At 63.4% G+C, this 57,008-nt stretch carries 50 protein-coding genes and 1 pseudogene (2 of these 51 cut by a window edge); 22 read left to right on the top strand and 29 right to left on the bottom strand.

Annotated elements, in window-relative coordinates; translation table 11 throughout:
* The 8 genes from treY to P3T16_RS02880 all read right to left on the bottom strand — a co-directional run.
* On the bottom strand, window positions 1-340 hold the start of the coding sequence (gene treY / locus P3T16_RS02845) for a malto-oligosyltrehalose synthase (RefSeq protein WP_429341097.1). Its footprint begins 2,525 nt before the window's first position; only the first 340 of its 2,865 coding nucleotides appear in the window; its start codon is at window positions 338-340; its stop codon lies off the left edge, out of view.
* Window positions 337-2,532 (bottom strand): 4-alpha-glucanotransferase, encoded by a 2,196-nt coding sequence (gene malQ, locus P3T16_RS02850; RefSeq protein WP_429341098.1) that lies wholly within the window; start codon window positions 2,530-2,532, stop codon window positions 337-339. The genes treY and malQ overlap by 4 nt, the downstream gene beginning before the upstream one ends.
* The gene (treZ, locus tag P3T16_RS02855) at window positions 2,529-4,427 is read right to left on the bottom strand and encodes a malto-oligosyltrehalose trehalohydrolase (protein ID WP_429341099.1); all 1,899 of its coding nucleotides are present in this window, start codon (window positions 4,425-4,427) and stop codon (window positions 2,529-2,531) included. Before treZ ends, malQ begins: the two co-directional genes overlap by 4 nt.
* 101 nt (window positions 4,428-4,528) lie before the next feature.
* On the bottom strand, window positions 4,529-6,730 hold the full coding sequence (gene glgX / locus P3T16_RS02860) for a glycogen debranching protein GlgX (RefSeq protein WP_429254129.1): 2,202 nt from the start codon (window positions 6,728-6,730) through the stop codon (window positions 4,529-4,531).
* Window positions 6,731-6,823: 93 nt separating this feature from the next.
* Window positions 6,824-9,034, bottom strand: a complete 2,211-nt coding sequence (gene glgB / locus P3T16_RS02865; protein ID WP_429341100.1) for a 1,4-alpha-glucan branching protein GlgB — start codon at window positions 9,032-9,034, stop codon at window positions 6,824-6,826.
* On the bottom strand, window positions 9,027-12,485 hold the full coding sequence (gene treS, locus P3T16_RS02870; RefSeq protein ID WP_429341101.1) for a maltose alpha-D-glucosyltransferase: 3,459 nt from the start codon (window positions 12,483-12,485) through the stop codon (window positions 9,027-9,029). The genes glgB and treS overlap by 8 nt, the downstream gene beginning before the upstream one ends.
* Window positions 12,482-15,916: a maltotransferase domain-containing protein gene (locus P3T16_RS02875; RefSeq protein ID WP_429341102.1), complete on the bottom strand. Its 3,435-nt coding sequence runs from the start codon at window positions 15,914-15,916 to the stop codon at window positions 12,482-12,484. The genes treS and P3T16_RS02875 overlap by 4 nt, the downstream gene beginning before the upstream one ends.
* A 366-nt stretch (window positions 15,917-16,282) precedes the next feature.
* Window positions 16,283-16,945: a DUF1345 domain-containing protein gene (locus P3T16_RS02880; protein WP_429254133.1), complete on the bottom strand. Its 663-nt coding sequence runs from the start codon at window positions 16,943-16,945 to the stop codon at window positions 16,283-16,285.
* A 321-nt stretch (window positions 16,946-17,266) separates the two neighbouring features.
* On the opposite strand from P3T16_RS02880, the gene P3T16_RS02885 reads away from it, so the two are divergent.
* From P3T16_RS02885 to P3T16_RS02900, 4 genes are all read left to right on the top strand, one after another.
* Window positions 17,267-17,851 (top strand): sugar dehydrogenase complex small subunit, encoded by a 585-nt coding sequence (locus tag P3T16_RS02885; RefSeq protein ID WP_429341103.1) that lies wholly within the window; start codon window positions 17,267-17,269, stop codon window positions 17,849-17,851.
* A 194-nt stretch (window positions 17,852-18,045) separates the two neighbouring features.
* A complete protein-coding gene (locus tag P3T16_RS02890) occupies window positions 18,046-19,647 on the top strand; it encodes a GMC family oxidoreductase (protein WP_429341104.1) in 1,602 nt (533 codons plus the stop codon).
* 24 nt (window positions 19,648-19,671) lie between these two features.
* Window positions 19,672-21,093 (top strand): c-type cytochrome, encoded by a 1,422-nt coding sequence (locus P3T16_RS02895; RefSeq protein ID WP_429341105.1) that lies wholly within the window; start codon window positions 19,672-19,674, stop codon window positions 21,091-21,093.
* Between the two features lie 129 nt (window positions 21,094-21,222).
* The gene (locus P3T16_RS02900; protein ID WP_429341106.1) at window positions 21,223-21,960 is read left to right on the top strand and encodes a metallophosphoesterase; all 738 of its coding nucleotides are present in this window, start codon (window positions 21,223-21,225) and stop codon (window positions 21,958-21,960) included.
* Window positions 21,961-22,061: 101 nt separating this feature from the next.
* On the opposite strand, the gene P3T16_RS02905 is transcribed toward P3T16_RS02900, so the two are convergent.
* A complete protein-coding gene (locus tag P3T16_RS02905) occupies window positions 22,062-22,763 on the bottom strand; it encodes an RES family NAD+ phosphorylase (RefSeq protein ID WP_429254138.1) in 702 nt (233 codons plus the stop codon).
* The gene (locus tag P3T16_RS02910; RefSeq protein WP_429341107.1) at window positions 22,760-23,197 is read right to left on the bottom strand and encodes an MbcA/ParS/Xre antitoxin family protein; all 438 of its coding nucleotides are present in this window, start codon (window positions 23,195-23,197) and stop codon (window positions 22,760-22,762) included. The genes P3T16_RS02905 and P3T16_RS02910 overlap by 4 nt, the downstream gene beginning before the upstream one ends.
* A gap of 197 nt (window positions 23,198-23,394) precedes the next feature.
* On the opposite strand from P3T16_RS02910, the gene P3T16_RS02915 reads away from it, so the two are divergent.
* Window positions 23,395-23,865 carry a hypothetical protein gene (locus P3T16_RS02915; RefSeq protein ID WP_429341108.1) on the top strand — a complete coding sequence of 157 codons (471 nt, stop codon included), beginning with the start codon at window positions 23,395-23,397 and terminating at the stop codon, window positions 23,863-23,865.
* Between the two features lie 211 nt (window positions 23,866-24,076).
* Here the strand turns inward: P3T16_RS02915 and P3T16_RS02920 are convergent, their stop codons facing one another.
* Complete coding sequence (locus tag P3T16_RS02920; RefSeq protein WP_429341109.1) at window positions 24,077-24,928, bottom strand: LysR family transcriptional regulator; 852 nt, start codon at window positions 24,926-24,928, stop codon at window positions 24,077-24,079.
* A gap of 102 nt (window positions 24,929-25,030) precedes the next feature.
* Between P3T16_RS02920 and P3T16_RS02925 the strand changes: the two genes are divergently transcribed.
* A complete protein-coding gene (locus P3T16_RS02925) occupies window positions 25,031-25,414 on the top strand; it encodes a tautomerase family protein (protein ID WP_429254142.1) in 384 nt (127 codons plus the stop codon).
* A gap of 48 nt (window positions 25,415-25,462) precedes the next feature.
* Here the strand turns inward: P3T16_RS02925 and P3T16_RS02930 are convergent, their stop codons facing one another.
* Window positions 25,463-26,122, bottom strand: a complete 660-nt coding sequence (locus P3T16_RS02930; RefSeq protein WP_429341110.1) for a transglycosylase SLT domain-containing protein — start codon at window positions 26,120-26,122, stop codon at window positions 25,463-25,465.
* Between the two features lie 62 nt (window positions 26,123-26,184).
* Window positions 26,185-26,313, bottom strand: coding sequence for a hypothetical protein (locus P3T16_RS02935; protein WP_429341111.1), 129 nt, complete (start codon window positions 26,311-26,313; stop codon window positions 26,185-26,187).
* A gap of 25 nt (window positions 26,314-26,338) precedes the next feature.
* Between P3T16_RS02935 and P3T16_RS02940 the strand changes: the two genes are divergently transcribed.
* On the top strand, window positions 26,339-27,178 hold the full coding sequence (locus tag P3T16_RS02940; RefSeq protein ID WP_429254145.1) for a TOBE domain-containing protein: 840 nt from the start codon (window positions 26,339-26,341) through the stop codon (window positions 27,176-27,178).
* Between the two features lie 12 nt (window positions 27,179-27,190).
* Here P3T16_RS02940 and P3T16_RS02945 read toward each other — a convergent pair whose 3' ends face one another.
* From P3T16_RS02945 to P3T16_RS02960, 4 genes are all read right to left on the bottom strand, one after another.
* Window positions 27,191-27,892: an ATP-binding cassette domain-containing protein gene (locus P3T16_RS02945; protein WP_429254146.1), complete on the bottom strand. Its 702-nt coding sequence runs from the start codon at window positions 27,890-27,892 to the stop codon at window positions 27,191-27,193.
* Window position 27,893: 1 nt separating this feature from the next.
* Entirely contained in the window at window positions 27,894-28,568 is a 675-nt protein-coding gene (gene modB / locus P3T16_RS02950; RefSeq protein ID WP_429254147.1) for a molybdate ABC transporter permease subunit, read from the bottom strand.
* 40 nt (window positions 28,569-28,608) lie between these two features.
* Window positions 28,609-29,385, bottom strand: coding sequence for a molybdate ABC transporter substrate-binding protein (gene modA / locus P3T16_RS02955; RefSeq protein ID WP_429341112.1), 777 nt, complete (start codon window positions 29,383-29,385; stop codon window positions 28,609-28,611).
* A 127-nt stretch (window positions 29,386-29,512) separates the two neighbouring features.
* A complete protein-coding gene (locus P3T16_RS02960; protein WP_429341113.1) occupies window positions 29,513-30,211 on the bottom strand; it encodes a phosphatase PAP2 family protein in 699 nt (232 codons plus the stop codon).
* Window positions 30,212-30,506: 295 nt separating this feature from the next.
* Here P3T16_RS02960 and P3T16_RS02965 point away from each other — a divergent pair, with 295 nt between their 5' ends.
* Together P3T16_RS02965 and P3T16_RS02970 are read left to right on the top strand one after the other, a co-directional pair.
* Entirely contained in the window at window positions 30,507-31,673 is a 1,167-nt protein-coding gene (locus P3T16_RS02965) for an extracellular catalytic domain type 1 short-chain-length polyhydroxyalkanoate depolymerase (protein ID WP_429341114.1), read from the top strand.
* Window positions 31,674-31,780: 107 nt separating this feature from the next.
* Window positions 31,781-31,957, top strand: coding sequence for a DUF3563 family protein (locus P3T16_RS02970; protein ID WP_429254151.1), 177 nt, complete (start codon window positions 31,781-31,783; stop codon window positions 31,955-31,957).
* Between the two features lie 68 nt (window positions 31,958-32,025).
* Here the strand turns inward: P3T16_RS02970 and P3T16_RS02975 are convergent.
* The 6 genes and pseudogenes from P3T16_RS02975 to P3T16_RS03000 form a co-directional block, all read right to left on the bottom strand.
* Window positions 32,026-32,409, bottom strand: a pseudogene (locus P3T16_RS02975) (FAD-binding domain-containing protein); the annotation flags it as partial.
* Window positions 32,410-32,622: 213 nt separating this feature from the next.
* Window positions 32,623-33,042, bottom strand: coding sequence for an organic hydroperoxide resistance protein (locus P3T16_RS02980; protein ID WP_429254152.1), 420 nt, complete (start codon window positions 33,040-33,042; stop codon window positions 32,623-32,625).
* A gap of 136 nt (window positions 33,043-33,178) precedes the next feature.
* Window positions 33,179-33,631 carry a MarR family winged helix-turn-helix transcriptional regulator gene (locus P3T16_RS02985; RefSeq protein WP_429254153.1) on the bottom strand — a complete coding sequence of 151 codons (453 nt, stop codon included), beginning with the start codon at window positions 33,629-33,631 and terminating at the stop codon, window positions 33,179-33,181.
* A gap of 211 nt (window positions 33,632-33,842) precedes the next feature.
* Entirely contained in the window at window positions 33,843-34,649 is an 807-nt protein-coding gene (locus tag P3T16_RS02990; protein ID WP_429254154.1) for a BPSS1780 family membrane protein, read from the bottom strand.
* Window positions 34,640-35,635, bottom strand: a complete 996-nt coding sequence (locus P3T16_RS02995; protein ID WP_429341115.1) for a homoserine kinase — start codon at window positions 35,633-35,635, stop codon at window positions 34,640-34,642. The genes P3T16_RS02990 and P3T16_RS02995 overlap by 10 nt, the downstream gene beginning before the upstream one ends.
* A gap of 143 nt (window positions 35,636-35,778) precedes the next feature.
* Window positions 35,779-36,174, bottom strand: a complete 396-nt coding sequence (locus tag P3T16_RS03000) for a hypothetical protein (RefSeq protein WP_429254156.1) — start codon at window positions 36,172-36,174, stop codon at window positions 35,779-35,781.
* A 186-nt stretch (window positions 36,175-36,360) separates the two neighbouring features.
* Here P3T16_RS03000 and P3T16_RS03005 point away from each other — a divergent pair, with 186 nt between their 5' ends.
* Entirely contained in the window at window positions 36,361-37,887 is a 1,527-nt protein-coding gene (locus P3T16_RS03005) for an AMP nucleosidase (RefSeq protein WP_429341116.1), read from the top strand.
* A 30-nt stretch (window positions 37,888-37,917) separates the two neighbouring features.
* Here the strand turns inward: P3T16_RS03005 and P3T16_RS03010 are convergent, their stop codons facing one another.
* Together P3T16_RS03010 and P3T16_RS03015 are read right to left on the bottom strand one after the other, a co-directional pair.
* Window positions 37,918-38,448 carry a chromate transporter gene (locus P3T16_RS03010; protein WP_429341117.1) on the bottom strand — a complete coding sequence of 177 codons (531 nt, stop codon included), beginning with the start codon at window positions 38,446-38,448 and terminating at the stop codon, window positions 37,918-37,920.
* Complete coding sequence (locus tag P3T16_RS03015) at window positions 38,445-39,008, bottom strand: chromate transporter (RefSeq protein WP_429341118.1); 564 nt, start codon at window positions 39,006-39,008, stop codon at window positions 38,445-38,447. Before P3T16_RS03015 ends, P3T16_RS03010 begins: the two co-directional genes overlap by 4 nt.
* Window positions 39,009-39,108: 100 nt before the next feature.
* Between P3T16_RS03015 and P3T16_RS03020 the strand changes: the two genes are divergently transcribed.
* The gene (locus tag P3T16_RS03020) at window positions 39,109-39,990 is read left to right on the top strand and encodes a transcriptional regulator GcvA (protein ID WP_429341119.1); all 882 of its coding nucleotides are present in this window, start codon (window positions 39,109-39,111) and stop codon (window positions 39,988-39,990) included.
* A gap of 43 nt (window positions 39,991-40,033) precedes the next feature.
* Here the strand turns inward: P3T16_RS03020 and P3T16_RS03025 are convergent, their stop codons facing one another.
* Window positions 40,034-40,777 (bottom strand): TIGR00730 family Rossman fold protein, encoded by a 744-nt coding sequence (locus tag P3T16_RS03025; protein WP_429254161.1) that lies wholly within the window; start codon window positions 40,775-40,777, stop codon window positions 40,034-40,036.
* 1 nt (window position 40,778) lies between these two features.
* Between P3T16_RS03025 and polA the strand changes: the two genes are divergently transcribed.
* The 3 genes from polA to P3T16_RS03040 all read left to right on the top strand — a co-directional run bounded on the left by polA (window position 40,779) and on the right by P3T16_RS03040 (window position 46,072).
* Complete coding sequence (polA, locus tag P3T16_RS03030) at window positions 40,779-43,562, top strand: DNA polymerase I (RefSeq protein WP_429341120.1); 2,784 nt, start codon at window positions 40,779-40,781, stop codon at window positions 43,560-43,562.
* A 189-nt stretch (window positions 43,563-43,751) separates the two neighbouring features.
* Window positions 43,752-45,101, top strand: coding sequence for an NAD(P)/FAD-dependent oxidoreductase (locus P3T16_RS03035; protein ID WP_429341121.1), 1,350 nt, complete (start codon window positions 43,752-43,754; stop codon window positions 45,099-45,101).
* A gap of 98 nt (window positions 45,102-45,199) precedes the next feature.
* Window positions 45,200-46,072: a dienelactone hydrolase family protein gene (locus P3T16_RS03040; protein ID WP_429341122.1), complete on the top strand. Its 873-nt coding sequence runs from the start codon at window positions 45,200-45,202 to the stop codon at window positions 46,070-46,072.
* 117 nt (window positions 46,073-46,189) lie between these two features.
* On the opposite strand, the gene P3T16_RS03045 is transcribed toward P3T16_RS03040, so the two are convergent.
* Both P3T16_RS03045 and P3T16_RS03050 read right to left on the bottom strand, forming a co-directional pair.
* The gene (locus P3T16_RS03045) at window positions 46,190-47,059 is read right to left on the bottom strand and encodes a sulfurtransferase (RefSeq protein ID WP_429254165.1); all 870 of its coding nucleotides are present in this window, start codon (window positions 47,057-47,059) and stop codon (window positions 46,190-46,192) included.
* Between the two features lie 126 nt (window positions 47,060-47,185).
* A complete protein-coding gene (locus P3T16_RS03050) occupies window positions 47,186-48,292 on the bottom strand; it encodes an aromatic ring-hydroxylating oxygenase subunit alpha (protein WP_429341123.1) in 1,107 nt (368 codons plus the stop codon).
* A 276-nt stretch (window positions 48,293-48,568) separates the two neighbouring features.
* Here P3T16_RS03050 and P3T16_RS03055 point away from each other — a divergent pair, with 276 nt between their 5' ends.
* The 4 genes from P3T16_RS03055 to folE2 all read left to right on the top strand — a co-directional run bounded on the left by P3T16_RS03055 (window position 48,569) and on the right by folE2 (window position 52,686).
* Window positions 48,569-48,877 carry an exodeoxyribonuclease VII small subunit gene (locus P3T16_RS03055; RefSeq protein WP_429254167.1) on the top strand — a complete coding sequence of 103 codons (309 nt, stop codon included), beginning with the start codon at window positions 48,569-48,571 and terminating at the stop codon, window positions 48,875-48,877.
* A complete protein-coding gene (locus P3T16_RS03060; protein ID WP_429341124.1) occupies window positions 48,874-49,755 on the top strand; it encodes a polyprenyl synthetase family protein in 882 nt (293 codons plus the stop codon). Before P3T16_RS03055 ends, P3T16_RS03060 begins: the two co-directional genes overlap by 4 nt.
* A gap of 88 nt (window positions 49,756-49,843) precedes the next feature.
* Entirely contained in the window at window positions 49,844-51,742 is a 1,899-nt protein-coding gene (gene dxs / locus P3T16_RS03065) for a 1-deoxy-D-xylulose-5-phosphate synthase (protein WP_429254169.1), read from the top strand.
* Between the two features lie 134 nt (window positions 51,743-51,876).
* Complete coding sequence (gene folE2 / locus P3T16_RS03070; RefSeq protein WP_429341125.1) at window positions 51,877-52,686, top strand: GTP cyclohydrolase FolE2; 810 nt, start codon at window positions 51,877-51,879, stop codon at window positions 52,684-52,686.
* 109 nt (window positions 52,687-52,795) lie between these two features.
* Here the strand turns inward: folE2 and tsaD are convergent, their stop codons facing one another.
* Window positions 52,796-53,824, bottom strand: coding sequence for a tRNA (adenosine(37)-N6)-threonylcarbamoyltransferase complex transferase subunit TsaD (gene tsaD / locus P3T16_RS03075; RefSeq protein ID WP_429341126.1), 1,029 nt, complete (start codon window positions 53,822-53,824; stop codon window positions 52,796-52,798).
* A gap of 108 nt (window positions 53,825-53,932) precedes the next feature.
* On the opposite strand from tsaD, the gene P3T16_RS03080 reads away from it, so the two are divergent.
* The 4 genes from P3T16_RS03080 to dnaG form a co-directional block, all read left to right on the top strand.
* Window positions 53,933-55,150, top strand: coding sequence for an NAD(P)/FAD-dependent oxidoreductase (locus tag P3T16_RS03080; protein ID WP_429341127.1), 1,218 nt, complete (start codon window positions 53,933-53,935; stop codon window positions 55,148-55,150).
* 68 nt (window positions 55,151-55,218) lie between these two features.
* The gene (gene rpsU, locus P3T16_RS03085; RefSeq protein ID WP_429254173.1) at window positions 55,219-55,431 is read left to right on the top strand and encodes a 30S ribosomal protein S21; all 213 of its coding nucleotides are present in this window, start codon (window positions 55,219-55,221) and stop codon (window positions 55,429-55,431) included.
* 254 nt (window positions 55,432-55,685) lie between these two features.
* Window positions 55,686-56,132: a GatB/YqeY domain-containing protein gene (locus tag P3T16_RS03090; protein ID WP_429254174.1), complete on the top strand. Its 447-nt coding sequence runs from the start codon at window positions 55,686-55,688 to the stop codon at window positions 56,130-56,132.
* A gap of 78 nt (window positions 56,133-56,210) precedes the next feature.
* A protein-coding gene (gene dnaG / locus P3T16_RS03095; protein WP_429341128.1) for a DNA primase crosses the window boundary here: on the top strand, window positions 56,211-57,008 show its 5' portion. It continues 1,077 nt past the right edge of the window; only the first 798 of its 1,875 coding nucleotides appear in the window; it begins with the start codon at window positions 56,211-56,213; its stop codon lies off the right edge, out of view.

Here is a 57,008-nt window from a genome sequence, read left to right on the forward strand (position 1 = left end):
CGCTATGCCGCCCCCATTCGAGGATGTCCTGCCACCATGCGTTGCCCGGGCCGCCTACACCCATGTGATTCGCCACGATGTCGACGATGAGCCCCATGCCATGCGCGCGCAGCTTTTCGACAAGACGTTTCAGGCCTGCTTCGCCGCCGAGTTCGGCGTTGACCTCGGTGTAGTCGATGGTGTCGTAACCGTGCATCGAACCCGGCACGGCAGTCGTGACCGGTGAAGCGTACAGATGGCTGATGCCGAGCGCGGCGAAGTATTCGACGTGCGCGAGCGCATCGTCGAACGTAAAGTCGCGATGGAACTGCAGTCTGAGCGTGGAGCGTGGAACAGTCATGGTGTGTCAGACGGTGAAGAAGCGGGGGAAGAAGCGGGAGCGGATGCCGCGCGCGCGGCATCGACCGCGAGCAGACGGTCGCAGAATGTCGCGTCCCTGAAGAGCTCGTCGACCGGCAGCGCGAGGCGGCGACGCCAGTTCGGATGCTCGTCGATTGAGCCGGGCAGGTTGGGCTGGTCCGCGAGCGCGAGCAGGTCCTCCAGCGGAAATATCGCGAGTGGCGCCGGCGTCGCCGACACAAACGCCAGCGCCTCGTCGACGGGTGGGCTGTTAAGCGGCGGCGGGGGCACATCGCGCGCGGCGACGCCTGCCGCCTGAAACGCGCGCCACAATGCGTCGCGATCGTTAGCGCGTTCTTCGTGCGCAAGCGCGACCGGATCGCGGCCGTCGGCCCGGGCGGAAGTTTGCCCGATCCGGTTGCGCCAGTCGATATCCGCGCCCAGCCACCAGCCGGCGACCGTCGGCAGATCGTGCGTGGTCGTGGTGGACACCGCGTCGCGGTCCCAATGTTGCGGCGCCTTGAAGCCCTGACCCCAGCCGGCATATTCGAACCACAGCACGCGGATACCGGCAAGGCCATGTTCCGTGAGCCGTTCACGAAAGCCCGGCGGCACGGTGCCGAGATCCTCGCCGATCACGATCGCGCGGTGACGCCACGATTCGAGCGCGATCAGACGCAGCATGTCTTCAAGCGGATAGCGCAGATACGCGCCGTTGGCCGCTTTTTCGCCGTCTGGCACGAGCCACAGACGCCGCAAGCCGAGAATGTGATCGATGCGCACGCCGCCTGCGTGCGCGAACGCGGCGCGCAGCATGTCGATGAACGCGGCGAAACCCTGCGTGCGCATCGCGCGCGGTGAAAACGTAGTGAGCCCCCACGCCTGGCCCGCCTGATTGAACAGATCGGGCGGCGCGCCGACCGATACGCCTGTCAGCATTTCGTCGCGATACGACCATGCATGACTGCCGGCGCTGTCGCAGCCTACCGCGAGGTCGGCGATCAATCCGACGGCCATGCCGGCATCGCACGCCGCATGCTGCGCGTGCGAGAGCCCTTTCGCAGCGAGCCACTGCAGGAACAGATGAAACTCGACTTCGTGACGATGCGCCTGCGCGAACGCTTCGACTTCTTCGCTGCGCGGATCGCGCAGGGTTTCCGGCCAGTTGCGCCAGTGACCGTCGCCGTCCGGCGCTGCAAGTTGCGCGGCCTGCAACGCCTCGAAGCGTGCGTGATCTTCGAGCGCGCGTCCGCCGCGCGTGCAGAAGCCGTGGAATTCGAGCGCACGTGGCGCGTCCTGCGCGCGCTCGTGAACGCAGAAATGTTCGAAAAGCGTCCGCAATACCTTGAGTTTCAGCACGGCCGCGGCCGGCCAGTCGATCAGCGGCAACGCTTCGAGTTGCGACCAGGTTTCGCCGGCCTCTACCTTGACGATTGCCGCACGCGCGGCTTCCGCGCCGAACACAGCGGCAGGATCGATATGCAGCACGTTCAACCACAACCGCGACGACGGCGAATACGGACTGAACCGTTCCGGCTCGGCGCTGAACATCGCATGCGTGGGGCTGACTGCGAGCGCGTGCGCGCCACGTTTCGCGCTTTCGATCGCAAGCGCGGTGAGCGCCGAATAATCGCCGATGCCGCCGTCGCCCGTGCGACGCAGTCCGTACAACTGCGCGGCTACGCCCCATAGCGGCGGCACGCTGGACGTGTCCTCATGCATGACACGCCACGCGTCAGCGACGGTGTAGCAGCGCCTGGGCGCAACGGCCAGCGTCATGCGCTGCTCGTTGATGACGAGCGAGTGATAGCCGACCTCGCTGATCGGCGAAAGCAGCGCGGCTTCCCCTTTTGGCGCTGTGAAGCGGCCATCGATAATCGAGCCGCTTTCGAGTTCGATGCGGTAACGGCTGCCGGATTTCACCGCGGCAGCCGGCAACGCAATGCCGCGTTCGCATTCGGCGGTCATCAGGGGCGGCAGGCGGCGTCCGGTCGCTTCGACGTCGAGCGCTGCCGCACTCTGTCGGAGTTGCGTGGCATTACTGCACGGCAATCCCATGCGTTCGAGCAGCGTAGCGAGCGTGCTGTCGGGTACGCGTTGCATCACACCATGCGCGTTTCCCCATTGGACTTCGAAACCCGCGCGCACAGCGAGGCTCTCAAGTGTTTCGCTGGAGTGTCGGTTAGCGTTCACGCGTGCGGCTCCGGTTCTGCGACCTTGCGTGCGTCGTGACCGGTGGCGTAGCCGCTGACGTCGCCCGTCAGCCACGCGACGAACGAAAACGGCGGCAGTTCTTTTGCCACGACACGATCCCGCGCGCGCGCGGGCGTTTCGAAAATCACCTTGCCGGCAGGCATTTCCATGAACGGCACGCTTTCGCGCGAAAGATTGAGTGCGATGGATAGTCGCTCGCCATCGCCGAGTTTCCAGCTTGCGATGAGCGCATTCGCGTCGCCGCCGGTCTGCGCCGGCAGCACGCGTGCGCCCAGTGGCTTTGTGTGCCGGAGTCGCGGCGTGACCAGTTTCGCGCGAACGGCCAGGGCCGATTTATAGAAGTGCATCCATTCGAGCCGTTCGGCGCCCTCCGCTTCCCACGACGGTGACGACGAAGCAAACGTGCGTGCATCGTTCGGATCGGGAATCTGCGCGCGGCGCTTTTCGTCGCTGAAGGCCGAGAAGCGTGCGAATTCACGGCGGCGGCCTTCGCGCACTGCGTCCGCGAGATCGCCGGTGTAGTCGGTGAAGAAGAAAAACGGCTGTTCGGAGCCGGATTCTTCATCCATGAAGAGCAGCGGAATCTGCGGCGACAGCAGCAGGAGTCCGGTAGCCGCACGCAACGCTTCGGGCGAACATAGCGAGCGCAGTCTTTCACCCATCGCGCGGTTGCCGACCTGATCGTGGTTCTGCAGAAACATCACGAACGAGGTGGGCGGCAGATGGCCGCTCGGCTCGCCGCGCGGCCGGTTATCGTGGATCGGCGACGGGTCGCCCTGATAGCCGAAGCCTTCGCCGAGCACCCGCGCGAGGCGTTGCATCGGCTGGTCCGCGAACGCGTGGTAGTAGCCTTCGTGTTCGCCGGTCAGCAGCACGTGCAGCGTGTTGTGTGCATCGTCATTCCATTGCGCGTCGAAGTGCGTGTCGAGCAGTGCAGCCGTGTTGTGCTCGTTCTCCAGCACGAGATGCACGTGTCTGCCATGCTGAACGTGCGCGCGGACGTGATCGGAAAGCTCGCGCAGCCATTCATCGTTATCGATCGCGTGGACCGCATCGAGACGCAGGCCGTCGAAGCGATATTCGTCGATCCAGTAGCGCGCGTTGTCGCAGAAGAATTCGTTCACTTCGATGCGATCGAAATCGATCGCCGGGCCCCACGGCGTATGCGTGTCTTCGCGAAAGAACGACTTCGCGTATTGATGCAGATAGTTGCCGTCCGGACCGAAATGGTTGTACACCACGTCAAGAAACACCTGCAGCCCGAGGCCATGCGCGTGGTCGACCAGCGCTTTCAGATCTTCTGGCCGGCCATAGCTGGAGTCGGGCGCGTAGGGCAACACGCCGTCGTAGCCCCAGTTGCGTGTGCCAGGGAAGTCGTTGACCGGCATCAGCTCGATCGCCGTCACACCGAGTTCGACGAGCGCCGGCAGACGCTGCGTCACCCCTTTGTAGCCGCCTAGCGCGCCGACGTGCAACTCGTACAGCACGGTTTCTTCCCACGGCCGGCCATGCCAGTTCGTGTGCTGCCACGTGTACGCGCGCGGATCGATCACTTCGCTCGGCCCGTGCACATCCTGCGGCTGGAAACGGGACGCCGGATCGGGCACGGTCAGCCCGTCATCGAGGCGATATCGATAAAGCGTGCCCGCGCCGCACGCGACTTCCGCTTCGAACCAGCCGTTGCCGGTGGGCGTCATCGCGACTGATGCCGTCGGCGCGCCCCCTTCGATCTCAACCGTCACCACCCTGCACGACGGCGCCCAGAAGCGAAAGCGCGTGCGCGGCTGCGGGCTGTCCGCGCCGCGCAGTTGCGCGCCGAACGGCAGGCAGTGCGCGTAATGGCGCTTGTGCGGATCAATCGGACTTTGAGACATGATTCATCACCATTCAGTTTGACGTCGCCCGGATTGGGTGCCGCATCGGGTGGGTCAGCGGATGCGGCATTCGATCCAGTGCGCAACGTCGGCGGCGCGACTCAATTGTGGTCCGGCGCGCCACCCGGATCGGGCGGCAGCGCGGTCAACAGGCGCGGTCCATATTGCGCGCCCGCACGCCAGCCAGCCTGCCAGTCCGCGTCGCCGACCGGCAGCGCGCCAACCACGACGAGCGCATGCGCGGCGACTTCGAGGCTGGGCGTTGCAAGCGGATGCGGCGGCGCTTCCGGACGGGCCGTATCGAGCAGCACATTCCATTCCAGATGCGGCGGAGGCGGCGTGAAATCCAGCGCCTCCGACGATGCGTTCAACATCATCAACAATACTTCCGTTTGACCATTGAGATCGGGCCCGGCGCGACGAAACGTCAGCGCGCGTCCTTCGGGGTCCTGCCACGCTTCGATCGTCAATGGCTCGCCGCGTTCATCGAACCAGCCAACATCGTAAAGTCCAGGCAGCACTTCTTGATCGCCGGACAGGAAGCGCGTCTCGCGAAAGAGCGGATGCGCCTTACGCAATGCGATCACGCGTGAGACGAATTCTGTCATCCGCGCACCGCTTGGAAGCGTCGCGCGCTCCCAGTCGAGCCACGAAATCTCGTTATCCTGACAGTATGCGTTGTTGTTGCCCTGCTGGGTGCGACCGAACTCGTCGCCGGCGAGAAAGAGGGGCGTGCCGAGCGCGGTGAAGAGCGTCGCGATCATCGAGCGCGCGACGCGCGCACGCGTTTCGATGATGTCGGGATCGTCTGTCGGCCCTTCGATACCCCAGTTCCTGCTGCAGTTCTCGTTGTGGCCGTCGTTGTTATCTTCGGTGTTGGCCTCGTTGTGCTTCTGTTCGTAGGCGGTCAGATCGGCGAGGGTGAAGCCGTCATGCGATGCAATGAAATTGACCGACGCCCATGGCTTTCTGCCGCGCCGGTTGAAGAGATCGGCGGATCCTGTCAGACGCGCGGCGAGGTCAGGGCGAAGACCGGCGTCGCCGCGCCAGAAACGGCGCACGGTGTCGCGGAAGCGATCGTTCCATTCGCAGAACCCCGGCGGATGATTGCCGAGCTGATAGCCGCCCGGGCCGATATCCCAGGGCTCCGAAATGAGCTTGCGCTGCGACAGCACCGGATCCTGACGGACCGCATCGAAAAAGCCGGAGCCGGGATCGAAGCCGGAATATTCACGACCGAGCGTCACACCCAGATCGAAACGGAAGCCGTCGATGTTGAACGCAGTCGACCAGTAGCGCAACGAATCCATCACCATCTGCAACACGCGCGGATGCGGCATGTTCAGCGTGTTGCCGCAGCCGGTATCGTTGATGTGGTGGCGCTCGTCGCCGGGAATCAGGCGGTAGTAGCTGGCGTTGTCGAGACCGCGCCATGAGACCGTCGGCCCCAGTTCGTTGCCTTCGCAGGTGTGGTTGTAGACCACGTCGAGAATGACTTCGATACCGGCTGCATGGAGTTGCCGCACGGCAATGCGCATTTCGTCGAGCCGATGCATCGACAGATAGGACGGCTCCGGCGCAAAGAACGCAGCCGTGTTGTAACCCCAGTAGTTGTGGAGCCCGCGGCTCACGAGAAAGCGGTCGTTCAGAAGCGCGTGCACCGGCAGTAGCTCCACTGCAGTCACGCCGAGCTTGAGCAGATGGTCGATGAACTCCGGCGACGTGAGCCCGGCAAACGTACCGCGTTCGTGGTGACGCAGATCGGGTCGCATCATCGACGCGCCGCGCAGATGCGTCTCGTACATCACCGTCTCGCCCCACGGCACGTTCGGCCTTGCATCGTGCGACCAGTCGAACGCTTCGTCGATGACGACGCACTTCGGCATCGCGGGTGCGGAATCGCGACGATCGATCGAAAGATCGAGCCGGTTCGAATGCACGCGGTAACCAAAGAGCGCGTCCGACCAGCGGAACTGGCCGACGAGCTTGCGCGCGTACGGATCGAGCAGCAGTTTGTGTGGATTGAACCGATGCCCGTGTTGCGGCTGATACGGGCCGTCAGCACGAAAACCGTAGACGGTGCCTGGATGCGCGCCCGGCAGATAGCCGTGCCAGACTTCGTCGGTGGATTCGGGCATGTCGAAGCGCGTCAGCTCCTTGCGCCCGGTCGGGTCGAAGAGGCACAACTGCATCCGGTGCGCGTTCGCGGAGAACACGGCGAAGTTCACGCCGAGGCCATCCCAGCTGGCCCCAAGCGGGTAGGAAGAACCCGGCAATAGCCGGTCGGGCAATGCATGCGACATGATTCCCGTTCCTTGTTCTGATTTGTGCGCTATCGGGAACTACAACCGGGCGCGCGTCGCCTTCGACACGCGCACCGCTTCTTGCTGACAGCCTCACTCCGCCCGCAGGACGATCGTCGCGAGCGGCGGCAGCACCAGTGATGCCGATTGCGGTTTGCCGTGACTCACCACGTCTTCCGTGTGGATCAGCCCGCCGTTGCCGACATTCGAGCCGCCATACACGCCTGCATCCGTATTGAGCACCTCACTCCACCGGCCGTTGCGCGGCATGCCGAGCCGATAGCCCAGTCGCGGCACCGGCGTGAAGTTGCAGACGGCGACGAGTTCGCGCCCCGCACCGTCCACGCGCCGGAACGCGAACACGCTGTTTTCGCGATCGTCGCCGATCAGCCACTCGAAGCCGCCCGGCTCGCTGTCGAGCACGTGCAGCGCGGGTTCGCTGTCGTAGAGGCGGTTCAGGTCGCGCACCAGCATCTGCGCGCCGTGATGCAGCGGATCGTCCAGCAGATGCCAGTGCGGCGACTGATCGTGATTGAACTCGGCCAGTTGCCCGAATTCGCCGCCCATGAAGAGCAGCTTCTTGCCGGGGTGGGTCCACATGAAAGCGAAATACGCGCGCAGATTCGCGAATTTTTGCCAGCGGTCGCCGGGCATCTTGCCGAGCAGCGAACCCTTGCCGTGCACGACCTCATCGTGGGAAAGCGGCAGCACGAAGCGTTCGGAATACGCGTACACCATCCCGAACGTCATCTGGTGATGATGGTAGCGGCGATGCACGGGGTCTTCCTGCATATAGTGCAGCGTGTCGTGCATCCAGCCCATGTTCCACTTGAAGTCGAAGCCGAGGCCGCCCTGATCGAGCGGTGCGGTGACGCCTGGCCACGCCGTCGATTCTTCGGCGATCGTCATGGCGCCGTGCACGTCGGGCATGTGTTTGACTTCGTGATTCAAACGCTTCAGGAACGCGATCGATTCGAGGTTTTCGCGGCCGCCATGGATGTTCGGCACCCATTCACCGGCCGCGCGCGAATAGTCGCGATACAACATCGACGCCACCGCATCCACCCGCAGACCGTCAACGTGATAGCGCTTCAACCACGCCAGCCCGGAAGCCACCAGGAACGCGCTCACCTCGTTGCGACCGAGGTTGTAGATCATCGTGTTCCAGTCCTGGTGATAGCCTTCGCGCGGGTCAGCGTGCTCATACAGCGGCGTGCCGTCAAATTCGACCAGACCGTGTGCATCGTTCGGAAAATGCGCGGGCACCCAGTCGAGAATGATGCCGAGCCCCGCCTTATGCGCGCTGTTCACGAACGCGGCGAATTCTTCCGGCTTGCCGAAACGCGCGGAGGGCGCGAACTGCGCGAGCGGCTGATAACCCCACGAACCGCCGAACGGATGCTCGGCAACCGGCATGAATTCGAGGTGCGTGAAGCCCATGCCCTTCGCGTATGGAATCAGACGATCGGCCATCTCCGTCCACGTCAGTCCGCGATGACCTTCTTCTGCGACGCGCAACCACGACTCGGCATGCACCTCGTAGATCGATATCGGCGATTTCGCGGTCTGCTTGACGCCGCGCGACTGCATCCACGCGTGGTCGCTCCATGGAAACTGCTCGACCTCGTCGACATTCGCAACCACCGAGCCTGTAGCCGGCGGCCGTTCAGTCTGCATCGCGCACGGGTCGGCCTTGAGCGGCAGCGGATGACCGTCGCGCGTCAGCATCTCGTACTTGTAGCGTGTGCCTGCGCCAATGCGCGGCACGAACAGTTCCCACACGCCGGCCTGATGACGCAGACGCATCGGATGACGACGCCCGTCCCACGAGTTGAAATCGCCGACGACGGACACACGTCGCGCATTCGGCGCCCACACTGCGAAGCGCACGCCCGGCACGCCGTCGAGGGTGACGGGCCTTGAGCCGAGACATTCGAGCACGGCATACGGATCGCCGTGCGAGAGCCGCGTCAGGGCTTCGTCGGATAGCACGTTGCCGAACGAGTAGGTGTCTTCGATCTCCTGCTGCGTGCCATGCCAGTCGATCCGCAGACGATAGGGCACCGCTTCCGGAACGTGTCCCGCGAACAGGCCGTGATGAATGTGCGTGAGCTGGCCGAGTGTGCGACCGTTATCGCGTGCGATGATCGTAACGCCAGTTGCATTCGGCAGCAGCGCGCGCACGACCGGACCGGCATCCGTTTGATGCATGCCGAGTTGCGAGAACGGATCCGGGTGACGTGCCTCGACCAGCGCGTCGATATCGAGCGGATTCAGCCCGATTGTAAGGTCTCGGTCATTCATGGTCGCCCCCGCCCTGCGGGTTGGGTGCAGCGTGATCGTGCGATGGCGTGCCCGTATCGCCGAGCATGCGGCTCGCGAGCGCCGCGAGACCCCGCACGGGAAGACCGAGCCATGTCGGCCGGTTCGCTGCTTCGTAACGGATTTCGTACGCGGCCTTTTCGATCAGGAACAGATTGAGCAAGCCTTCCTCGAACTCCGGCGCAACAAGGGGTTGCGGCGCAGCGTTGACGGCCGTGCGGTAATGATCGAGGAATGCCTGGGTCGCGTACCCGCGGAAGCGGTCGAACAGCGCGCGCTTGCGGTCGGCGGTCTGCTGCGGCGCGTGTTCCATCGTGGATTGCGCCGCTGCGCTCGCGTACGAAAGCGAACGCATCAGCCCCGCGACATCGCGCAGTGGGCTCGACTTCATGCGCCGCTCTTCGAGCGTGCGCGCTGGCTCGCCTTCGAAATCGATCAGGAACGCGTCGCCCTGTGCGATCAGCACCTGGCCCAGGTGGAAGTCGCCGTGAATGCGAATGCGCAGTGCGCCCGCGTCGGCCGGCACCAGGTTTGCCACGGCTTCCGTGAGCGCCTCACGCCGGTCGAGCAGGCTCTTCGCGAGATCGCGCGTATCGTCGACGAGTTGATCCATGCGTTCCACCAGCATGTCGAGTGCGGCGGCCAGAAGCGATTGCGTTCCGTCGGTCCACGCCTTCACCTGATCGGGCGTCGCGGTTTCGGGCGCGAACGCCGGGTCGTCGGACGGCGACGCAAGCGCCACGTGCAGTTCGCCAAGACGCTTGCCGATGATGCCGGCGAGCGACCGGTAGCCTTCGATCGCTTCTTCTTCGTTCATGCGATCGGGCGACTGCTCGTTTCCGTCGGTCGCGAGCGCGAGCTCATCGACTACGCGGCGCAGGTAATCGAGTGCCCAGTTCCACGCGTCGCCCTGGTTGTCGACGAAGCCTTGCAGGATCGCGAGCGTGTGCGGCACGCCGGCCGGGTCCACGCGCACGACTTCACCGAGTAACGGCGCGGTGTTCTGATAGCCGATCTGCGTCAGATAGCGGCTCATTTCCGCTTCTGGATGAACGCCGTCGACGAGTCGCCGCACGAGCTTCAGCACGATTGCATCGGCGATCACGAGCGAGCTGTTGCTCTGCTCGGCTGCGAGCCAGCGGATTTCCGGCCGGTCGCCCAGATCGAGTTCGTCGAACCGGTCGGTCGGCACAAAGCGGATCTCGCTCTTCTGCACCGTCGGAATGACGGCGCGCTCGCGCAGTTTGCGCAACACGCCGTGCGCGAATTGCGGCAGCGAGAAGGCGTCCGTCAGATGCCCGATGTTGCGGGCGCGGCGCACGCGCGCGAGCGCGAGCTGCATGAAGAGCGGCGTAGTCGTGTCGCTGCCCCAGGTGATCGCGATCGGCACGACGTAGCGTTCCGTATGGTTGCGGACGTCCGCTTCGATTTCGGTGAACGCGAAACCGGCGTCGGGAATCGTCGTCAACGCGGCGAGGCGTACTGCCTGCAGCTTCTGGTCCTTCGACGCAAACCAGCGGCGCCGCGTCAGCCACGAAGGCAGCACCTCCGATTCCAGCAGGCGGACGTTTTCCGGCGTCGGACCCAACTGGCCTTCGCGGATCACGATCGTGACGAATTCGGGCAACGGCTCGGAATGCGCCTGGCTCCATGCTGGACGCTGGCTGCCGGGGCACAGCAGGAACCACAGGAAACCGTACGGCGGGAACGTCAACAGATACGTGAGCTGGCCGATCGCCGGGAACACGGAATCGGCCGTCATTTCGATCGGCACCGTGCCCGCGAATTCCGACAGATCCAGTTCGACGGCCTGCGGCGCACGCGAAAGATTCGCGACGCAGAGGATTGTCGGCTCATCCGGCACCTCTCGCAGATACGCGAGAATCTTGCGGTTTTCAGGCTTCAGGAAGCGGATCGTGCCGCGTCCGAACGCACGCTTCGCGCGGCGCGTGGCGAGCATCCGGCGCGTCCAGTTCAGCAGCGAATGGGGGTCGCGGCTTTGCGATTCGACATTGACCGCGTCGTATCCGTACAGCGAACCCATCACCGGCGGCAACACAAGCTGCTCGGGATCGGCGCGCGAGAAACCGCCATTGCGGTCCGACGACCATTGCATCGGCGTACGCACGCCATCACGGTCGCCCAGGTGAATGTTGTCGCCCATGCCGAGCTCGTCGCCGTAATAGATGACCGGCGTGCCGGGCATCGAAAGCAGCAGCGAATTGATCAGTTCGATGCGCCGGCGGTCGCGTTCCATCAGCGGCGCAAGACGGCGACGGATGCCAAGATTCAGCCGTGCGCGACGATCGCTTGCATACGTGTTCCACAGATAGTCGCGCTCGGAGTCGGTGACCATTTCCAGCGTCAGCTCATCGTGATTGCGCAGGAAAATGGCCCACTGGTTGGACTCGCCGAGATCCGGTGTCTGCCGCATGATGTCGGTGATCGGAAAGCGGTCCTCGCTCGCAATCGACATGTAGATGCGCGGCATCAGCGGGAAGTGGAACGCCATGTGGCATTCGTCTTCGTCGCCGAAATATTCCTTCACGTCTTCCGGCCACTGATTTGCTTCGGCGAGCAGCATCCGGTTCGGATACTCGGCATCGATCGTTGCGCGGATCTTCTTCAGGATCGCGTGCGTTTCAGGCAGGTTTTCGTTGTTCGTGCCTTCACGTTCGACGAGATACGGCACGGCATCGAGCCGCAGCCCGTCGATGCCCATGTCGAGCCAGAACCGCATCACCTGCAACACTTCCTTCAGCACAGCCGGATTGTCGAAGTTCAGGTCGGGCTGATGCGAATAGAAACGATGCCAGTAGTACGCGCCCGCAACGGGATCGTGGGTCCAGTTCGACGGCTCGGAATCGATGAAGATGATCCGCGTCTCGGTGTATTTCTGGTCGGTATCGGACCACACATAGTAGTTGCGATGATTCGAGCCCGGCTTCGCGCGACGTGCGCGTTGAAACCACGGGTGCTGGTCCGACGTGTGGTTGATGACCAGTTCGGTAATCACGCGGATACCGCGCGCGTGCGCTTCCTGGATGAAGTGTTTGACGTCGGAGAGATTGCCGTAATCCGGATGCACGTTGCGGTAATCGGCGATGTCGTAACCATCGTCGCGACGCGGCGACGGATAGAACGGCAGCAGCCAGATCGCGTCGACACCGAGTTCGGCGATGTAATCGAGCTTCGCAATCAGCCCCGGAAAATCGCCGACGCCGTCGTTGTTCGCATCGAAGAACGACTTGATGTGCACCTGATAGATGATCGCGTCCTTGTACCAGAGCGGATCGTCGCTCAATGTGGATGGCTTGCCGCGCCGGGCGCCGGCCCTGTGCGGTGCCGGATGGCCAACCGGCGCTGCTACGCTGGCCGTCGCGCTGGTCGTGCGTGCATGCGAGGAGCTTTCGGACGTGTCGTCGCGTTTCATATCGCACCTTCATTCGGAGAGTCGACTTCGACGTCTGTCTCGCCGTGGTTGTCAGGGATGTCGCGCGGTAGTCCGCCGGCGGGCGCAATGCGCCAGATTGCAAACGGTCGCGTGCCGGGGTCGAGCCGCACGTGTTGCCACCTTCCGTACCATTCGAAGCGTTGGCCGGTCATCTGGTCGATGACTTCGATCGCGGCCTGATCGTTCAGATGCCAGTGCGCGAACGTCGCCCATGAAAGCTCGATATCCGCGCCCTGTTCGTTGAGCGGATCGAGATTGATCGCGACGATGATCACGTTGTCGCGCGCTTCGGTTGCCTTCTCGAAGAACAGGATGTGATCGTTGTGCGCGGGCAGAAACGTGAGGTTCAGATGCGTGTGCAACGCAGGATTCGCGCGGCGAATGCGGTTGAGCGCCGTGATTTCGCCGACGATGTTGCCCGGCCGGTTCCAGTCCCACGCGCGCAGCTGGTATTTCTCTGAGTCGAGATATTCCTCGCTGTTCGGCAGTGCGGCCCCTTCACAGAGTTCGAAGCCGCAATACACGCCCCACAGGCCAGACAGCGTCGCAGCCAGCGCCGCGCGAATCACAAAAGCCGCGCGGCTCTGCGATTGCAGATGACGCGGATTGATGTCGGGCGTGTTGACGAAGAAATTCGGCCGGTAGACTTCGCGCGCGCTGGTTTGCGTGAGTTCGGTCAGGTACTCCGTGAAATCACGCTTCGATTCACGCCACGTGAAATACGTGTACGACTGCGAGTAGCCGACCTTCGCGAGCCGGTTCATCATGCGTGGCCGCGTAAACGCTTCGGAGAGGAAGATCGTATCGGGGTGACGCGCACGCACGTCGGCGATCATCCATTCCCAGAACGGAAGTGGTTTCGTATGCGGATTGTCGACGCGGAAAATGAGCACGCCCGCGTCGATCCAGAACAGGATCACGTCGCGCAATGCGATCCATAAATCGGGCCTCGCGTCGTGCGCGTAGAAATCCGGGTTCACGATGTCCTGATACTTCTTCGGCGGATTTTCTGCGTAACGCAGCGAGCCGTCGGGACGCCAGGCGAACCACGTCGGATGCTCCTTCAGCCATGGGTGATCGGGCGAACACTGAATCGCGAAATCGAGCGCGATTTCGAGGCCCTGTTCGTGAGCGGCGGCGAGCATTTTTCTGAAGTCGCCGAGCGTGCCCAGTTCGGGATGCACACCCGTGTGGCCGCCTTCCGTGCCGCCGATCGCATACGGGCTGCCGACGTCGCCCGGTAGCGCGTTCAGCGTGTTGTTGCGACCCTTGCGGTTCGCGACGCCGATTGGATGGATCGGCGGGAAGTACAGCACATCGAAACCCATCTCGCGGATGCGTGGCAGCTTCGTGATGACATCGGCGAACGTGCCGTGCCGGTTCTCGTCGTCGCTCATCGAACGCGGGAAGATCTCGTACCAGCTCGCAAAGCGCGCGGCGGCACGTTCGGCCTCAATCCGGTAGATGACCGGATCGCGCGTGAGAAACGGGCGATGGCGCGCAGCGGCGATGGCTTTTGCCGTCGCGGGCGCGAGCAGCAGTTCGAGGCGGCCTGCGGTGTCGGCTTTGGCGAATTCCGTCACGATCTGCATGAGTGGCCCGGTCACTGCGCCTTCCGCCGTTTCCACTTCGGCAAGCACAAGTGCAAAGAGATGACTCGCTTCGTCGATTTCAAGCTCGACGGTCTGGCCGGCCTTCAGCTTCTTCTGCACGTGCTCGGTGAGCGACGCGAAGTCGTCGCGCCATGCCGTTACCGTGAATTCATGGCGGCCGACCCGTTCGAGCGGAATGCGCGCGGACCAGAGGTCATTGCCGGGCGGCTGCGCTGGAAACATCGGTGCTTCGTGCCAGACGGTTTCGTCGGCGGCGCGCCAGATGACGGCCGCTGCGATCCTGTCGTGACCTTCGGCGAATACCGCGGCCTTCACTTCGACGCGCTCGCCCACGATGCGCTTGACCGGGAAACGTCCGGCATCGATCGACGGCGTCACGCTTTCGATCGCGACACGCGGTGCGGCGATGGCGTCCATGACGGTTTTGTGGCCGCTGCGGTTGCTGTTCGCCTTGTCGATGGGCGGCGCGAGTACGACGGGCTTGTCTGGCGCCGCACTGAACAACCGGCACGCGCCGGGTTTGAGCGTGAACGGCGGCAGCGAGCGCTTCGGCGCGTCCGTTTCGCGGTTGAGCGGCGCGAAGCGCGTGAAGTTGCCCGGCACGCCGTCGAGGAAGCGCGCCGGATCGACGGGCACCGGCACATCGCGGTCGGGATTGATGACGATGAGCACCGCTTCTTCCGAGTCTCGCAGGTCAGTATGGTCACCGCGCAGCAGCACGGTTGCCGGCGCACCCGGACCGCTGAGCGCGCGCAGTTCGCCGGCCGCGCCGAGCGTTTTCAGGCCGCGCTGCAAGGCGTTCGCGTGAACGATGTCTTTCGTCAGGTCAAAGCGGGCGGCCTCGCGTGCGGCGGCGTAATCGGCTTCGTTGCCGCGCGTGTACGACATGGGCAGCGCCATGCCGTATTCGAAGCCCATCGGCACGAGCCAGCCCGAGCCGACCCCCGCCGCGAGATTGAGCGCGCGCCGGTAGACGCGCTCGACGACGCCGGCGTCGTGCACGTCGGGCAGATCGGCGACGAGTCGCGTGCCGTACGGTGCTTCCGGGAAGGCGATGGGCGGCGCGACGCGCATGAGCGTCGCGTGTTCCTCGGTCAGCCACGCCGCACGGAAGTCCCACCAGCGCGCCGACGAGAAGACGCTGTCGAAACCGGCGCCGGCGAGCTTCGCGATGTCGTCACGCGCGAGGCCAGGCGTGGCCGCGAGAAACCGCACATCCGGATGCCGGGCGTGTACGGCCTCGCCAAGCCTCCGCCACGCGCCGATCGGCACATGCTGTGGCGAATCGAAACGAAAGCCACCTATGCCCGCTGTGGCCAGCGCCGAGAGCTGTTGCGTCCACCAGTCGAGCAGATGGCCTGACGTCTCGGGGCTCGCGAAATTCGCGTAAGCCACGTTGTCCTCGCGATGCCCGTGGCGCGGATCGAGCCGCGCTTCTTCCGGCTCGAACGGATGAAACCAGTCGGCATGATCGCGGAACAGCGTGCCGTCGACGGCAACGCGGTCGGGCACGATGTCGAGGAGCACGGTCAGCCCGTGCTCGCGGGCCGATCCGGCGAGTTCGTGCAGGGCGTCGGTAGCCGGCTGCCGGGCGTCGAATACGGGATGAAGCCGGTCATGATCGGCGACGATCTGTCCGTGGCTGGCCATGCCGGGCTGAAACGGCGCGCCGATCAACACATGATCGAAGCCGAGCGATGCCGCATGTTCAAACTGGGCGGCCCAGGCCTCGATCGGTCCGACGAGGAGGGGATGAAGGAAATAGATCCGCGGCGCGTAAGCGTGGGGAGATTCCATCGGTCGTGTCCAGATTGGTCCTGCCGCGGTGTGGATGCACGTACGGTACGATCACATCGCTCGTTGGGCTTCCAGAGCCGGATGCCGCGCAATGCCAGACGGATGCATGAGGCACGTGCGCGTACTGGTCAATGTAGTGCAAAGATCGACATGTCGCCGCATGGAATCGCGAAGCCGGTCCGCAAAGGCGCGCGCAACGGTTCCAGGCCGGATCGACTGGGGTCATGCAGCAAACGCTGTGCCAGACGCATGGCAGGGACGGCGCGCAGCCACGCGCGACCCGCACAGGCAGGCGGCATGCGGGGCGCGTGTAAAACGGGCGGTTCAACCGTGGCTTTTACACGGCTACGGCGGTACGTCTGACGATCAGGGGCCGAGCAGGCCGGCGGCGATGTTCACGCACAGCCCGAGCACCGCAACGTTGAAATAGAACGACAGCACTGATTGCGCGAGCACGGCGCGCCGCATCGAGCGTGAACTCAGCGCGATGTCGGCCGTCTGCGAGGCGACGGCGATCGTGAATGAGAAGTACAGGAAGTCCCAGTAATCGGGCTTGAGGCCATGATCGGGAAACCGCAGCGGGGTTTCCTTCTGGTCGGCGCTGTAGTAGAGACGCGTGTAGTGCAGCGTGAAGATCGTCGGAATCAGGAACCACGCGCCCATCAGCGTTGCGCCCGTTATCGCGTAGTGCACTGCGCCCGTGCCGCCCTTAATGCCTTTCACGGTCGCCAGTTCGAGCACGATTGCTGCGATGCTTGCGACCGTCGCCACGCAGATCATGAAGAGCACCACGCCCGCATTCTCATCTTCGCGTACTGCGAACTCGCGCACCTGAGCCTGCTTCGTGGTCGCCATGTGGGACCAGAGGAGCGCGAGATAGGCCCATACCGCGACGTCCCACGCGCACAGCACACGCACCATCGGGCGCAAGGTGCCGGGCAGCAGCACTGCGACGGCCACACCGATGACGAACCCGATAACCATGCGTGGCCGGTTGCGGAGCGCTTGCGGATACAGATTCATGAGCATGTGATAGAAGAGTGTCGGCGTTGGCTAGTCGTGGCGCGCGAAGGGGGCGGGCGGCGTGATCGATTCTACCGTGATGTCCGGCCCTCAATTGTCGAATGCGCGCGCTTTGGCTATAGTCTTTCGCAACGGACGCAGGTCTTCTCGCGCCGGCCTCGCAAATGAAAGGCCGATGTCAGGCCGGCGTCACCACAGGCATCACATCAAGAGACCGCAAAAGCGGCGATGACCAGGTTTGGGGCAGACGGCCCGCATGCGACACCATTGGCGACACGCGTCGCCGCAGGCATGCAGGCTGATCCAATAACATCATCTGGAGCCCCCATGACAGATGTTCGCGAGAACGATGCACCCGCCGCGCTCCTTGCGGCGCCGCAGTCTGCTCGCCGCCGGGCACTGGTCCTCGGCGCGTTCGCCGGCGCGGCCGTACTGGCGTTCACGACAGCAGGCCGCCTCGGCCTGCCGTACGGCCTCTCCGCTATTTCCCCCGCATTCGCCGACGCCCCTCGAGGCGGCGGCCTCGACGCGTTTCTCGCGCTGTCGCAGCATCTCACCGGCCGGACGAGCTTCGATCCGGTGCTGGGCCGGCGGGTCTACGACACCCTGTCTAAATCGGACAGCCAGTTCCCGCAGAACGTCGCTCTGCTCAATACGTGGCTGCAGGGCCACGGTGGCGTGCCCTCCGACACCATCACGCAGGCGCTTCAGGTGGATCAGCCGCCGCTCGCGAAGACTGTCGGCGCAATCATGCGCGCGTGGTATCTCGGCCTCGTGGGCGATGCGCCGCATGTGCAGGTCGTCGCCTGGGAGCGTGCGCTGATGTTCGATCCGGTGAAAGACGTCCTGACAATTCCATCGTATTGCCGCGACGTGCCGTTTTACTGGACCCAAAAGCCTGGGCATGCCTGAACGGTATGCGAGCGGTATGCGAGCGGCACCGGGCGGCACATTGGCTGCCGGTCGTGCTGAATCATTCAGCGACGTCGTCATCGCACAGTTCGCGAATGGGTCGGCGTGATCGCAGCGCCGCGTGATGCGCGCCAGCCGGCACCGGCAAGCGTCCCCATCGACAGACAACAACAAGCCAGCAGGAGAGGGCAACAATGGCAAATTCACATTCGGCCGACGTGGTCGTGGTCGGCTCGGGCGTCGCGGGTGGTCTGGTCGCGCATCAGCTGGCACTGGCTGGCGCATCCGTGATCCTGCTCGAAGCCGGGCCACGCGTTCCGCGCTGGCAGATCGTCGAGAATTTCCGCAACTCGGCGGCAAAATCCGATTTTGCGACGCCGTATCCATCCGCGCCTTACGCACCGCATCCCGAGTATTCCCCCGAGAACAACTATCTGATCCAGAAGGGCGAGTATCCGTACAACTCGCAGTATCTGCGGCTGGTCGGCGGTACGACGTGGCACTGGGCGGCGGCTGCCTGGCGTCTGTTGCCATCAGACTTCAAGCTGAAGACGATGTACGGCGTCGGGCGCGACTGGCCGATTCCCTATGAAGCGCTGGAGCCGTGGTACTTCGCAGCCGAAGTGCAACTGGGCGTGTCGGGTCCGGATTCATCGGTCGATCTGGGTTCGCCGCGCTCGAAGCCCTATCCGATGAGCCCGTTGCCGCTCTCGTACATGGATCAACGTTTTTCCGACGTGCTGAATCGGCAGGGCTTCAAGGTCGTACCCGAACCGGTCGCGCGCAACAGCCGTCCGTACGACGCGCGCCCAACCTGTTGCGGCAACAACAATTGCATGCCGATCTGTCCGATCGCGGCGATGTACAACGGCGTCGTACACGCGGAAAAGGCGGAGCAAGCCGGCGCGACACTGATTCCACAGGCGACTGTCTACAAGGTCGAGTCCGACGAGAAAGGTCTTGTCACCGCGGTTCACTACAAGGATCCGAACGGCAACAGCACGCGCGTGACCGGCAAGCTCTTCGTGCTTGCGGCGAATGGCATCGAAACACCCAAACTGATGCTGATGTCCACCTCCGACAAATTCCCGAAAGGCGTGGGCAACAGTTCCGATCAGGTAGGCCGCAACCTGATGGATCATCCGGGCACCGGCGTCACGTTCCTCGCGAACGAGCCGCTATGGCCGGGACGTGGGCCGATGGAAATGACCTCGATTGTCAACTTCCGCGACGGTGCGTTCCGCTCTGATTACGCGGCGAAAAAGCTGCATCTTTCGAATGGCGTGGCGACGATGAGCGTCACCGCCGACCTGCTGAAAAAAGGCCTGACCGGCGCCGAACTCGACCGCCAGATTCGCGACCGTGCGGCGCGCACGCTGAACATCAACAGCTTCCATGAGCATCTCGCCGAACCGCAGAACCGCATCATTCCGTCGCCGGACCACAAGGATTCGCTCGGTATCCCGCAGCCCGAAATCTACTACTCGATCAACGATTACGTGAAGAGAAGCGCCGCGAATACACATGAGTTGTACTCGCAGATCGCGAGCCTTTTCGGCGGCACGGAAGTGTCTTTCGACGATACCTTCGCGCCGAACAATCACATCATGGGAACGACGATCATGGGCAGCGACGCGTCGGATTCAGTCGTCGATCCCGACTGCCGTTCGCACGATCATCCGAATCTCTTTATCGCCGGGAGCGGCGTGATGCCGACGGCGGCTTCGGTGAACTGCACGCTGACGATCGCGGCGCTTTCGCTTCGGATCGCCGACAAGCTCAAGCGCGAACTCTGACCCACACCCTGACGGAGAGCCACCATGACGAAAGAAACGTCGCGCGTGCAGCCGGCCGGGCCGGGCGCACAGTCGCATCTTTACATCGAGCGTCGGCGTCGCCGTCTTATGGCGACGCTGGCCGCTTCCTTCTGCGTGTTCGCGCTGTATCTCGCGTGGCACGCATCGCATGCGTGGGACGTGAGTCGCGAAGACGAATCGCCGATCGCGGCGGCGCTCGCGCAGGATGCGTCGGGCAACACATCGGGCAGCGCGACGCCCGATCTCGTCAAACGCGGCGAGTACCTCGCGCGCGCGGGTGACTGCGTGGCCTGCCATACCGCCGACAAGAGCCGTCCATTCGCGGGCGGCCTGCCGATCGCCACGCCGTTCGGGACGTTCTATACGCCGAACATCACGCCTGATCCCGACACGGGCATCGGCAACTGGTCCGACGCCGATTTCCTGCAGGCAATGCACGAAGGCATCGGCAAGGGCGGCGAGCGGCTGTATCCGACGTTTCCGTATGCCGAGTACACGAAGGTCACCGATCGCGACGTGCTCGCGATCCGCGCGTATCTGAACACGCTTACGCCGATCCACTACACGCCGCCGCGCAACGATGTGAAGTTTCCGTTCAACCTGCGCTGGCTGATGGTGTTCTGGAACATATTCAACTTCACTGAAGGGCGCTTCGTTCCCGATCCGAAGCAGAGCGCCGAGTGGAATCGCGGCGCGTATCTCGTCGAAGGGCTTGCGCACTGCGAGGAATGCCACACGCCGCGCAATTTCACGCAGGGGTTGAAGACGAGCGAGCGTCTTGCAGGCGCGACGCAGGCCGGCTGGCACGCGTTCAACATCACGCCGCACAGGAACAGCGGCATCGGCAACTGGAGCGATGACGACGTGGCGAGCTATCTCTCGACCGGTGTCGTGCACGGTCGCGCGAACGCTGCCGGGCCGATGGCGGAAGTGGTGGCGGACAGCACGCAGTATCTGACGTCCGAAGACCTGCGTTCGATCGCGGTGTATCTGCGTTCGGTGCCGCCAGTGAATGGCGGCGACACGCGTCCGCGAGAAGCGTGGGGCGAGCCTGCCAACGATGTCGCCGCACTGCGCGGCATGAAGATCAGCGGCGTGAACGGCGCGCAGCTTTTCATCGCCAACTGCGCTGCGTGTCACAACTGGACCGGGCAGGGCATCGGCGCGAGTGCGCCTGGTGCGTATCCTTCGCTGATCCACAACAGTGCGGTTGGCGCGAGCCCGGCGAACAATCTGGCGATGGTGATCCTGCACGGCGTCGAACGTAAGACGAAAGACGCCGATGTATTGATGCCGTCGTTCGCCACGCAACTGTCCGACGATCAGGTCGCGGCGATCACGAACTACGTAACGAAACAGTTCGGTAATCCACAATCGATGGTCTCGGTCGAACAGGTCGTGAAGCTACGTGCGACGCAACAATGACCCTTCCCGCGCGTGACGGCCGGTAGGGCTTGCCGATCACGCGCGGGACAGCGATCGCAACAAACGATACCCGCCGGAAACGATAGACACCCCGCATACGCTATTTTTGCGTGGCACTATCATGGGGCTATGGACCCCGTACTCTTCAACGACGTCTGGCATCACTCCGTCAACCGGAAAGGCCGCGACTTTATCGTCGGCGACCTGCACGGTTGCGTCGATGCGCTACGTTATCTGCTCCGTGAAATCGCGTTCGATCCGGCGCGTGACCGGCTGTTTTCGGTCGGCGATCTGGTGGACCGCGGTACGCAGTCGGAAGAAGCGCTGGCGTTGCTCGACAAACCCTGGTTCTACGCCGTGCTCGGCAATCACGAAGACACGTTGTGCGCCGTCGCAGAAGGGCGGTTGCGCCGGCACTGGTGGTACGGCATCGGCGGATCGTGGGCGGCGACGCTCTCCGACGAGAAGCTGCGCTATTACGCGGAGCGGCTTCGTACGTTGCCGCTTGTACGCGTGGTAGGCAGCGGCGCCGAGCGCTTCAATATCCTGCACGCGGAGTTCTTTGGCACCGACGCCGATCTCGACGCCGGCGACTTCTCCGACGAAACGCGCCAGAAACTGCTGTGGGGCCGCGAACTTGCGATGGGGACGGGCGATCCGCTGCGTCAGCGCGGCCTGTCGCTCACGTATTGCGGACACACGCCGATGCGCGAGTTGCAGCAGATCGGTTCGCAGGTGTTCGTCGACACGGGTGCGTTCGGACCTGGCGGCAAACTGTCGATCGTCGAAGCGCGCCGGTCTCAACGATGGTCGGTGACGGTGGATGTGGCGCGCGCGCATGGCGCGGCCGCGATGGCGTTGCCTTAAGCGGCCTCAGGTTGTGTCGGTTGCGTTCGGTTGGCTCAGGTTGCCTCAGGTTGCCTTGAGGTGCGTTGCGCGAACCGCCCCAATGACGGTCGCGGCTGAAATCAGCCGACCTGGTTCAGTTCGAACACCATATCGACGGCGCTGCCGTTCCAGTTGTATTCCAGATACGCCGCGTGGTGGCAGTCGCGTAGCAGCGTCGTTCTGAACGCGGCGAGACATTCGCCCTCCGCATCCCGCACTGACGGATAGACGATGCCCGACGCGCCCGCGGCCCGCGCCGCGCGTCCGAGCGACTGGCCCGGGACGTAATCGTCCGGCGACAGCACGCCTTTATCGAGCGCTGGATCGTCGCGCAGATCGACCACGTCCCCGTGCGCCATCACCGTGTAGAGACGCATCTGTTGTCGCAACGGCGGTTCGTTCGTCGCCGCGAGAAAATTGCCGGTGTGATAGCGCGTTTCCGCAATCGCCGTGACGCGTGACCGTGCGCAATAGAACACGCCGTAGGTGCCGTCGGAAAAGCGGCTGCCAAGCGGATTCAGATGCGTGAACGCGGCCATGATGGGCCCCCAGCCTGGCCCGAAGCGCCGCTCTTCGCGCGGCACGAGATCGAGTTCGCCGACCTCGGTGCGCAGACGGTCGTTGGTCATCGCTTCGAGGGCATAAAGCGCGTCGAAGTCTTCCGGCGATGCGACGCGATCGAACAGGTTCACAGCCGGAAAACGCGTGGGAATCACCCGATACGCGGGCGACCAGTCAAGCGGCGTCGCACGCCAGCGGTCCTGCCAGTGCGGTGAAGTCACGCCCATCCGCCTCGCATCGCATCGAGATATTGCCGCACCGCGACGAGATCGCTGATATTGCCGGCCAGCATGCGATCGAGCGCGCGACGGCCGCCGAACGGCGGCGCGCTGTTCGGACGGCGGATCCATGTGTCGGCAGCGGACGGCTGCGGCAGCAGGATCTGCAGACCCTTGTATATGCCGAGCAGCAGCGACAGCCGTTCGAGCGTGTCGCGGCCGAGCCTTGCCGTTTGCGGCGCCTGCTTCCATTTGAAGTACGTCGAACGGCCGGGCGAGCCGAGCAGGACAATCTGCTCGTCGGCGCTCAGATCCCAGTCGCGCGCGATATTGAAGAAGGCACGCAGGCCAGCCGCCGACATTTCGGTGAGCGACGGCTCGCCGGCAGACCGCGGAATGGGCCGTTCGGCAGATGACGCATGGGCGGCGCTGGACATGGCTATTTAGTCCTCAATTAAACCATAAACGAATATTAGTCTATTTGTGGATTAAAGCAAGCGGGTGTGGCGGATTGAAACGCTGCTGCAGCGGGCATTTATTGGCGGGAAATATTGATCCGTTCCGGTTGGTCATCCCGAATTTTCCCGTGGGTATAATCGCGCCCCCACAGTTAGTTGAAGATCAGGAGTCAGGTGTGCGAGCAGTCGTAGTAGCGGTGGTCATCGGTCTCTTTTCCGGCGCAGCGATGGCGGCGGATCATTACGTTGAAGTGTGGAATCCGCCCGAGGCGTCGACGCAAAAGCACGCCGCAGCGCCGAAGCGTGCGGCTTCGAAGCCGGCGCAAGGCGCGAAGAGCGCGAGTCAGAAAGCCGCGAAGAGCGCCACGAAGAGCGCCGCGAAGAGCGCCACGAAGGCCACGAAGGCCGTATCGAAGAGCAACGGGAAAAATGCGCCGAAAGTAGCATCGGGCAAAACGAAGCCTGCGCAGGTTGCAGCGAAGCCCGTACAAGAAAGCGCTGCGCCGCCGGGCAAGGCGAAAGGTCAGCGCGTAGCCGCGACACCCGCATCCAGCCATGCGAGCACGGCGACGAAATCCGCTCGCACTGCCAGCGTCAAGCCGAAGTCCGCAGCGCCCGGCCGCGAGTTGCCGCCGATTTTGGGCTGACTCCGGAAAGCGCCGCGCGCCCCAGATCCACGATGCGTGCGGACAGATTTTCGAGCCGCGGCGACTGCACCTTCCACGCGTGCCAGAACAGTTCGATGTCGGTCGGCTGCCTTGGCGCGAGATCGACGAGTTCGCCTCGCGAAGGAATTTCAAGCAACGGCGGGCAATGCCATATCCGACTTATCTTATCGGCGGAGCGCAGGATGACCCATCACCCACTCTCCAACCCACCCGCCAGCAACCGCAACGTCTCCAGCGTCCGCCGGTCGCGCACGCGCGAATGCATGGTTACGCGCGATTCGGGCAACGCCGGCAGGCCGAGGCGCGAGCCGACGTCCACCAGACCGCGCGGCGCGACGCGCCGCGCCAGCGGCGACACCGCGATGCCCGCCGCCGCCGCCGCGCCCACTGCAGCCACGCCGCCGCCAATAAACGCTTCGTGCCACGCAATGCCCGCATCGTCGAGTGCGCGCAGCGCCGCTCTGCGCACGCTGCACGGCGCTGCCAGCAATGCGAGCGGCAGCGGCTCGTTCAGACGCGGCATCCAGTCGGGCGTAGCGAGCCAGGCGATGGGCTCCGTGAAAAGCGGCTGCGCGTCGTCGCGTGGCGCTTCGTCGGGCTCATAGCGGACGATGACCGCGTCGAGCCGCCGCTCGTCGAACTGATCCAGCAACGCCGCCGACATGCCGAGATGCAGCTCGATCACAAGCCCCGGATCATGCGCTTTCAGCCTGCCGAGCAACTCGGGCAGATTCGCGCCCGCGACATGCTCACTCAAGCCAAGCGCGAGCTTGCGATGTTCCACCGAGAGCGACCCCAACGCCCGTTCATGCGCCTGCAGCAAGTCGCGCGCCGCTTCGAGAAACGCGTTTCCCTCAGCGGACAGCCGCACGAGCCTTGGCGTACGATCCAGCAACTGCCTGCCGAGATGCGCTTCCAGCCGTTTCAGCTTGAGGCTGACGGCGGATTGGGTAGTGCTGAGCGCATCGGCGGCGCGCGTGAAACTGGCGAGATCGGCGACCAGTACGAATGCCCGGACCGCGTCGAGATCGAGAACTTTCATTTCGTTTGAAAATGACTGATATCTTCAATGATATCTACTCATTATGATCTGCGCGGCGCAAGATGGCTACGTGAATTTTTCATTAACTGATGGAGGTCAATCATGCCGCTTACCCGAATTTCACTTCGCGCCGGCAAGCCCGCCGAATATCGCAAGGCGCTGACGGATGGCATCCAGCGCGCGCTGATCGAACACTGCAAGGTGCCGGCGGACGATATCTTCATGCTGATCAACGAACATGACGAAAGCAACTTCGTGTTCGACCGTCATTATCTTGGCGTCGAGCGGAGCGACGATCTCGTCGTCATCCAGATCACGTTCAACAACACGCGGACGCTCGAGCAGAAGAAGGCGTTTTACAAACAGGTCGCCGATAACCTCGCGGAGTCGCCCGGCGTGCGACGAGAGGATGTTTTCATCAACCTCGTCGAGGTGTTGAAGGAAAACTGGTCGTTCGGGAACGGGATCGCGCAGTACGCGCTTTGATGGCGCATCGCGCCGCGCCACGCCGGGGAAGCCAGATAGAAGCTCGCGTCAAGGCGAGGGCAACAAGCCGTTCAGCAGGCTTGTCCTCGCCGGCGCGACGGGGACGGCGCAACTGCCGGCCGAAGCAAAAAAGGCGTTTGAACCGGCGACAGGCGCGGGCCCGTCGCTCGTCCAGCGTACGTTGCACGTGCTGATGCCGGTGTCATCGGCTGCCATGTCGCCGGGCCGCGCGACAACCTGCGCAAACGAGTTCGCGCGCAGGCTCACTTTTGCCGCGTAAGCCTTCGAGCCGCCATAGCTCTTCAGCGCGGTATTCAGGTCGCCACCGGCCGACTGCATGTAGCCATACAGGATTGCTGAGCCGGCTTCGATATTGGCGGTCGGCTCCGTCAGATCATCCACATTCTTCAGCAGCCGTTTGTGGGCGCTCGGCACGACCTGCATCAGGCCGGTTGCGCCGTTTGCGCCTTTGGCCTTTTCCTTGAAGCGGGATTCGATCGAAATGATCGCGAGCAGCAGCGCCGGCGGCAGCGAGTATTTCGATGCCGCGGAGGTCACGGCAGCCGATATCTGCTCGGCTTTTTCCTTTGCCACGCCAAATTTCTGCGTGAGGTACGCAGAAATCTGGGCGACCTGCTCGTTCTCATCGGCCATCGCGCAGGGCGTCAGGCCGAATGAAAGCAGGATCAGGAAAAGGAGACGTCGCATGCTTCGATGGAAGACGGGGAAAGGTTGAATTATAGCGGTGGTGACAGGAAGCACCATATTGATCAGATGAAAGCCTTCGGCGAGCTTGCGGCAGCGCCCGACGCGACGTTGCAAGCCAGACCCGGCCGTGTACCATCGAGCGTCAGCGTTTCAAGGCGGCCGGCGACCTGACGCGCGTCCGGCTGAGCCACGCTTCATCCTTTTCCTGCACGCAAAATGACCGGTAAACGCGCATCCCGCACGCCCCACGAACCGCTCGAACTCGGCGGTTCCGTGTGGTTTCAGGCAGGTGAACAGACGCTTGGCGGCGCATCGCGGATCGCGCTCCTCGCGGCCATCCGCCAGACGGGGTCGATCACCGGCGCGGCGCGTGCGGTCGGCATGAGCTACAAGGCCGCCTGGGACGCCATCGACACGATGAACAACCTCGCCGGCGAGCCGCTTGTCGTGCGCGCGACGGGCGGCAAGGGCGGCGGCGGCACCACGCTCACGCCGCGCGCCGTGCGTCTGATCGAGACGTTTCGTGCGGTTGAACATGAGCACCAGCGGTTTCTCGAACGGGCCGGCGCGGCGATCGAGCACTTCGCCAGCGACTGGCCATTGATCGGCAGGATCGGCATGAAAACAAGCGCACGCAACCAGCTGTTTGGCACGGTGTCCGCGATCACGCGCGGCGCCGTCAACGACGAAGTGTCGCTCGCGCTGCCAGGCGGGCAGACGATCGTCGCGGTCCTTACGCACGAAAGCACTGAGACGCTCGGGCTTGCCGTCGGTGCGGCGGCATTTGCGCTCGTGAAAGCGTCGTGGGTGATGCTGATGGTCGACGAAAGCGGCGGAGCGCCGGTGCGGCTCTCCGCACGCAATCAGTTGCGCGGCACGGTCGCAGCCGTGAAGCGCGGGGCGGTCAATGCGGAAGTGTCGCTGGCGCTGGAGGGTGGCGTCGTCGTGACGGCGGTGGTCACGAACGGGAGCGTCGACACGCTCGGTCTCGTGGAAGGGACACCGGCGATCGCGGCGTTCAAGGCTTCAAGCGTGATTCTCGGCGTCAGCGACTGACCGTAGTCAGCATCAATACACGCTGCGCGCGTAGCCCGCGAACGCGGCGTGCGGCTGCACGCGGCCGTCGACGATGTGCACGACCTGGTCGCCAAACGCGGCGACATCGTCGGGGTCGTGCGTGATCAGCAGCATCGGAATGTCGAGCCGCGTCTGCAGGTCCGATAGCTCGCTTCGCATGCGTTGTCGCAGTGCGTAATCGAGCGCGGAGAACGGCTCGTCGAGCAGCAGCAGTTGCGGATGCGCAACCAGCGCGCGCGCCAGCGCGACACGCTGCTTCTGTCCGCCGGAAAGCTGCGCCGGATGATTGCCCGCGACGCCGCCAAGATCGAGCGCTTTCAGCCAGTAATCGACGTCCGGGTGGTGGACGCGCGCACGCGGATTGAGCCAGCCCGGGTGCAGCCCGAACGCGATGTTCTGCCGGACATTCAGATGCGGAAACAGCGCGTAGTCCTGAAACAGATAAGCGACCTTTCGTGACTGCGGCCTCAGATCGATGCCGCGCGCGCTGTCGAAGAGCGGCGCGCCATCAAGCATGATCGCGCCTTCGTCGGGATGCTGAAGGCCCGCGATCGCCTGCAGCGTGAGACTCTTGCCTGCGCCCGACGGACCGAACAGCACGACGCGCTGGTTCGTCGTCTCGAACTTGACGTCGAGGGTGAACCGGCGCTCGGCGGTCACGAAAGTCTGGCGGATGTCGACGGAGAGCGTCATGTCAGCGGGAGGTCAAAAGCGTATGTTGCGGCACGAGCCGGCCCGCGAGCAGCAGGATCACGACGCACGTCACCGACGTCACCAGCACGAGGAAGTTGGCGGTGCTGTCGTCGCCGGCCTGCACGGCGGCGTACACGGCCACCGAAAGCGTCTGCGTGCGGCCGGGCAGATTCCCGGCGATCATCAGCGTCGCACCGAATTCGCCAAGCGCGCGCGCGAACGCGAGCAGCGTGCCCGCAAGAATGCCGCGCGTAGCCAGCGGCAACGTCACGCGAAAGAAGATCGCGGCTTCGCTGACGCCGAGCGTGCGCGCGGCACGTTCGAGCTGTGGATCGACGGATTCGAACGCGGCGCGCGCCGACTTCAGCACGAGCGGAAACGCGACGATCATCGACGCGATCACCGCGCCCTGCCACGTGAACACGAGCTGGATGCCGATGCTGTCGAGCCAGCCGCCGATCGTGCCGCGCCGGCCCAGCACGACGAGCAGGTAATAGCCGAGCACAGTCGGTGGCAACACGAGCGGCAGCGTCAGCAGCGAATCGACGACATCGCGCGCGGCCGAGCGCCAGCGCGACAGCCCGAAGCCGGTCGCGACGCCGAACACGAGGTTGAGCGCGGTCGCCCAGCCTGCGACTTTCAGCGAGAGCAGAAGCGGAATCCAGGCTTGTTGCATGTTGGGCGGTTTCCGTTGCGAGCGGTTGCGGGCGCCAGTGTCAGTGCGCCGGCTTGAAACCGTACTTCGCGAGCACGGCCTGGCCGTCCGGCGACAGTACGTAGGCGATGAACGCCTGCGCCTCGGCCGCGTGATGGCTGCCTTCGACAAGCGCGATCGGATAGGTGACCGGCGTCTGCGTCGGCACGGTCAGCGCGACTTTCACGCGGTCGGGCATGACCGCCGCGTCGGTGCCGAACACGAAGCCGGCGTCGACTTCGCCGCGCGCCACGTAATCCAGGCTTTGACGCACGTTCGACGCGAGCACGCTCTTCGCGCTGACGGCGTCCCACACGCCGGCGCTTTTCAGCGCACCTTCCGTGTAGCGGCCGACCGGCACCGAAGCTGGATCGCCGTAGGCGATGCGCTTGACTTCGGCGGTCGTCAGGTCACGCAGGTTCGCGGGCGTGAACCTGCTGTCCGACGGCACGATCAGCACGAGCGAGTTCGCCGCGAAATCCTGGCGCGTCGCCGGCACGACGACCTTCTGCTCCGTGGCCTTGTCCATCGCTTTCTGGTCCGCTGAGGCGAACACATCGGCGGGCGCGCCCTTCACGATCTGTTGCATCAACACATCCGATGCGCCGAAGTTCATCAGCACTTTCGTGCCCGGATGCTGCTTCTCGAACGCCTCGCCGACAGCCTTGAACGCGTTGGTCAAACTTGCCGCCGCCGATACCACAAGCTCGTCGGCACGGGCGTCGGCGCAGATCGCGATGGAAACGGCGCTCGCGGTGACAAGCGCGTGCTTCAGCAGACGGCGAAGGGAAATCGACATGAGTTCAGTAATCCGGTGAGAGCCGGACGAGCGTTGAAAAGCGCTATCGTAATATAGCTGCGGTTATAACGGTGGGGATGCTGGACATATTGAGGGCAGCATGAGCCTCATGCGTTGTTACCCGGTGTTACGCGTCGGTTGCGGCAGGAGGAGGGAGAAGGGTGTCGCGCGTACGTGACACGGGCGCGGGCGGCCGGTCGTGGCTGGCCTTCCAGCGCGCGCGAACGAATGGCCGGTCGTGGCCCGACACTTTGAGCGCGATATGGGTAACCCAGCGCTGCGTCGGCACGCGCACGTCGTGCAACGTAACTGTCAGGGCGACGAGGCTGAGCGCCACCGCCGCCGCCGACAGCTGGCCGGGGCGCGCATGCCAGGCGGCGCGCACGAACAGTAACGCGGCACCCGCGCCGACGAGACAGCCCGTGACGGCTTCAGACGGCGAATGCGCCTCGAGCACCACCCGCGACAGCCCGACCGCGATACCCGCGACGAGTCCGAGCAGCACGCCGGCAATGCGGATCGACCTGCGCGCAGGCAGCAGCATCAGGAACAGGGCGACGGGATAAACGGCCGTCGACAGCATCGCGTGGCCGCTTACGCCGGTGAAATCCAGTACGCGCACCCCGACGCCCCAGCCCAGAAACGCGAGCTTGGTGATCGTGACGACGCAAATCGCCGCGCCGAGCAACCCCAACCACAGTGCCGCCATCCGCCAGGTGTAGCCGATCGCCAGCCACAGCGCGATGGCGATTGCGAGCGGCAGCGTGAGGCCGGCACCGCCGAGGCTGGTAATCGCGTACCACAGGTGAAGAGGCAGATCAGGCATGGCAGCAGCCGCGGCAGCGGCCACGGAGAATCCGGCAAAAATGAGGGTGATTAAACGCGAGCGTGTGCTGCCTGACAGACAAATGCAACAAGCGGGCTTAGCGTGCTGGCCGACAGCCGCCAGTATAAAGTGAGTACGGGCGATGCGGACGCGGCATACGACGCTCGCGATCGGCAGAGGACCAGACGCGGGTTTGGCATGCAGTCAGCATCTTATGGGAATTGGTGTTATTGTGCATTGCACAACAATCCACCCATTCTGGCCCGGAACGGTCCCTTTTTGCGAGGTTTATCCGATGGCAAAAAGTCTGTCGAAACTCTGGCTGGGCGGTCTCAAGCGCCTGCTGGCCGCCCAAACGAAGCAAACCCAGGAATCCCTCAAGCGCACTGCAGCACGGCCGGCGCGTCCGGTAGCGAAACCGCCCGCCAAATTACGCACGGTCAAAACCCGCGACTTGCCGCACGCCGGAGCCCGCGAGTCGCGAGTGCGGCCGCGCGCCGCCGCATGGGCGAGCGGCGACTGGACGCGCTCATTCCATTCCGCGCCCGTCGCGCCTGGGCGCCTCGTCAATCACCTGTCGTATGGTTTGTATGTCCCGCCCGGGCGCGCGCTCAAAGGGCTGCCGCTCGTGGTGATGCTGCACGGCTGCACACAGTCGGTCGACGAATTCGCCGAAGGGACGCGCATGAACCTGCTCGCCGACCGCTTCGGTTTTGCAGTTGTCTACCCTGAACAGTCGAAGCACGTTCACGCGCATCGCTGCTGGCACTGGTACGACGCGAGCGAGCATGCGGGCGGCGCGGAGGCGCGCGCGGTGGTGTCGCTGGTCGATTCGCTGGTGGAAACCTACCGTTTTGATGGCGAGCGGGTGTACGTCGCGGGGTTGTCCGCGGGCGCCGGGCTCGCTTCACTGCTGGCTGTCGAATATCCGGAAAAGTTTGCGGCGGTGGCGCTCCACTCTGGTCCGGCGATGGGCGAAGCCCATTCAGGCATTACCGCGATGGACGTGATGCGGCGCGGAACGCGCCAGGATCCGGTCACACTGATCGACGCTGCCGTCGACGTCGATGCCTATCCCGGCATGCCGGCGATCATCATGCACGGCGATTCGGACAACGTCGTCGCGCCGGAAAACGCCGAGCAGCTGGCGGTCCAGTTCGCGCGCCTGAATGGCGTACTCGACGTGAACGGCGAGCGGCGCAGCGGCGAGGTGCGCGAAGAGCGCAAGGCCGGCGTCGTGACGCGCGATTACATCAAGAGCGGCCGACGCGTGGTGCGTCTGTGTCGCGTGCACGGGCTGGGCCACGCCTGGAGCGGCGGCGATGATGCCGTGCCATTCCATTCATCCAAAGGGCCGGATGCATGTGCGCTGATGTGGGAATTTTTCCGCTATCAGCGTCGCGCGGCCGAAGCTGTGCCGTCCCGCGCCGCTATTAGTGCGGCGGCTGCGCGGCAGGCGTAGCGCGCGTCCAACGGTCGCAGCAGGTAAACATGGCGTTCGATCAGGGTTTTCCCTATAATAAGGGTTATCCACTAGGAATAAACCCTAGATCATCTTCGGAGTTGACCATGTATCTGCTGACCCGCCTGTTCCTGTTCCTCACGAAATCGCCCGACCAGATCGCCAAGGAATATAGCGACGCGTACCTGTCGGAAGCCACCGATCTGCATGACCTCGAATTCCGTATGCGCAAGCTGGATCGCGAAGCGAATCGTCGTCAGCCGTCGTGGATGAGCCAGCACTAAGCATCCGCTTCAGTGCCGTCGTACCGAAGTAAAGCATCACCGTAGCACCGCAACACCGTAGTAGCAGGTCACTTTCCGAAGCGGGCCAGTGTGTGCTGACGCGCTTCGGCATGGTCGACCGCCGGTGACGGATAGTCTTTCCCCAACGTCACCCCCCATTTTTGCAACTGTTCGGCTCCCGCCAGCCATGGCGCGTGGATCCATTCCGATGGCACTCCGGACAGTTGCGGCAGATAGCGCTTGATGAAACGGCCCTGCGGGTCGAATTTTCCCGGCTGCGTGACCGGATTGAAGATCCGAAACCACGGTTGCGCGTCGCATCCTGTCGATGCCGCCCACTGCCATCCCCCGTTATTCGCCGAAAAATCGAAGTCGTTCAGCAGAACGGCGAAGTAGCGTTCTCCCCAACGCCAGTCGATACCCACATCCTTGACGAGAAAGCGCGCCGTCACCGTCGATGCGATAAACACGCGTCATTAGCAGTTCATTGTGGGGTGACAGCGCACGCGACATAGCGGGCGTATGACCTGCCGACGATACCATCGAAGTCAAACAACGCGCGGAAGCGCATCAATGCAAACGACGCGCGGCCGGTCAACGACGCCCTTAGGCGCCGCGCCGGCGAAGCGCGTCGTGCTCTACGTGCAGCCCGCGCGCAACTGCGCTCAGGCAACCTGCAGGCGCACAGCCACGTTGTTGCGCGTTGCGTTCGAGTACGGGCACACCTGGTGCGCGGCGTCGACGAGTTCGCGTGCGGCATCGGTTGCGAGGCCCGGCAGCGAAACGCGCAGTTCGATATCGAGTGCGAAGCCGCCGTTGTCATTCGGGCCGACGCCCACTTCTGCCGTCACGGTCGTATCCGCCGGGATCGCCTGCTTGCGCTGGCCGGCGACGAACTTCATCGCGCTCAGGAAACAGGCCGAGTAGCCGGCTGCGAACAGTTGCTCAGGATTAGTGCCTTCCGCACCGTTGCCGCCGAGTTCGCGCGGGGCGGCCAGCTTCACGTCGAGAACCTTGTCCGACGATACCGCGCGGCCATCACGTCCACCGGTGCTCGTTGCCGTTGCCTTGTAAAGAATGCTCATTGTGTTGCTCCTTTAAAGTGGGTGCCACGCGGTGTGGCGGTCGCCATCGATCTGGCATGTCGATAAGATATCGCACTAATCATTAGTGTGCAAACTAATTTGGCTATCCCGGCGATAGACGGCGGGGCGCCGGCTTTTAGCTCTCGTTGTAGTCGGTGAGCGTGGTGCGCAGGCGCGTCAGGTCGTCGCGCAATTTGAGGAGGAATTCGGGCGCCTGCTGGGTCGCGCAGAAGATTTCGGCGGGCACTTCACGGGCGGCGCGTTTGAGCGCGGTTCCAGCTTTGGTTAGCCGGATGTAGACGAGCCGTTCGTCCGTGACGCCGCGCTCCCGCTCGACGTAGCCTTGCGCTTCGAGGCGTTTGAGCAGCGGCGTGACGGTCGCCGAATCGAGATTGAGACGGGTTGCGATGTCCTTGACCGTGACGTCGTCCGCTTCCCAGAGCACCAGCATCGCGAGATATTGCGGGTACGTCAGCCCGAGTTTTTCGAGGATGGGCTTGTACGCTTTCGTCATCGCGAGCGACGTCGAGTAGAGCGCGAAGCAAAGCTGTTCGTCGAGCGTGAAGGGGAAAACCGGGCGCTGGGTCATGGTGCTTACCGTCCAGTAAGTGCGCGCGAATGGATCGCGCGCAAATCATTGTGCACCAATCGCGAATGGCTTGCGAGAGGCTGATGCTGCCCGGCAGGCAGCGGCGAAGCGCACCGCAAGCCTCCAACGCTGGCTGACACGCCCGGTGCGCTGACGGACGAACAGCAGCGCGAACGCCTGCTGCCCGTCGGGATCCTGCAAGCCGACAGGCTTAAGCTGCCGGCGTAGTGGGCGCGTCCGGCGCTTCGGGCGTCTGCACGCCGAAGCAGCCGCGATAGGTCGCGTAGAACGAGCAGTAGAGCATCGTCGTGACGACGATCGTCGCGGGCATCAGCACGACGAACGCGTACTCGGCGGCGCCGAGCGCCTGCATCAGCGCGGACAGCCCGAACGAAATCGTGATCGCCATCGCGAACCACAGCGCGCCAAACACGATGAACGCGCCGCGATTGCGCCAGCAGCTCACGAGGCTGAAAAACATCGCCTTCGCGGGCGGCACTTCGTGCCAGGTGATGAGTACCGGCGAGAACCAGAACAACATCGCGACCGGAATGTAGAACGCGAGAGCGGTCAGGACGGCGAGCGGAATGTCGCTGTTGACCATCGCTTCCGGTTCCATGCTGGTACCGCCAAGCATCACTTTCAGCAGCATGCCGCCGTCCGCGATCGCCGAACCTGCGAGTACCAGCGCCATCGCCACTACATACAGCACGCCGAGCATGGCGAGCCGCTTCGCGGCCGTGCCGCCATACGAGCGGAAGCCGTCGACGAGGATCGTCGGAAAGACCGGCTTGCCGGCGATCGTGTCGCGGCACGCCGCCATGAAGCCGACGGCCACACCCGGAATGACCGCGAGCGGCAGAAACCCGCCGATGATGGGGATCTGTGAGATCAGCATCATCGCGAGCAGATAGGTGAAGAACAGCGTCAGGAACGCGAGCGGATTCTTGCGGAACAGCCAGATACCCTGCCGGAACCAGACATAGCCGGCCTTCGCGGGAACTTCGATCAGTTGCATGAGGTATGGATGCCAGGAAGTGCAACGCCAGACAGGCGCTCGCGCAGGATGCGCTCGAAATGGCCTGGATCGTGCGGCTTCAGCATTTCAGCCGCACGGGGCATGTAAAAGTCATAAAGACGCGAGACCCAGAAACGGTACGCGCCCGCGCGCAGCATGTCATCCCAGTGGCGGTTCTCTTCCGCCGTGAACGGCCGCACGGTCTGGTAGGCACGCAGCATCGCCTCGACGCGCGGCATGTCGAGCGCGCCTGTTGTGAGATCAGTGCACCAGTCGTTCACCGTGACGGCGACGTCGAAGAGCCACTTGTCGCAGCCGGCGAAGTAGAAATCGAAAAAGCCGCCGAGGCGCACTTCATGGCCGCTTTCCGGCGCCGCGTGCGCGAACAGGACGTTGTCGCGGAACAGGTCGCAGTGGCACGGGCCTTCGGGCAGCGCGGCGTAGTCGTCGGAGGCGAAGAAGGCCTGCTGATGCGCGAGTTCCGTGGTCAACAGGTCGCGTTGTGCGCCGCTCAGGAACGGCGCTACCGCCGGCACGGTTTCCTGCCACCAGGCGAGGCTGCGCAGGTTCGGTTGATGATTCGGGAAAGCGCGTCCGGCGAGGTGCATGCGCGCCAGCATCTGGCCGACTTCGATGCAGTGCTCTTCGCGCGGCGCGAGTTCCGGCGCGCCTTCAAGACGCGTGACGATTGCAGCGGGCTTGCCGTGCAGCAGGCCGAACAGCGCGCCGTCGTCGCGCGGCATCGGGTCCGGCACGGGCACCTTGTGCGCGGCCAGATGGCGCATCAGATCCAGATAGAACGGCAGCTGTTCAGCCGTCAGCTTTTCGAAAATCGTGAGGACGTATTCGCCGCGCGTCGTCGTCAGAAAGAAGTTGCTGTTTTCGATGCCGGACTGGATGCCGCGAAAATCGACGACTTCGCCGAGATCGTAATGACGCAGCCAGTGAGCGAGTTGGGTGTCGGTGACAGCGGTGAAGACGGCCATGCGGGAAAAGGTGGAATCAGGTTGGTCGGACTGACGCGTGCGGCCAGTGCATTCGGAACGGCGACAGGCAAGGGCGAAAGCCGGCGAGCACTGCGCGCGCCAGCGATGCGGGCAGGCAGCGCACACGCGCTGCCGGCGCAAGATCAGTAATGCAGGTTCACCGACGGCAGGCGTGTGCTGGCGCGACCGTTGTCACGCACCTGCGGCGACGTGTCGGGCGACGCGCTCATCTGATAGCGCGTGCCGAAGTTCGAATGCACGTCGATCTCGACTGGCTTGCCCTTGTCACGGTACTCGGTGATTTCCGTGCCGCTGCCGCTGCGCTCGTAGAAACTCGGCGTACGCGGCTGGTTGATTTCCACTTTGGAACTGACTTGTGCGGCTGGACGGTTGATTGCCTCCAGATCCGGCAAGCCGGCCCGTTCGTTGGCGGCGTGGGCCTCGGCGGCAGCCTGGGCGTCGGCGGCGGGCTGCGCGGCCATCGCGACGCCGCTACAGGCGAGCGTCAGCGCAACGGCGACGGGAAGGAGCGGCTTCATGGTAATTCTCCGGGTAGGTGCCCCGATTCTAGCAAATCCGACCTGCCAGAAGGGCGTGACCGCCTTATTTTGCGCTGCTTTCGCGACACTCGCCGGGTTTTTCGACGCCCTTCGCACGTGCGGGTGGCCACATCTGGATGCGTTATTTCCGTGGTAATGTCGTCTCATCAAATGAGGCAATTGAAGATGAACAACGACACGACCCCGCGCACTGTGCAGACGCCCGCCAGCGACTTCCCGACCGAGTCATTCGAAGACGCCACCGAGGCGGTCACGCGTCTGTCCGCCATTTACGAAGCCAACACCTCGTTCCTGCGCGACGCCTTCGCGCGCTACCGCCGCAACGAGCCGTTCGAACGCCGCGTGCGGGCGTGCTATCCGTTCGTGCGCATCCGCACCGAGGTCAACACGCATGTCGATTCGCGCCGCTCATACGGTTTTGTCGCCGGCCCGGGCGTGTTCGAAACAACCGCGACGCGGCCCGACCTGTTCGGCAACTACTATCGTGAGCAGCTTCGTCTGCTGACGAAGAACCATCATGTCGCGATCGAAGTCGGCGTATCGCAGCATCCGATTCCGATTCACTTCGCGTTCGCGGAAGGTATTCATCTGGAAGGCGATCTCGACCGCGACCGTCTGCTCGCGATGCGCGACGTGTTCGATACGCCCGATCTCGCGCTGCTCGACGATCGCATTGTCAACGGGACGTATGAACCGCCGCCGGGCGAGCCGCATCCGCTTGCGCTGTTCACGGCGGCGCGCGTCGATTTTTCGCTGCATCGGCTGAAGCACTACACGGCGACGTCGCCCACGCACGTGCAGAATTACGTGCTGTATACGAACTACCAGTTCTATATCGACGAGTTCGTGAAGCTCGGCCGCACGATGATGGCGCACACCGATGACGAAGATCTGCGCGCGTATCGCAGCGAATACACGTCGTTTGTCGAGCCAGGCGATGTGGTCACGTACAACGCGAATATTGGCGAGCAGCAGGACGAAGGCACTGCGCCGCCGCGTCTGCCGCAGATGCCCGCCTATCACCTGAAGCGCGCCGACGGCAGCGGCATCACGATGATCAACATCGGCGTCGGCCCGTCGAACGCGAAGACGATCACTGATCACATCGCGGTGCTCCGTCCGCACGCGTGGATCATGCTCGGCCACTGCGCTGGCCTGCGTAACACGCAGCGGCTTGGCGACTATGTGCTCGCGCACGGCTATGTGCGCGAGGATCACGTACTCGATGACGATCTGCCGCTGTGGGTGCCGATTCCGGCGCTCGCGGAAGTGCAGGTTGCGCTGGAGCGCGCGGTCGCCGAAGTGACGAAGCTCGAAGGCATCGAACTCAAGCGCGTGATGCGTACGGGCACGGTGGCGAGCGTCGACAACCGCAACTGGGAACTGCGCGATCATCGCGAGCCGGTGCAGCGGCTGTCGCAAAGCCGCGCGGTCGCGCTCGATATGGAAAGCGCGACGATCGCGGCGAACGGCTTCCGCTTCCGCGTGCCGTATGGCACGTTGCTGTGCGTGTCGGACAAGCCGCTACACGGTGAACTGAAGCTGCCCGGCATGGCGGACCAGTTCTATCGCGGGCAGGTCGACCAGCATTTGCAGATCGGCGTGAAAGCGATGGAAATTCTGCGGACCAACGGGTTGCATCGGTTGCATAGCCGCAAGCTGCGCAGCTTCGCCGAGGTCGCGTTCCAGTAACGCGGGTTTCCGTAAAGTTTTGCGTGAGGATCAGAGCTGGCCGAATCCCGTCAGGCCGATGAGGCTGCCGGCGGCTAGCAACCACAGCGGATGGATCCGTGTGCGCCACGCGAGCGCGGCGCACACGCCGGTAGTGATCCACGCGATCCACGTCGTGTCCGACGCCTGTGCGATCAGCACGGCGCTCGCCGCGACGATCCCCGCTGTGACAGGTATGAGCGCCTTCTGCACCATCGCGCGCCACGGGCGGTCCTTGAAACGCTCCCATCCATGCAGCACGAGAATCGTCACCACCGACGACGGCCCGAACTTCGCCACCGATGTCACGAGCATTCCCGCCCAGCCTGCCACATGCCAGCCGACGAGCGTCACCACCATCAGGTTCGGACCCGGTGCGGCCTGCGCAAGCGCGAACAATGCGCTGAATTCGCTGGCGGGCATCCAGTGATGCACATCGACCACCTGCCGCTGCATTTCAGGAAGAATCGTGTTGCCGCCGCCGAACGCGAGCAGCGACAGCTGGCTGAAAATCGCGGCGAGTGAGATGAGGGTATCGGTCATCGTGCGGCCCTCGCGGCGACAAAAATGCTGAGTGGTGTGAGAACGAGCATCGTCGGCAGCAATGGAAAACGCAGGATCGCGATCGCAATGAAGCCGATCGCCGCAATGGTCGCGGCAGCGGGGTCGCGACGCAGCGGCAGCATGATTTTCACGGACATCGCGACGAGCAGACCCGCTGCGGCAGCGGAGAGTCCGGCGAAAAGGTGCCGTACGTGTGGGTCGTTCTGCGTGCGTTCATAGAACACGCCGAGCGAGATGACGATAAGCGATGGCCCTGCGATCAGGCCAAGCACAGCGGCGAGCGCGCCGGACACGCCGCGAAAGCGCATGCCGACCGCGACTGAAAGGTTAATGACATTTCCGCCGGGCAGAAACTGGCAGAGGCCCAGCAGATCGGTGAATTCGGCAGAAGTCAGCCAGCGTCGCTGTTCCACGAGCGCGCGTCGCGCATGCGGCAGTGCGCCGCCAAACGAGATCAGACCGAGGCCGAGAAAGCCGCGAAACAGGTCGCCGAGGCCCGGCGTTGGCGCCAGCGCTGTGGCGGCAGTGTCGTGATTCATGTTCGATCGCGGTGAGGTCTGAAGCTGTGGAGGTTAGCGCGCTTCATCCTTTGCGCAAAACGATTTTTGCGGCGTCGCCTTGTGATCTAGAATCACAAGCATGGCTCGCGAACTTCCTCCCTTTGCCGCGCTGCGCGCTTTTGAAGCCGCCGCACGGCACGAAACCTTTACGGCCGCCGCCGACGAACTCTATGTGACGCACGGTGCAATCAGCCGTCAGGTTGCGGCGTTCGAAGCATGGGTCGGTGTGCAGGTGTTTCATCGCAACGGCAAGCGCGTGCGGCTTACCGAAGACGGCCGCCGCTACCTCGCCACCGTGCAGGCCGCGTTCGACAGCATCGCGATCGCGACGGAACAGCTTCGCGATACGGGTGTAGTGCATGTGCTGCGTGTGAATGCGTTGCCGACGTTCGCGATGAAATGGCTGCTGCCGCGCCTGAGCCAGTTCCAGCGCATGGCGCCTAACGTGGAGTTGCGGCTGGCCACCTCGAACGCACCCGTCGAAACGCTCGAGAACTTCGATGTGGCTGTGCGGCGCGGGCCTGCGCACTGGTCCAACTGCGCAAGCGGCCATTTTCTTGAGGAGACGGAGATACCTGTATGCAGTCCCGCCCTGCTGCAGCGCTCGCCGATCAACGTCGCTGACGATCTCGCGAAGCACGTGCTGCTGCATTCGGACACACGTCCGGATGCATGGCGTAACTGGCTTGCCGCAGCGGGTGTGAAGGCGAAGTGCCGCAAGAAGCAGTCTTTCGATCACTTCTATCTTGCGTTGCAGGCTGCAGTGGATGGTCTCGGCGTGGCGCTCGGGCCGTTGCCGTTGCTGGCGGAGGAACTCGCTTCAGGACGCCTGGTGGTGCCGCTCGACGGCCCGCGCATCGATGCGCGTGGCTACTGGTGGGTCGCGCGGCGCGAAGTGGCTGACGCGCCGCTTGTCGCGCAGTTTTGCCGCTGGCTCGAATCGCAGGCCCGGCCTGAATGACAAAACGGGCAGCACGTGGCCACCCGTTAAGCACCCGCCAGCATCAGAGATAGAACATCCGGTCTTCGTCCGACTTCGCCGGCGGCTGTTCGCCTTCGTCGCGATCTTCATAGAACGCGAGCACGGCTTCGAGCACCTGTTCCGGGTCGTCGATGACCTGCATCAGGTTCATGTCGTCGGGATTGATGAGACCCATCGGCACCAGCGAATCTTTGAACCACCCAAGCAGACCGCTCCAGAATTCGCCGCCGACGAGAATGATCGGCACGTGACGCGACTTCTTCGTCTGGATGAGCGTCAGCACTTCGGCGAGTTCGTCGAGTGTGCCGAAGCCACCCGGCATCACGATCACCGCATCCGAGTTCTTCACGAACGTGACCTTGCGCGTGAAGAAGTGACGGAAGCGCAGCGAGATGTCCTGCCACTGGTTGCCCGATTGCTCGTGCGGCAGTTCGATGTTCAGGCCGACCGAAGGCGCCTTGCCTGCATGAGCGCCTTTATTGGCCGCTTCCATGATGCCGGGACCGCCACCGGAGATCACAGCAAAGCCCGCGTCGGACAGTCTGCGCGCGATCTGCGTGGCGAGTTTGTAGTAGGGCGAGTTCGGTTTCAGACGCGCTGAGCCATAGATGCTCACAGCCGGGCGGATCTCCGAGAGGTACTCGGTCGCCTCGATAAACTCTGCCATAATCGTGAACATCTGCCACGATGCGCGGGCCTTCTTGGCTGTCGCGCGCTCTTGATCTGCGAGTGATCGCAGACTCGGAATCAACTTTCTTTTGTTCATAATGCCTGAAGAACGAGTCCTGGAAACTGATCTGAAAACCAAGCCGGGAACTGGGCTGGAAGGTAAGACCCTTCTACTGGTGGACGGTTCGAGTTATCTGTACCGCGCCTACCATGCGATGCCTGATCTGCGCGGCCCCGACGGCGGGCCCACGGGTGCGCTCTACGGAATGGTCAACATGCTTCGCCGCATGCGCAAGGAAGTTACGGCAGAGTATAGCGCGTGCGTGTTCGATGCCAAGGGCAAAACGTTTCGCGACGACTGGTATCCGGACTACAAGGCGAACCGGCCCTCGATGCCCGATGATCTGTCGAAGCAGATCGAGCCGATTCACGTCGCCGTGCGCGCGCTCGGCTGGCCGTTGCTGATGATCGACGGCGTCGAAGCCGACGATGTCATCGGCACGCTCTGCTGCGCCGCTGAAAAACACGGTATGAACGTGATCGTGTCGACGGGAGATAAAGACCTGGCGCAGCTCGTGACGGATCATGTCACCCTCATCAACACGATGACGAACGAAACGCTCGACCGTGCCGGGGTGATCGCCAAATTTGGCGTGCCGCCGGAGCGGATCGTCGATTATCTGTCGTTGATCGGCGATACCGTCGATAACGTGCCTGGCGTCGAGAAGTGCGGTCCGAAGACGGCCATCAAATGGCTCACGCAATACGAAACGCTCGATGGCATCGTCGCACACGCGGACGAAATCAAAGGTGCGGTAGGAGACAATCTGCGACGGGCGCTCGATTTTCTGCCGATGGCGAAAAAGCTCGTCACCGTCGACACGAATTGCGACCTGGCAGACCACGTCGTGTCGATCGCGGAAACGCTGCCTGCGCGCCCGGAATCACGCGAGGAACTGCGCAACGTGTTCACGCGTCACGGCTTCAAGACGTGGCTGCGCGAAGTGGAAATCGCCGATGCGGTTGAAGGGCCTGAGACCGATGCGCCGCCCGCACCGACCATCGAAGGTCCGGGCGAGCGCGAATACGCTACCGTGCAAACGTGGGAGCAGTTCGACGCGTGGCTCGCAAAGATCAATGCCGCGGAGATCACCGCGTTGGATACGGAAACCACGTCGCTCGATCCGATGACGGCGCAACTGGTTGGTTTGTCGATTGCCGTTGAGCCGGGCAAGGCCGCGTACATTCCGGTAGCACATCGCGGGCCGGATGCGCCCATGCAGCTGCCGCGCGATGAAGTACTCGCAAAACTCAAGCCGTGGCTCGAAAGCGCTGACAAAATGAAGGTCGGCCAGCATCTGAAGTACGACGAACAGGTGTTCGCGAATTACGGCATCGAGATGAACGGCATCGAGCACGACACGCTGCTGCAGTCGTATGTGCTGGAGTCGCATCGTCCGCATGACATGGATAACCTCGCGCTGCGTCATCTCGGTCTGAAGACGATCAAGTATGAAGATGTCGCGGGCAAGGGCGCAGGCCAGATCGGCTTCGACGAAGTCGCGCTCGAACAGGCCGCCGAATACGCAGCCGAAGACGCCGATATCACGTTGCGTCTGCATCAGACGCTGTATCCGCAGATCGCGGCGGAGAAAGACCTCGATCACGTCTATCGCGCGATCGAGCTGCCGACCGCACGTGTATTGCGCAAGATGGAGCGCACGGGCGTGCTGATCGACGCCGAAAAGCTGCGTATTCAAAGCGCCCAGATCGCGACGCGTCTGGTCGAGCTCGAAACTGAAGCGTATGTGCTGGCCGGCGGCGAATTCAATCTTGGCTCGCCGAAACAGATCGGCCAGATTTTCTTCGAGAAGCTCGAACTGCCGGTCGTCAAGAAAACGCCGAGCGGCGCACCTTCAACCGATGAAGACGTGCTGCAGAAGCTCGCCGAAGACTATCCGTTGCCGAAGATCCTGCTCGAACATCGCGGGCTGTCGAAGCTGAAGTCGACCTATACCGACAAGCTGCCGCGCATGGTGAACGTAGAGACCGGCCGCGTGCATACGAACTATGCGCAGGCCGTCGCAGTGACGGGGCGGCTGGCGTCGAACGATCCGAACCTGCAGAACATTCCCGTGCGCACGACCGAAGGGCGGCGCATCCGCGAAGCGTTTATTGCGAAGCCGGGACACAAGCTCGTGTCGGCGGATTATTCGCAGATCGAGCTGCGCATCATGGCGCACATCTCGGGCGACGAATCGTTGCTGCGCGCATTCGCGCAGGGCGAAGACATCCACCGCGCAACGGCTGCCGAAGTGTTCACGGTGACGCCGATCGAAGTGTCGAACGACCAGCGGCGGATCGCGAAGGTGATCAACTTCGGTCTGATCTACGGGATGAGCTCGTTCGGTCTTGCGTCGAACCTCGGCATCACGCGTGATGCGGCGAAGCTGTATATCGACCGCTATTTCCAGCGCTATCCGGGTGTCGCGCGCTATATGGACGAAACACGCCTGAGCGCCAAGTCGAAGGGTTACGTCGAAACGGTGTTCGGCCGGCGTCTGTGGCTGCCTGAGATCAATGGTGGCAATGGTCCGCGTCGCCAGGCGGCGGAACGCGCCGCGATTAATGCGCCGATGCAGGGCACGGCGGCTGACCTGATCAAGCTGTCGATGATCGCTGTGCAGAACTGGATCGAAGATTCGAAGATCGGCACGCGCATGATCATGCAGGTCCACGATGAACTGATCCTCGAAGTGCCAGACAGCGAACTGTCCGAGGTGCGCAAGCGTTTGCCTGAGCTCATGTGCGGCGTGGCCCAGCTGAAGGTGCCGCTCGTCGCGGAAGTCGGCGCGGGCGCGAACTGGGAAGAGGCGCATTGATGAAGCGCTGACCGGTGCCGACGCGGCACGATATCGTCGCGCACATGACACACATGTGATTTGATGGCTTGTGACAAAGCGCGTTGCTCGCAGACAATCGTTAAAGGACGGCCGGTGGCGGATGGCGTATTCATACGCGACCTGCGCCGTCCCCTGACGCACAACCCCCGGTAAGCACGGAGAGTCTCGATGCATCGTTTCATTATCGTTGGTGGCGGGGCAGGCGGTCTGGAGCTGGCGACACGTCTTGGTGATCGCTACGCTTCGAATAGCAAGAAGAGCGCGGCGAAAGCGCAGGTGACGCTGGTCGACCGCTATCCGACTCACATCTGGAAGCCACTATTGCATGAAGTGGCGGCCGGCAGCATGGATCCGTTCACGCAGGAACTCGAATACGCGGCGCAGGCGCGCTGGCACGGCTTCGAGTTCCAGCAGGGCGAACTGGCCGGGCTCGACCGGACGGCAAAGCGCATCACACTCTCAGCCGTCGCGGACGACGACGGCGCTGAGCTTCTTCCCCAACGCGACCTCGAATACGACACGCTGATCATCGCGATCGGCAGTACGACGGCTTTCTTCGGCGTCACGGGTGCGCCTGAGTATTCGATCGCGCTCGATACCGTCAGCCAGGCCGAGCGCTTTCGCAAACGTCTGATCGCGGCGTGCATGCGTGCGGAGCACCAGGCGCATGAGTGCGTCGAATCCGGGCCCGGCACATCGCCTTCGACGGAACCGCGCATTCAGGTGGCGATTGTCGGCGGTGGCGCGACGGGCGTCGAATTGTCGGCGGAATTGCGCAATACGGCGCAGGTGCTGTCCGCGTATGGCCTGCACAAGCTCGACCCGCGTCACGACGTCGGTATCGTGCTGATCGAGGCAGGGCCGCGCATTCTGCCCGCGTTGCAGGAGCGCGTCTCGACGGCGACCGCCGAACTGCTGACCAAGCTTGGCGTGAAGGTAATGATCGGCGAGACGGTGGCGGAAGTGGCGCCTGGCATCGTGCGCACGGCGAGCGGCAAGACTGTGCGCGCCGATCTGACCGTATGGGCCGCGGGCATCAAGGCGCCGGCAATCCTGGGCCAGCTCGATGGCCTGCCTGTCAATCGACTGGGTCAGCTGTCGGTGCGCCGTACGCTGCAGACCGAAATCGACGACAACATCTTCGCGCTCGGCGATTGCGCAGCATGCGTATGGCCTGGCAACGAGCGCAATGTGCCGCCGCGCGCGCAGGCGGCACACCAGCAGGCGAGTTTTCTGATGAAGTCGTTTGCCGCGCGGCTCGAGAACAGGCCGCTGCCTGAATTTACCTATCGCGACTTCGGCTCGCTGGTGTCGCTGGGGCACTTCAGCGCTGTCGGCAACCTGATGGGCGGCGTGATCGGCGGCAACATGCTGATCGAAGGACTGTTCGCGCGATTCATGTACATGTCGCTGTATCGTCTGCATATTGCCGCGCTTCACGGCTATCCGCGGATGGTGCTCGATACGTTCGCACACTGGCTGCGTCGCTCGACGTTGCCGCGCGTCAAGCTTCACTGAGCATCGTCGAGCTTTACGACGGGTTCGCGGGCTTCTGCAGCGGGGTGGTCGGCAGTTGTATCCTGTCGCCTCCACCTCGCCGGTCACAAGGAGCCCGTATGCTGAACCCCGATGTCGACAGTCTGGTGCCTCACGTTCCCTTCAATCGCCGCACGTTCATCAAGGCCGCGCTCGGCACGGGTTTCGCGGCCGCCGTGCTGCCGGTCTCCGCTCAGACCATCCACACCGATACAGAAGGGCTCGAAGCCGGCGAGATCGGCGTGCGGTCCGGCGACACGCTGGTGCCGGCGTACCGCGCGCAGCCTAAGGGCAAGACGCATCTGCCGGTGATCATCGTCATCCATGAGGCGTTCGGCGTGCACGAACATATCGCCGATGTCTGCCGGCGCTTTGCCAAACTCGGTTATCTGGCGATCGCGCCCGATCTGTTCACGCGCCAGGGCGATCCGATGGCCTATCCGACGATCCAGCAACTGAGCGATCAGCTTCTGTCGAAGGTGCCGGACGATCAGGTGATGGGCGATCTCGATGCAACGCTCGCCTGGGCGGGCGAGCATGGCGGCGATCTGAAGCGGGTGGGCATCAACGGATTCTGCTGGGGCGGCCGGATTGCGTGGCTGTACGCTGAGCACAATCCTCACGTGAAGGCGGCGGTTTCCTGGTATGGGCGTGTGGCCGGCGAGAAGACGCAGATGACGCCGGCAAATCCGCTCGATCTGGCAGGCAATCTGCGCGTGCCGGTGTTGGGCCTGTACGGGCTGCAGGATCAGGGCATCCCGCAGGACACACTTGAGCAAATGAAGCAGGCAATCGCGCAGGATCCGCCGCCAGCGAGTGGCTCGCAGTTCGTCGTGTACGACGATGCGGGGCATGCGTTCTTTGCTGATTATCGTCCGAGTTATCGCAAGGCCGATGCCGAGGACGGCTGGCGTCGTGCGCAGGCGTGGTTCAGGCAGCATGGCGTCGCTTGAACTGCGCACATTGCGCCCGAAGCACACTTGTTTCAGTGACATTGGTCCCTGGAAAGCAAAAGCGCCGCTCGCAGCGGCGCTTTTGTTGTTGCCTGACGTGACCTGAACCAGTGTGGCTTACGGATTTGCCCCGGTCGCCACCGGCCGCGAAGGATCCGCACTCCACTCACTCCACGAGCCAGGATAAAGCGCCGCGCCGTGCAGACCGGCCACTTCCATGGCGAGTATGTTGTGACAGGCGGTCACGCCCGAGCCGCACTGCAGCACGACGCGATCCGGCGTGGTGGCCGCCAGCAGCGTGCCAAACTCTTCGCGCAGCGAGTGCGCCGGCTTGAAACGGCCGTCGGTGGTCAGGTTGTCCTTGAAGTAGCGGTTCAGCGCGCCCGGAATGTGCCCGCCGACCGGATCGATCGTCTCGTTTTCGCCGCGATAACGGTCCGGCGCGCGCGCGTCGACGACCGTCAGTTCATGCACAGTCAGATTGCGCAGGATGGCCTGTGCGTCGGTTGTCACCGAAAGCGGCGCGCCAGGCGTGAAATTCCCCTTTGTTTTCGCCGGAATGTCCTGTGTCAGCGGGTGCCCCGCGGCCTCCCAGGCCGGCAATCCGCCGTCGAGAACCGCAACCGAATCGTGGCCGACCCAGCGCAGCAGCCACCAGAGACGCGCCGCATACATCCCACCCTGCGCGTCATAAGCCACAACCTGCTTCCCATTCGAGAGCCCATGCGCGGCGAGCGTTTCGACCAGCTTCGCCCGATCGGGCAGCGGATGGCGCCCATTGGTGCCCGTCTTTGGACCGGACAGGTCGCGATCGACGTGCAGATACTGCGCGCCGGCGATATGTCCGGCGGCGTAAGCTTTCTCGCCAGCGTCCGTATCGCCGAGATCGAAGCGGCAATCGAAGACCAGCACGCTGCCCGGTGCGGCGGCGAGGCATTCCGCGAGGTTCGTGGCTGAGATCAGCGTGGTGTAGTGAGTGTGCGGCATGACAACTCCTGAGACTGGCGTTTCCGGCGCGGCCGGCTGACGTTGTTAGTCTAAACAAAAAAAGACGGGCCGAAGCCCGTCTTTCCGTCGATTCGCACTTGCCCGCCCGCAATGGGCGACTGCTGATCAGATCGCGCCGAGTTCGCGGCGCAGAAACTCGTGGAAGTGCTGCATGCCGTCTTCCATCGGGCTCTGATACGGCCCGACCTGCGATTCGCCGCGTTCCATCAGCGCGCGGCGTCCGGCGTCCATGCGTTCGGCGATTTCATCGTCCTCGCGGGCCGTTTCCATATAGGCGGCGCGCTCGGCTTCGACGAATTCCCGCTCGAAGAGCGTGATTTCCTCAGGGTAATAGAACTCGACGACGTTCGTTGTTTTCTGCGGACCACGCGGAATCAGCCACGACACAACCAGCACGTGCGGATACCACTCGATCATGATGCCCGGGTAGTACACCATCCAGATTGCGCCAAACTCGGGCGGCGTGCCGTTGCGGAAGCGCAGGACTTCGTCGTGCCACTTGCGGTAGGTCGGGCTGCCCGGCTGTTCGAGATCCTTGTGGACGCCGACCGTCTGCACGCTGTACCACTCGCCGAATTCCCACGTCAGGTCGTCGCACGAAACGAAGCTGCCGAGGCCCGGATGGAACGGCGCGACGTGGTAATCCTCCAGATAGACCTCGATGAAGGTCTTCCAGTTGTAGTTGCACTCGTGGACTTCGACGTGATCGAACATGAAGCCCGAAAAGTCGAAATGCTGCTTCGTGCCGAGCCTTGCCAGATCTTTCGCGACGTCGCGCCCCTGCGACTCGAACAGCAGGCCCTGCCAGTTCTGCAGCGGCGTGGCGCCGAGATTCAGGCAGGGGTTGTCAGCGAAATGGGGTGCGCCAAGGAGTTGACCGTTCAGGTCATACGTCCAGCGATGCAGGGGACAGACGATGTTCTGCGTCTGGCCGCGGCCGTTGAGCATGATTGCCTGGCGGTGGCGGCACACGTTCGACAGCAGTTCGACCTGCGACTGCTGGTTACGGACGAGCACACGCCCCTCGCTCTCGCTGGGCAAGGCAAAATAATTCCCCGCTTCGGGCACCATGAGATCGTGGCCGATGTAGCGAGGACCTTTCCTGAAAAGGGTGTCGATTTCGCGCGTAAGAAGCGCTTCGTCAAAGTAAGCCGTGACTGGCAACTGGCTGTGAACAGACTTCAGCTGCAATGCATTGCTCAGATTGGACATTCCCACTCCCGATGAAAACGTGAAAGCAGTGAACAACCCAACCATCGAAGATTCGATTTAGGGAGCCCGCGATTATACCCGTTTCCCCTTTCCTGGGGCGCTTAAGTGCCTGATTTGGGTCAAAATTGTTACGAAAGTTGCCAATTTCGCCGTGCAATCGACCGCTTTTTTTCTATCGGGTGCAAGCTGTCGGATAGTTGGCCTGAGCCCACGATCGGGTCGGGATTTGCGCTTTTGCCGTAGAATGTCCGACTTGTTTTAATTTTGCGACGACTCATGGCGAAGACCGCATCGAACGACACCGCTGTAGCACCTGTACAGGACGCAAGCGGCGTGCCGCTGCCCGACAACTACGAGGCGGCGGTGGCGGAGCTCGAAGGTCTTGTCGGACGCATGGAAGGCGGCAGTCTGAGCCTCGAGGAATCGTTGTCCGCCTATCGGCGCGGCGCGACACTCGTGGCCTTCTGTCAGCAGCAACTGGAAAAGGTCGAGCAGCAGGTTCGCGTTCTCGATGGCGAGACGCTCAAGCCGCTGCCGACGAACGCCGCAGGCACAGCCGCTGGGGAGAGCGGAGACGACCTATGACTTTCGAACAATGGATGCGATCGGTACTCGATCGCGTCGAGACGGCACTCGATCATTACCTGCCGGCACAGACGACTGAACCCGCCACGCTTCACGAAGCAATGCGTTACGCCGTACTCGGTGGCGGCAAGCGCGTACGTCCGCTGCTCGTTCATGCCGCCGGTGAGTTGACGGATGCGCGTCCCGAATGCCTCGATGCGGCGGCGTGCGCGCTCGAAATGATCCACGTCTACTCGCTCGTTCACGACGACATGCCGTGTATGGACGACGACGCACTGCGTCGCGGCAAGCCGACGGTACACGTCAAATATGACGAACCGACAGCACTGCTCGTTGGCGATGCGCTGCAGTCGCAGGCTTTCGTTACGCTGACGGACGCTGTGCTCGCGCCCGCGCAACAGGCCGCGCTCGTGCGTGAACTGGCGCTGGCCAGCGGCTCGATCGGCATGGCCGGCGGTCAGGCGATCGATCTGGCGAGCGTCGGCCATACGCTGACGCGCGCGCAGCTCGAAACGATGCACCGCATGAAAACCGGCGCGTTGCTGCGTGGCTCGGTGCGGATGGGTGCGCTGGCGGGCACGACGCCGTCGGTGGATGCAATGAAGTCGCTGGACGTGTATGCCGCTGCTGTGGGCCTGGCGTTTCAGGTCGTCGATGACATTCTCGATGTGACGACCGATTCCGCCACGCTCGGCAAAACCGCAGGTAAAGACGCGAAGGACGGCAAGCCGACCTACGTGTCGATCATTGGGCTCGATGCGTCGCGTGCGCTTGCCGCACAGCTACGCACGGACGCACACAACGCACTCGTGCCTTTTGGCGCGCGTGCGCAGCGTCTGGCCGAGCTCGCTGACCTGGTCGTAGACCGGGTGAGTTAAAAACGCGAAAGCCCGCCGCCGCGCACGATTCACGTGGGGTGCGCGTTACGAAGTGCGGGCGCGTAAGTTTTCCTACAATGGAACGACGATGTACGACTTGCTGAAAACCATCGACGACCCGGCAGCCCTGCGCCGCCTCGATCGCCGCCAATTGCAACCGCTTGCAGACGAGTTGCGTGCCTTTGTGCTCGACAGCGTCTCGAAGACGGGCGGCCACCTGTCGTCCAATCTCGGGACGGTCGAACTGACCATCGCGCTGCATTACGTGTTCGATACGCCGCGCGACCGGATCGTCTGGGACGTCGGCCATCAAACCTATCCGCACAAGATCCTGACGGGCCGCCGCGACCAGATGCACACGCTGCGTCAGCAGGGTGGCATCTCGGGTTTCCCGAAGCGCGACGAGTCGGAATACGACACGTTCGGCACGGCGCACTCGAGCACGTCGATCTCCGCTGCGCTCGGCATGGCGGTCGCGAGCAAGCTGCAGGGCGACAACCGCATGGGCATCGCCGTGATCGGCGACGGCGCGATGACGGCCGGCATGGCGTTCGAAGCGATGAACAACGCGGGCGTCGAGGACGACGTGCCGCTGCTCGTCATCCTCAACGACAACGACATGTCGATTTCGCCGCCGGTGGGCGCGCTGAATCGCCATCTCGCGCGTCTGATGTCGGGCCGCTTCTACGCTGCCGCGCGCGCAGGCGTCGAACGCGTGCTGCGCGTCGCGCCGCCGATGCTCGACCTTGCCCGCAAGCTCGAAGAGCACGCGAAGGGCATGATCGTGCCGGCTACGCTGTTCGAAGAGTTCGGCTTCAACTACATCGGGCCGATCGACGGTCACGATCTCGATTCGCTGATCCCGACGCTGCAGAACATCAAGGAACTGCGCGGTCCGCAATTCCTGCACGTCGTGACGAAGAAAGGCCAGGGCTACAAGCTGGCCGAAGCCGATCCGGTGCTGTATCACGGCCCGGGCAAGTTCAATCCGGCTGAAGGCATCAAGCCTGCGACCACGCCGTCGAAGAAGACCTACACGCAGGTGTTCGGCGAATGGCTGTGCGACGCGGCGGAACTCGATGCGCGCGTGGTCGGCATCACGCCCGCAATGCGCGAAGGCTCGGGCATGGTCGAGTTCGAGAAGCGCTATCCGGATCGTTATTTCGACGTCGGCATCGCCGAGCAGCACGCGGTGACATTCGCCGGCGGTCTCGCCGCTGAGGGCATGAAGCCTGTTGTCGCGATCTATTCGACGTTCCTGCAACGTGCGTACGACCAGTTGATCCACGACGTCGCGCTGCAGAACCTGCCGGTGGTGTTCGCAATCGACCGCGCGGGTCTCGTCGGCGCTGATGGCGCGACGCACGCGGGCGCATACGATCTCGCGTTCCTGCGCTGCATCCCGAACATGACGGTGATGGCTGCGTCGGACGAAAACGAATGCCGTCAGATGCTCTACACGGCGCTGCAACAGCCGAATCCGACGGCCGTGCGTTATCCGCGTGGCGCGGGCACGGGCGTGGCGACGGTCAAGCAGATGGCCGCGATTCCGCTCGGCAAGGGCGAAATCCGTCGCGAGACGTCGCAGTCGGCTGGCAAGCGTATCGCGATTCTGGCGTTCGGCACGATGGTCGCGCCTTCGCTGGCTGCGGGTGAGCAGATCGACGCTACTGTCGCGAACATGCGCTTTGTGAAACCGCTCGACGCCGAGCTGGTTCGCAGGCTCGCCGAGACGCACGACGCCATCGTCACGGTCGAAGAAGGCTGTGTGATGGGCGGTGCGGGCTCAGCCTGCGTGGAAGCCCTCCTTGAGAGCGGGGTGATCAAGCCCGTTCTACAATTGGGCCTGCCCGACCGCTTCATCGATCATGGCGATCCGGCGAAGCTGCTGTCGCAATGTGGTCTTGATGCCGCGGGCATCGCGAAATCGATCCGCGAGCGCTTCCTTGATCACGCTGCCGGCAAGTCGGTCAAGCGCGTCGCGTGATGCTGCTGCCGTCGTGAGACGGCAATTTCCCTTCAGACGAATCGACGGGCCTGCGGGCTCGTCGCGCAGCGTCGGCGCCCTGCCGGCGCATGCGGTTGCGCCAGTCGATACGCGCAGCCAGTGAGGATAACAACATGAACCAGATGAACCCCGCCTTCATGATGCCCGACGTGCAGAGCACCGTCGATACGCGTCAGATCGCGATCCAGCGCGTGGGCGTGAAGGCGGTGCGTCATCCGCTGACCGTTCGTACGCCCGAAGGCGACGCGCAGCCGACGATCGGCACGTGGAATCTAGACGTCCACCTGCCCGCCGAAGTGAAGGGCACGCACATGTCGCGTTTCGTCGCGTTGCTCGAAGAGAACAAGGCGCCGCTCGACGTGGCCGCGTTCCGCGCGATGCTCGCATCGATGCTGCAAAAGCTCGAAGCCGAGGCGGGCCGCATCGAAGTGTCGTTTCCGTACTTCGTGAACAAGACTGCGCCGGTCTCCGGCGTGCAGAGCCTGCTCGATTACGACGTGACGCTGACCGGCGACACGCGCAATGGCGTAACGCGTCTGTTCCTGAAGGTACTGGTGCCGGTGACGAGCCTGTGCCCGTGCTCGAAGGAAATCTCGCAGTACGGCGCGCACAACCAGCGCTCGCACGTGACGATCAACGCCGAACTCGCGGACGACGTGCCGGTGGAAGATCTGATCCGTATCGCGGAAGAAGAGGCGTCGTGCGAACTGTGGGGACTGCTGAAGCGTCCCGACGAGAAGTTCGTCACCGAGCGCGCGTATGAGAACCCGAAGTTCGTCGAAGATCTGGTGCGCGATGTGGCGCAGCGTCTGAACGCGGACTCGCGGATCATCGCGTATGTGCTCGAAGCCGAGAACTTCGAGTCGATCCACAATCACAGCGCGTATGCGTTGATCGAAAACGACAGGCGCGTGGTGCGATAAGCGTTACCGTGTCTGCCTTGAAAGACGAACGGCCGCATCATGTGATGCGGCCGTTTTTGTCTGGATACCGGTCGTCGCCCGCAGGCGGAAGAGGACGCGTGTGCAGGCCCTATCGAGCCAGAGACGACAGATCCCAGCGCGGCTTGACCGTGAATGCGTAGTCCTTGCCTGCCTGCTCCGGCCAGCGCTGCAACCGCAGCGCACCCGCGAGCGCGATCATTGCGCCGTTATCGGTACACAGCGACAGGTCCGGATAGTGCACCTCGAAGCCGCGCTTTTTCGCGGCGGCAGAAAGCGCCTCGCGCAACTGCCGGTTCGCGCCGACGCCGCCCGCCACTACGAGTCGCTTCAGCTTCGTCTGCTTGAGCGCCGCCAGTGATTTCGCGGCGAGCACATCGACAGCTGCATCAACGAAGCCACGCGCCAGATCCGCCCTCGCCTGCTCGCAAATGTTGGCGCCGCCGAGCTTCTTCGTGTGCGTCAGGACGGCGGTTTTCAGGCCGCTGAAGCTGAAGTCGAGATCGCCCGAATGCAGCATCGGACGCGGCAGCGAGACTGCGCCCGGATTGCCGAATTCCGCCATGCGCGACACTTCCGGGCCACCTGGATAGCCGAGGCCGAGCAGCTTCGCGGTTTTGTCGAAGGCTTCGCCGGCGGCATCGTCGAGTGTTTCACCGAGCGTTTCGTATTCGCCGACATCGGTGACGCGCATCAACTGCGTGTGGCCGCCCGACACCAGCAGCGCAACGAACGGAAACGGTGGCGGTTCATCGACGAGCAGCGGCGAAAGCAGATGCCCTTCGAGATGGTGAATGCCGATCGTCGGGCGATCCCACGCCATCGCGAGCGCGTTCGCGATGCTCGCGCCGACGAGCAGCGCGCCCGCAAGCCCCGGCCCTTGCGTATACGCGATCGCATCGATCTCCGTGCGTGCGGTGCCGGCGCGCTCCAGCACCTCTTCGAGCAGCGGCAGCGCGCGCCGGATGTGATCGCGCGACGCCAGTTCCGGCACCACGCCGCCGTATTCGCGATGCATGGCGATCTGCGAATGCAGCGCGTGCGCGAGCAGGCCGCGCTCAGTGTCGTAGAGCGCGAGGCCGGTTTCGTCGCAGGAGCTTTCGATGCCGAGAACGAGCATGATTCGGGGGCTGGACGGGCGCCGCGAAGGCGTCCGAAAGGTAAAGGCAAGCCTGAAAGTATAGCAGCGACGGCAAGGCGACGAAGGGCGGCAGGTACAATGCGCGCCATGGAATCCTTCGATATTGCGGTTATCGGCGCAGGCGCGGCCGGCATGATGTGCGCGGCGGTGGCCGGCCAGCTCGGCCGGCGCGTCGTGCTGATCGACCATGCGCCGCGCCTCGCGGAAAAAATACGCATCTCCGGCGGCGGCCGCTGCAACTTCACGAATCTGTACGCCGGTCCGGCGAATTACCTGTCCTCGAATCCGCATTTCTGCCGCTCCGCGCTCGCGCGCTACACGCCGCGCGACTTCATGGCGCTCCTCAAGCGCCATCGCGTGACGTGGCACGAGAAGCACAAGGGGCAACTCTTCTGCGACCAGTCGAGCGAAGCGGTCATCGATGTGCTCAAGCACGAATGCGACGCCGGCGGCGTTGCATGGCGCCGGCCGCTCGCGGTCGAGCAGGTCAGGCATGAAGCCGCCGGCGGTTTCACGCTCGACACCCACGCAGGCCCGATCCGCACCCGCGCTGTCGTGGTGGCGACCGGCGGCCTTTCGATCCCGAAGATCGGCGCGACCGACTTCGCCTATCGTCTCGCCAAGCAGTTCGGGCACAAGCTGATCGACACGCGTCCGGCGCTGGTGCCACTCACTTTTGCCGCTGACGACTGGGCGCCGTTTTCGGCGTTATCGGGTGTTTCGCTGGAAGTCCAGCTGGCGACCGGCAATAAAAAGAGCGGCGGTGAGTTCGTCGAGGATCTGCTGCTCACCCATCGCGGCCTCTCAGGTCCGGGCGTGTTGCAGATTTCGACCTACTGGCAGCCCGGTGAGCCCGTCCACGTGAACCTGCTGCCGGACCGGGACGCCACGACGGCACTTCTGGAAGCCAAAACCGGCACGAAGCGCCAGATCGCCAATCTGCTCGCCGAATGGGTGCCGACGCGCCTCGCGCACGTCTGGCTGGAGACGCATGCGATTCCAGCCGAGGCGCGCGTCGCCGATCTGCCGGACAAAACGCTGCGCAGGATCGGTGAGGCGCTTTCGCGCTGGACGCTCACCCCGAACGGCACCGAAGGCTATCGCAAGGCCGAAGTAACGCGCGGTGGCATCGACACGCGCGAACTCTCTTCGTCGACGATGATGAGCGCGCGGGTGCCCGGTTTCTACTTCATTGGCGAGGCCGTGGACGTCACGGGCTGGCTTGGCGGCTACAACTTCCAGTGGGCGTGGGCATCGGGCGTCGCGGCGGGCCAGGCGGCCGCGGAGCAGGTTCTGGGGGCTTGACGGCGCCGTTTCTTTGTGCGAAACGTCTGTTATAATCTCCAACCTTTGCAAAGCTCCGTTATTGAAAAATGACGACTATCCGCGTAAAAGATAACGAGCCCTTCGAAGTCGCGATGCGCCGCTTCAAGCGCACGATCGAGAAGAACGGGCTCCTGACCGAACTTCGCGCGCGCGAGTTTTACGAAAAGCCGACGGCTGAACGCAAACGCATGAAGGCGGCCGCGGTCAAACGCCACTTCAAACGTCTGCGCAGCCAGATGTTGCCCAAAAAGCTTTACTGATTCTTTGTCCGCCGCAGTCGCTTTGAGCGCCGTGGCGTGCAATCGTTGGCGGCATCCAGCGCTCGATGCCGTCGCACGCGGAAAGACCAGGCCGCAAGGCCGCCCCGGTGAGGCCGCATCCATTACGCGAATTCGCGACAACCCGCTTGAGGAAGGTGTCCCAAGCGGGTTTTTGTCTTGATGCGAGCGTCGCGCGGGACTGTTTTCATGGCTTGTTTATCAGGCTTGTTTTAATCAACGCATTCAGGTGAGTGATGAGTCTCAAGGACCAGATCAACGACGATATGAAAGCCGCGATGCGGGCGCGCGAGACCGAGCGTCTCGGCACGATCCGCCTGCTGCTCGCCGCGATCAAACAGCGCGAAGTCGATGAGCGCGTGACGCTCGACGACGCGGCGATCACGGCCGTCATCGACAAGATGATCAAGCAGCGCAAGGATTCGATCAGCCAGTTCGAGGCGGCCGGGCGCACGGATCTCGTCGACAAGGAAGCGGCTGAACTCGTCGTGCTGACCGCCTACATGCCGCAGCAGTTGTCCGACGCTGAGGTTGCCGCTGAAGTGCAGGCCGCCGTCGCGCAGACGGGCGCCGCCGGCCCGCAGGATATGGGCAAGGTGATGGGCGTACTGAAGCCGAAGCTCGCCGGCCGCGCTGACATGACGGCCGTGTCCGGGCTCGTCAAGGCAGCACTCGCGAAGTAAAACCCTGTCCGGAACCGGGCGACCCGCGTATTGACGGGTCGCCCGGTTCCTCATGAAATTCGAGGCCGCCTTCCTACTGTGATTCCGCACTCGTTCCTGCAGGATCTGCTGAACCGCGTCGATATTGTCGACGTGGTTGGTCGTTTCGTGCAGTTGAAGAAGGGCGGCGCGAATTTCATGGGGCTTTGTCCGTTTCACAACGAGAAGAGCCCTTCGTTCACCGTTAGTCCGACTAAGCAGTTCTATCACTGCTTCGGATGCGGTGCGCATGGCACGGCAATCGGTTTTCTGATCGAGCACGCCGGACTGACCTTCCCGGAGGCCGTGAACGAGCTGGCGCAATCCGTGGGCCTGACGGTGCCGCAGGAGCCGTCGCCCATGCGCGGCGGAGGTGGCGGTGGCGGAGAAGGTTATGCGCCGGCTGTATCGAAGGCTGTCACGACCGCGCTGTCTGACGTGATGCAGACCGCGTGCGATTTTTACCGCAAGCAGTTGCGTGGCGCGCCGAATGCGATCCAGTACCTGAAAAAGCGTGGACTGACTGGCGAAGTCGCGGCGCGTTTCGGGCTCGGTTACGCGCCGGATGGCTGGCAGAACCTCGAAACCGCTTTTCCCGACTATCGGGACGACGCGCTGGTCGAATCCGGTCTCGTGATCGTCAGCGAAAAGTCGGATGCGCAGGGCCAGAACCGCCGTTATGACCGCTTTCGCGAGCGGATCATGTTCCCGATCCGCAACGTGAAAGGGCAGGTGATCGGCTTCGGTGGCCGTGTGCTGGATAGCGGTGAACCTAAATATTTGAATTCGCCGGAAACGCCTCTATTTAACAAGGGCAGCGAGCTGTACGGCCTTTTTGAGGCGCGCCTCGCGATCCGC

Origin of the sequence: Paraburkholderia sp. GAS42, assembly GCF_050436565.1 — a bacterium.
Taxonomy (GTDB): Bacteria; Pseudomonadota; Gammaproteobacteria; order Burkholderiales; family Burkholderiaceae; genus Paraburkholderia.

What these genes read in the sequence shown, in the direction of transcription:
- P3T16_RS03050 (WP_429341123.1), bottom strand. Translation starts at nt 48,292, where the DNA reads ATGTCCAATCTGAGCAATGCATTGCAGCTGAAGTCTGTTCACAGCCAG.
- P3T16_RS02945 (WP_429254146.1), bottom strand. Translation starts at nt 27,892, where the DNA reads ATGACGCTCTCCGTCGACATCCGCCAGACTTTCGTGACCGCCGAGCGC.
- P3T16_RS02970 (WP_429254151.1), top strand. Translation starts at nt 31,781, where the DNA reads ATGTATCTGCTGACCCGCCTGTTCCTGTTCCTCACGAAATCGCCCGAC.
- tsaD (WP_429341126.1), bottom strand. Translation starts at nt 53,824, where the DNA reads ATGCTCGTTCTCGGCATCGAAAGCTCCTGCGACGAAACCGGCCTCGCG.
- P3T16_RS03025 (WP_429254161.1), bottom strand. Translation starts at nt 40,777, where the DNA reads ATGAACAAAAGAAAGTTGATTCCGAGTCTGCGATCACTCGCAGATCAA.
- P3T16_RS02875 (WP_429341102.1), bottom strand. Translation starts at nt 15,916, where the DNA reads ATGGAATCTCCCCACGCTTACGCGCCGCGGATCTATTTCCTTCATCCC.
- P3T16_RS03010 (WP_429341117.1), bottom strand. Translation starts at nt 38,448, where the DNA reads ATGACCGATACCCTCATCTCACTCGCCGCGATTTTCAGCCAGCTGTCG.
- folE2 (WP_429341125.1), top strand. Translation starts at nt 51,877, where the DNA reads ATGAACCAGATGAACCCCGCCTTCATGATGCCCGACGTGCAGAGCACC.
- P3T16_RS02965 (WP_429341114.1), top strand. Translation starts at nt 30,507, where the DNA reads ATGGCAAAAAGTCTGTCGAAACTCTGGCTGGGCGGTCTCAAGCGCCTG.
- dxs (WP_429254169.1), top strand. Translation starts at nt 49,844, where the DNA reads ATGTACGACTTGCTGAAAACCATCGACGACCCGGCAGCCCTGCGCCGC.
- P3T16_RS02885 (WP_429341103.1), top strand. Translation starts at nt 17,267, where the DNA reads ATGACAGATGTTCGCGAGAACGATGCACCCGCCGCGCTCCTTGCGGCG.
- P3T16_RS02895 (WP_429341105.1), top strand. Translation starts at nt 19,672, where the DNA reads ATGACGAAAGAAACGTCGCGCGTGCAGCCGGCCGGGCCGGGCGCACAG.
- P3T16_RS02930 (WP_429341110.1), bottom strand. Translation starts at nt 26,122, where the DNA reads ATGCGACGTCTCCTTTTCCTGATCCTGCTTTCATTCGGCCTGACGCCC.
- P3T16_RS03040 (WP_429341122.1), top strand. Translation starts at nt 45,200, where the DNA reads ATGCTGAACCCCGATGTCGACAGTCTGGTGCCTCACGTTCCCTTCAAT.
- treZ (WP_429341099.1), bottom strand. Translation starts at nt 4,427, where the DNA reads ATGTCTCAAAGTCCGATTGATCCGCACAAGCGCCATTACGCGCACTGC.
- P3T16_RS02910 (WP_429341107.1), bottom strand. Translation starts at nt 23,197, where the DNA reads ATGTCCAGCGCCGCCCATGCGTCATCTGCCGAACGGCCCATTCCGCGG.
- P3T16_RS03020 (WP_429341119.1), top strand. Translation starts at nt 39,109, where the DNA reads ATGGCTCGCGAACTTCCTCCCTTTGCCGCGCTGCGCGCTTTTGAAGCC.
- glgX (WP_429254129.1), bottom strand. Translation starts at nt 6,730, where the DNA reads ATGTCGCATGCATTGCCCGACCGGCTATTGCCGGGTTCTTCCTACCCG.
- P3T16_RS02940 (WP_429254145.1), top strand. Translation starts at nt 26,339, where the DNA reads ATGACCGGTAAACGCGCATCCCGCACGCCCCACGAACCGCTCGAACTC.
- polA (WP_429341120.1), top strand. Translation starts at nt 40,779, where the DNA reads ATGCCTGAAGAACGAGTCCTGGAAACTGATCTGAAAACCAAGCCGGGA.
- P3T16_RS02990 (WP_429254154.1), bottom strand. Translation starts at nt 34,649, where the DNA reads ATGCAACTGATCGAAGTTCCCGCGAAGGCCGGCTATGTCTGGTTCCGG.
- P3T16_RS02900 (WP_429341106.1), top strand. Translation starts at nt 21,223, where the DNA reads ATGGACCCCGTACTCTTCAACGACGTCTGGCATCACTCCGTCAACCGG.
- P3T16_RS02920 (WP_429341109.1), bottom strand. Translation starts at nt 24,928, where the DNA reads ATGAAAGTTCTCGATCTCGACGCGGTCCGGGCATTCGTACTGGTCGCC.
- P3T16_RS02980 (WP_429254152.1), bottom strand. Translation starts at nt 33,042, where the DNA reads ATGAGCATTCTTTACAAGGCAACGGCAACGAGCACCGGTGGACGTGAT.
- treS (WP_429341101.1), bottom strand. Translation starts at nt 12,485, where the DNA reads ATGAAACGCGACGACACGTCCGAAAGCTCCTCGCATGCACGCACGACC.
- P3T16_RS03015 (WP_429341118.1), bottom strand. Translation starts at nt 39,008, where the DNA reads ATGAATCACGACACTGCCGCCACAGCGCTGGCGCCAACGCCGGGCCTC.
- rpsU (WP_429254173.1), top strand. Translation starts at nt 55,219, where the DNA reads ATGACGACTATCCGCGTAAAAGATAACGAGCCCTTCGAAGTCGCGATG.
- P3T16_RS03080 (WP_429341127.1), top strand. Translation starts at nt 53,933, where the DNA reads ATGGAATCCTTCGATATTGCGGTTATCGGCGCAGGCGCGGCCGGCATG.
- P3T16_RS02985 (WP_429254153.1), bottom strand. Translation starts at nt 33,631, where the DNA reads ATGACCCAGCGCCCGGTTTTCCCCTTCACGCTCGACGAACAGCTTTGC.
- P3T16_RS03055 (WP_429254167.1), top strand. Translation starts at nt 48,569, where the DNA reads ATGGCGAAGACCGCATCGAACGACACCGCTGTAGCACCTGTACAGGAC.
- P3T16_RS02925 (WP_429254142.1), top strand. Translation starts at nt 25,031, where the DNA reads ATGCCGCTTACCCGAATTTCACTTCGCGCCGGCAAGCCCGCCGAATAT.
- P3T16_RS03060 (WP_429341124.1), top strand. Translation starts at nt 48,874, where the DNA reads ATGACTTTCGAACAATGGATGCGATCGGTACTCGATCGCGTCGAGACG.
- P3T16_RS03090 (WP_429254174.1), top strand. Translation starts at nt 55,686, where the DNA reads ATGAGTCTCAAGGACCAGATCAACGACGATATGAAAGCCGCGATGCGG.
- P3T16_RS03035 (WP_429341121.1), top strand. Translation starts at nt 43,752, where the DNA reads ATGCATCGTTTCATTATCGTTGGTGGCGGGGCAGGCGGTCTGGAGCTG.
- P3T16_RS02960 (WP_429341113.1), bottom strand. Translation starts at nt 30,211, where the DNA reads ATGCCTGATCTGCCTCTTCACCTGTGGTACGCGATTACCAGCCTCGGC.
- P3T16_RS02880 (WP_429254133.1), bottom strand. Translation starts at nt 16,945, where the DNA reads ATGCTCATGAATCTGTATCCGCAAGCGCTCCGCAACCGGCCACGCATG.
- modB (WP_429254147.1), bottom strand. Translation starts at nt 28,568, where the DNA reads ATGCAACAAGCCTGGATTCCGCTTCTGCTCTCGCTGAAAGTCGCAGGC.
- P3T16_RS02995 (WP_429341115.1), bottom strand. Translation starts at nt 35,635, where the DNA reads ATGGCCGTCTTCACCGCTGTCACCGACACCCAACTCGCTCACTGGCTG.
- glgB (WP_429341100.1), bottom strand. Translation starts at nt 9,034, where the DNA reads ATGAATGACCGAGACCTTACAATCGGGCTGAATCCGCTCGATATCGAC.
- modA (WP_429341112.1), bottom strand. Translation starts at nt 29,385, where the DNA reads ATGTCGATTTCCCTTCGCCGTCTGCTGAAGCACGCGCTTGTCACCGCG.
- P3T16_RS03045 (WP_429254165.1), bottom strand. Translation starts at nt 47,059, where the DNA reads ATGCCGCACACTCACTACACCACGCTGATCTCAGCCACGAACCTCGCG.
- P3T16_RS02890 (WP_429341104.1), top strand. Translation starts at nt 18,046, where the DNA reads ATGGCAAATTCACATTCGGCCGACGTGGTCGTGGTCGGCTCGGGCGTC.
- P3T16_RS03000 (WP_429254156.1), bottom strand. Translation starts at nt 36,174, where the DNA reads ATGAAGCCGCTCCTTCCCGTCGCCGTTGCGCTGACGCTCGCCTGTAGC.
- P3T16_RS03005 (WP_429341116.1), top strand. Translation starts at nt 36,361, where the DNA reads ATGAACAACGACACGACCCCGCGCACTGTGCAGACGCCCGCCAGCGAC.